The 56,437-nt window shown below is 71.2% G+C and carries 55 protein-coding genes, 1 pseudogene and 1 riboswitch; of the genes and pseudogenes, 40 read left to right on the forward strand and 16 right to left on the reverse strand.

Annotated features, from left to right (window positions below):
- Positions 1–235 precede the first annotated feature (235 nt).
- Positions 236–2,068 carry an ATP-dependent zinc metalloprotease FtsH gene (gene ftsH / locus J7E97_RS25240; protein WP_251055115.1) on the forward strand — a complete coding sequence of 611 codons (1,833 nt, stop codon included), beginning with the start codon at positions 236–238 and terminating at the stop codon, positions 2,066–2,068.
- Positions 2,069–2,171: 103 nt separating this feature from the next.
- Here ftsH and J7E97_RS25245 read toward each other — a convergent pair whose 3' ends face one another.
- Positions 2,172–2,885 carry a methyltransferase type 11 gene (locus tag J7E97_RS25245; RefSeq protein ID WP_251055109.1) on the reverse strand — a complete coding sequence of 238 codons (714 nt, stop codon included), beginning with the start codon at positions 2,883–2,885 and terminating at the stop codon, positions 2,172–2,174.
- A gap of 142 nt (positions 2,886–3,027) precedes the next feature.
- Here J7E97_RS25245 and proS point away from each other — a divergent pair, with 142 nt between their 5' ends.
- The 18 genes from proS to J7E97_RS25335 all read left to right on the forward strand — a co-directional run bounded on the left by proS (position 3,028) and on the right by J7E97_RS25335 (position 17,895).
- On the forward strand, positions 3,028–4,440 hold the full coding sequence (proS, locus tag J7E97_RS25250; RefSeq protein WP_215031508.1) for a proline--tRNA ligase: 1,413 nt from the start codon (positions 3,028–3,030) through the stop codon (positions 4,438–4,440).
- Between the two features lie 203 nt (positions 4,441–4,643).
- Positions 4,644–5,255: a hypothetical protein gene (locus J7E97_RS25255; RefSeq protein ID WP_215031511.1), complete on the forward strand. Its 612-nt coding sequence runs from the start codon at positions 4,644–4,646 to the stop codon at positions 5,253–5,255.
- Positions 5,256–5,424: 169 nt separating this feature from the next.
- Entirely contained in the window at positions 5,425–5,868 is a 444-nt protein-coding gene (gene rpsP, locus J7E97_RS25260) for a 30S ribosomal protein S16 (protein WP_215031514.1), read from the forward strand.
- 2 nt (positions 5,869–5,870) lie between these two features.
- On the forward strand, positions 5,871–6,110 hold the full coding sequence (locus J7E97_RS25265) for an RNA-binding protein (protein WP_215031517.1): 240 nt from the start codon (positions 5,871–5,873) through the stop codon (positions 6,108–6,110).
- Between the two features lie 79 nt (positions 6,111–6,189).
- Positions 6,190–6,807, forward strand: a complete 618-nt coding sequence (rimM, locus tag J7E97_RS25270) for a ribosome maturation factor RimM (protein WP_215031519.1) — start codon at positions 6,190–6,192, stop codon at positions 6,805–6,807.
- On the forward strand, positions 6,807–7,628 hold the full coding sequence (gene trmD / locus J7E97_RS25275; RefSeq protein WP_215031521.1) for a tRNA (guanosine(37)-N1)-methyltransferase TrmD: 822 nt from the start codon (positions 6,807–6,809) through the stop codon (positions 7,626–7,628). The genes rimM and trmD overlap by 1 nt, the downstream gene beginning before the upstream one ends.
- Positions 7,629–7,762: 134 nt before the next feature.
- Complete coding sequence (gene rplS, locus J7E97_RS25280) at positions 7,763–8,113, forward strand: 50S ribosomal protein L19 (RefSeq protein ID WP_215031523.1); 351 nt, start codon at positions 7,763–7,765, stop codon at positions 8,111–8,113.
- A 44-nt stretch (positions 8,114–8,157) separates the two neighbouring features.
- Entirely contained in the window at positions 8,158–9,039 is an 882-nt protein-coding gene (gene lepB / locus J7E97_RS25285; RefSeq protein WP_374224233.1) for a signal peptidase I, read from the forward strand.
- Entirely contained in the window at positions 9,032–9,928 is an 897-nt protein-coding gene (lepB, locus tag J7E97_RS25290; protein ID WP_215031525.1) for a signal peptidase I, read from the forward strand. The genes lepB (J7E97_RS25285) and lepB (J7E97_RS25290) overlap by 8 nt, the downstream gene beginning before the upstream one ends.
- Positions 9,929–10,040: 112 nt before the next feature.
- Positions 10,041–10,955 (forward strand): signal peptidase I, encoded by a 915-nt coding sequence (lepB, locus tag J7E97_RS25295; protein WP_215031629.1) that lies wholly within the window; start codon positions 10,041–10,043, stop codon positions 10,953–10,955.
- Positions 10,956–11,058: 103 nt separating this feature from the next.
- On the forward strand, positions 11,059–11,775 hold the full coding sequence (lepB, locus tag J7E97_RS25300; RefSeq protein ID WP_251055111.1) for a signal peptidase I: 717 nt from the start codon (positions 11,059–11,061) through the stop codon (positions 11,773–11,775).
- On the forward strand, positions 11,765–12,256 hold the full coding sequence (locus tag J7E97_RS25305) for an NUDIX hydrolase (RefSeq protein WP_215031527.1): 492 nt from the start codon (positions 11,765–11,767) through the stop codon (positions 12,254–12,256). Before lepB (J7E97_RS25300) ends, J7E97_RS25305 begins: the two co-directional genes overlap by 11 nt.
- Positions 12,257–12,311: 55 nt before the next feature.
- Positions 12,312–12,620, forward strand: coding sequence for a DUF2469 domain-containing protein (locus J7E97_RS25310; RefSeq protein WP_005311352.1), 309 nt, complete (start codon positions 12,312–12,314; stop codon positions 12,618–12,620).
- A gap of 163 nt (positions 12,621–12,783) precedes the next feature.
- A complete protein-coding gene (locus J7E97_RS25315; protein WP_215031530.1) occupies positions 12,784–13,155 on the forward strand; it encodes a YraN family protein in 372 nt (123 codons plus the stop codon).
- Complete coding sequence (locus J7E97_RS25320; protein WP_215031533.1) at positions 13,155–14,780, forward strand: YifB family Mg chelatase-like AAA ATPase; 1,626 nt, start codon at positions 13,155–13,157, stop codon at positions 14,778–14,780. Before J7E97_RS25315 ends, J7E97_RS25320 begins: the two co-directional genes overlap by 1 nt.
- A gap of 296 nt (positions 14,781–15,076) precedes the next feature.
- Positions 15,077–16,228 carry a DNA-processing protein DprA gene (gene dprA, locus J7E97_RS25325; protein ID WP_374224234.1) on the forward strand — a complete coding sequence of 384 codons (1,152 nt, stop codon included), beginning with the start codon at positions 15,077–15,079 and terminating at the stop codon, positions 16,226–16,228.
- A gap of 209 nt (positions 16,229–16,437) precedes the next feature.
- A complete protein-coding gene (gene whiG / locus J7E97_RS25330) occupies positions 16,438–17,274 on the forward strand; it encodes an RNA polymerase sigma factor WhiG (protein WP_215031536.1) in 837 nt (278 codons plus the stop codon).
- Between the two features lie 63 nt (positions 17,275–17,337).
- A complete protein-coding gene (locus tag J7E97_RS25335; RefSeq protein WP_215031633.1) occupies positions 17,338–17,895 on the forward strand; it encodes a TetR/AcrR family transcriptional regulator in 558 nt (185 codons plus the stop codon).
- An 80-nt stretch (positions 17,896–17,975) separates the two neighbouring features.
- Here J7E97_RS25335 and J7E97_RS36860 read toward each other — a convergent pair.
- Positions 17,976–18,479, reverse strand: a pseudogene (locus J7E97_RS36860) (peptidoglycan DD-metalloendopeptidase family protein); the annotation flags it as partial.
- Positions 18,480–18,755: 276 nt separating this feature from the next.
- Between J7E97_RS36860 and rpsB the strand changes: the two are divergent.
- The 9 genes from rpsB to J7E97_RS25385 all read left to right on the forward strand — a co-directional run bounded on the left by rpsB (position 18,756) and on the right by J7E97_RS25385 (position 28,691).
- Positions 18,756–19,712, forward strand: coding sequence for a 30S ribosomal protein S2 (rpsB, locus tag J7E97_RS25345; protein ID WP_215031538.1), 957 nt, complete (start codon positions 18,756–18,758; stop codon positions 19,710–19,712).
- A gap of 134 nt (positions 19,713–19,846) precedes the next feature.
- Positions 19,847–20,683 carry a translation elongation factor Ts gene (gene tsf, locus J7E97_RS25350; RefSeq protein ID WP_215031540.1) on the forward strand — a complete coding sequence of 279 codons (837 nt, stop codon included), beginning with the start codon at positions 19,847–19,849 and terminating at the stop codon, positions 20,681–20,683.
- A gap of 162 nt (positions 20,684–20,845) precedes the next feature.
- Positions 20,846–21,625 carry a UMP kinase gene (gene pyrH, locus J7E97_RS25355; RefSeq protein WP_215031542.1) on the forward strand — a complete coding sequence of 260 codons (780 nt, stop codon included), beginning with the start codon at positions 20,846–20,848 and terminating at the stop codon, positions 21,623–21,625.
- A 114-nt stretch (positions 21,626–21,739) separates the two neighbouring features.
- A complete protein-coding gene (gene frr / locus J7E97_RS25360) occupies positions 21,740–22,297 on the forward strand; it encodes a ribosome recycling factor (protein ID WP_112453867.1) in 558 nt (185 codons plus the stop codon).
- Positions 22,297–23,376 carry a phosphatidate cytidylyltransferase gene (locus tag J7E97_RS25365; RefSeq protein ID WP_215031544.1) on the forward strand — a complete coding sequence of 360 codons (1,080 nt, stop codon included), beginning with the start codon at positions 22,297–22,299 and terminating at the stop codon, positions 23,374–23,376. Before frr ends, J7E97_RS25365 begins: the two co-directional genes overlap by 1 nt.
- Before the next feature lie 160 nt (positions 23,377–23,536).
- Positions 23,537–24,649, forward strand: coding sequence for a 23S rRNA (adenine(2503)-C(2))-methyltransferase RlmN (gene rlmN, locus J7E97_RS25370; protein ID WP_215031546.1), 1,113 nt, complete (start codon positions 23,537–23,539; stop codon positions 24,647–24,649).
- Between the two features lie 58 nt (positions 24,650–24,707).
- Positions 24,708–24,815, forward strand: a riboswitch (TPP riboswitch).
- Positions 24,816–24,898: 83 nt separating this feature from the next.
- Positions 24,899–25,990 (forward strand): thiamine ABC transporter substrate binding subunit, encoded by a 1,092-nt coding sequence (locus J7E97_RS25375; RefSeq protein WP_215031548.1) that lies wholly within the window; start codon positions 24,899–24,901, stop codon positions 25,988–25,990.
- Between the two features lie 62 nt (positions 25,991–26,052).
- On the forward strand, positions 26,053–27,669 hold the full coding sequence (locus J7E97_RS25380) for an iron ABC transporter permease (RefSeq protein WP_215031635.1): 1,617 nt from the start codon (positions 26,053–26,055) through the stop codon (positions 27,667–27,669).
- A complete protein-coding gene (locus J7E97_RS25385) occupies positions 27,669–28,691 on the forward strand; it encodes an ABC transporter ATP-binding protein (protein ID WP_215031550.1) in 1,023 nt (340 codons plus the stop codon). The genes J7E97_RS25380 and J7E97_RS25385 overlap by 1 nt, the downstream gene beginning before the upstream one ends.
- A gap of 158 nt (positions 28,692–28,849) precedes the next feature.
- Here J7E97_RS25385 and J7E97_RS25390 read toward each other — a convergent pair whose 3' ends face one another.
- The 6 genes from J7E97_RS25390 to J7E97_RS25415 all read right to left on the reverse strand — a co-directional run bounded on the left by J7E97_RS25390 (position 28,850) and on the right by J7E97_RS25415 (position 34,851).
- Complete coding sequence (locus tag J7E97_RS25390; protein ID WP_215031553.1) at positions 28,850–29,752, reverse strand: hypothetical protein; 903 nt, start codon at positions 29,750–29,752, stop codon at positions 28,850–28,852.
- Between the two features lie 93 nt (positions 29,753–29,845).
- Positions 29,846–30,943 (reverse strand): LOG family protein, encoded by a 1,098-nt coding sequence (locus J7E97_RS25395; protein ID WP_215031556.1) that lies wholly within the window; start codon positions 30,941–30,943, stop codon positions 29,846–29,848.
- 26 nt (positions 30,944–30,969) lie between these two features.
- Positions 30,970–32,043, reverse strand: coding sequence for a hypothetical protein (locus J7E97_RS25400; RefSeq protein WP_215031559.1), 1,074 nt, complete (start codon positions 32,041–32,043; stop codon positions 30,970–30,972).
- Positions 32,025–32,789, reverse strand: coding sequence for an ABC transporter ATP-binding protein (locus J7E97_RS25405; protein WP_215031562.1), 765 nt, complete (start codon positions 32,787–32,789; stop codon positions 32,025–32,027). Before J7E97_RS25405 ends, J7E97_RS25400 begins: the two co-directional genes overlap by 19 nt.
- A 193-nt stretch (positions 32,790–32,982) precedes the next feature.
- The gene (locus tag J7E97_RS25410) at positions 32,983–34,344 is read right to left on the reverse strand and encodes an aspartate aminotransferase family protein (protein ID WP_215031565.1); all 1,362 of its coding nucleotides are present in this window, start codon (positions 34,342–34,344) and stop codon (positions 32,983–32,985) included.
- Between the two features lie 3 nt (positions 34,345–34,347).
- Positions 34,348–34,851, reverse strand: a complete 504-nt coding sequence (locus J7E97_RS25415) for an Lrp/AsnC family transcriptional regulator (RefSeq protein WP_073910973.1) — start codon at positions 34,849–34,851, stop codon at positions 34,348–34,350.
- A gap of 171 nt (positions 34,852–35,022) precedes the next feature.
- Between J7E97_RS25415 and J7E97_RS25420 the strand changes: the two genes are divergently transcribed.
- The 3 genes from J7E97_RS25420 (at position 35,023) to J7E97_RS25430 (ending at position 38,387) form a co-directional block, all read left to right on the forward strand.
- Positions 35,023–36,462: a gamma-aminobutyraldehyde dehydrogenase gene (locus J7E97_RS25420; protein ID WP_215031568.1), complete on the forward strand. Its 1,440-nt coding sequence runs from the start codon at positions 35,023–35,025 to the stop codon at positions 36,460–36,462.
- A gap of 104 nt (positions 36,463–36,566) precedes the next feature.
- Positions 36,567–37,745 carry a spermidine/putrescine ABC transporter substrate-binding protein gene (locus J7E97_RS25425; protein ID WP_251055114.1) on the forward strand — a complete coding sequence of 393 codons (1,179 nt, stop codon included), beginning with the start codon at positions 36,567–36,569 and terminating at the stop codon, positions 37,743–37,745.
- Positions 37,746–37,847: 102 nt separating this feature from the next.
- Positions 37,848–38,387 (forward strand): hypothetical protein, encoded by a 540-nt coding sequence (locus tag J7E97_RS25430; protein WP_215031574.1) that lies wholly within the window; start codon positions 37,848–37,850, stop codon positions 38,385–38,387.
- Here J7E97_RS25430 and J7E97_RS25435 read toward each other — a convergent pair.
- The 5 genes from J7E97_RS25435 to J7E97_RS25455 form a co-directional block, all read right to left on the reverse strand.
- Positions 38,380–39,621 (reverse strand): serine hydrolase, encoded by a 1,242-nt coding sequence (locus J7E97_RS25435; protein ID WP_215031577.1) that lies wholly within the window; start codon positions 39,619–39,621, stop codon positions 38,380–38,382. The genes J7E97_RS25430 and J7E97_RS25435 overlap by 8 nt on opposite strands.
- Before the next feature lie 145 nt (positions 39,622–39,766).
- A complete protein-coding gene (locus J7E97_RS25440) occupies positions 39,767–40,471 on the reverse strand; it encodes a response regulator transcription factor (protein WP_215031580.1) in 705 nt (234 codons plus the stop codon).
- Complete coding sequence (locus J7E97_RS25445; protein WP_374224235.1) at positions 40,468–41,682, reverse strand: sensor histidine kinase; 1,215 nt, start codon at positions 41,680–41,682, stop codon at positions 40,468–40,470. The genes J7E97_RS25440 and J7E97_RS25445 overlap by 4 nt, the downstream gene beginning before the upstream one ends.
- Positions 41,679–42,368, reverse strand: coding sequence for a glycerophosphodiester phosphodiesterase (locus tag J7E97_RS25450; protein WP_215031583.1), 690 nt, complete (start codon positions 42,366–42,368; stop codon positions 41,679–41,681). Before J7E97_RS25450 ends, J7E97_RS25445 begins: the two co-directional genes overlap by 4 nt.
- Before the next feature lie 20 nt (positions 42,369–42,388).
- A complete protein-coding gene (locus J7E97_RS25455; protein ID WP_215031586.1) occupies positions 42,389–43,414 on the reverse strand; it encodes an adenosine deaminase in 1,026 nt (341 codons plus the stop codon).
- Positions 43,415–43,523: 109 nt separating this feature from the next.
- Here J7E97_RS25455 and J7E97_RS25460 point away from each other — a divergent pair, with 109 nt between their 5' ends.
- Positions 43,524–44,234, forward strand: coding sequence for a DUF4190 domain-containing protein (locus J7E97_RS25460; RefSeq protein ID WP_215031589.1), 711 nt, complete (start codon positions 43,524–43,526; stop codon positions 44,232–44,234).
- A gap of 42 nt (positions 44,235–44,276) precedes the next feature.
- Here the strand turns inward: J7E97_RS25460 and J7E97_RS25465 are convergent, their stop codons facing one another.
- The gene (locus tag J7E97_RS25465; RefSeq protein ID WP_215031592.1) at positions 44,277–44,843 is read right to left on the reverse strand and encodes an NADAR family protein; all 567 of its coding nucleotides are present in this window, start codon (positions 44,841–44,843) and stop codon (positions 44,277–44,279) included.
- A gap of 194 nt (positions 44,844–45,037) precedes the next feature.
- On the opposite strand from J7E97_RS25465, the gene J7E97_RS25470 reads away from it, so the two are divergent.
- The 8 genes from J7E97_RS25470 (at position 45,038) to J7E97_RS25505 (ending at position 54,927) form a co-directional block, all read left to right on the forward strand.
- A complete protein-coding gene (locus tag J7E97_RS25470) occupies positions 45,038–46,567 on the forward strand; it encodes a gamma-aminobutyraldehyde dehydrogenase (protein WP_215031595.1) in 1,530 nt (509 codons plus the stop codon).
- A 74-nt stretch (positions 46,568–46,641) separates the two neighbouring features.
- The gene (locus J7E97_RS25475) at positions 46,642–47,892 is read left to right on the forward strand and encodes a spermidine/putrescine ABC transporter substrate-binding protein (RefSeq protein ID WP_215031598.1); all 1,251 of its coding nucleotides are present in this window, start codon (positions 46,642–46,644) and stop codon (positions 47,890–47,892) included.
- Positions 47,893–47,975: 83 nt separating this feature from the next.
- Positions 47,976–49,127, forward strand: coding sequence for an ABC transporter ATP-binding protein (locus J7E97_RS25480; RefSeq protein WP_215031601.1), 1,152 nt, complete (start codon positions 47,976–47,978; stop codon positions 49,125–49,127).
- Entirely contained in the window at positions 49,124–50,053 is a 930-nt protein-coding gene (locus tag J7E97_RS25485; RefSeq protein ID WP_215031604.1) for an ABC transporter permease, read from the forward strand. Before J7E97_RS25480 ends, J7E97_RS25485 begins: the two co-directional genes overlap by 4 nt.
- The gene (locus tag J7E97_RS25490) at positions 50,053–50,859 is read left to right on the forward strand and encodes an ABC transporter permease (RefSeq protein WP_215031607.1); all 807 of its coding nucleotides are present in this window, start codon (positions 50,053–50,055) and stop codon (positions 50,857–50,859) included. The genes J7E97_RS25485 and J7E97_RS25490 overlap by 1 nt, the downstream gene beginning before the upstream one ends.
- Positions 50,860–50,891: 32 nt before the next feature.
- Positions 50,892–52,310 carry an FAD-binding oxidoreductase gene (locus tag J7E97_RS25495; RefSeq protein ID WP_215031610.1) on the forward strand — a complete coding sequence of 473 codons (1,419 nt, stop codon included), beginning with the start codon at positions 50,892–50,894 and terminating at the stop codon, positions 52,308–52,310.
- 231 nt (positions 52,311–52,541) lie between these two features.
- Positions 52,542–53,006 carry a hypothetical protein gene (locus J7E97_RS25500; RefSeq protein ID WP_215031613.1) on the forward strand — a complete coding sequence of 155 codons (465 nt, stop codon included), beginning with the start codon at positions 52,542–52,544 and terminating at the stop codon, positions 53,004–53,006.
- A gap of 85 nt (positions 53,007–53,091) precedes the next feature.
- Positions 53,092–54,927: a chitinase gene (locus J7E97_RS25505; protein WP_215031616.1), complete on the forward strand. Its 1,836-nt coding sequence runs from the start codon at positions 53,092–53,094 to the stop codon at positions 54,925–54,927.
- 71 nt (positions 54,928–54,998) lie between these two features.
- On the opposite strand, the gene J7E97_RS25510 is transcribed toward J7E97_RS25505, so the two are convergent.
- Both J7E97_RS25510 and J7E97_RS25515 read right to left on the reverse strand, forming a co-directional pair.
- Positions 54,999–55,481 (reverse strand): hypothetical protein, encoded by a 483-nt coding sequence (locus J7E97_RS25510; protein ID WP_215031619.1) that lies wholly within the window; start codon positions 55,479–55,481, stop codon positions 54,999–55,001.
- 49 nt (positions 55,482–55,530) lie between these two features.
- Positions 55,531–56,070 carry a phosphatase PAP2 family protein gene (locus J7E97_RS25515; RefSeq protein ID WP_308346796.1) on the reverse strand — a complete coding sequence of 180 codons (540 nt, stop codon included), beginning with the start codon at positions 56,068–56,070 and terminating at the stop codon, positions 55,531–55,533.
- Positions 56,071–56,437 lie beyond the last annotated feature (367 nt).

Below are 56,437 nucleotides of genomic sequence, written 5' to 3' on the forward strand. Positions count from 1 at the left end.
CCCCGGATTAACCAACAGCATCGGAGTGATCCGGCCGGGGCCTTCGCGTGTGCCGTGGGCGGCCTCGCGCCGCCGTTCCCGCCAGAGCGATGATCCGGTTTGTCGCTTATGGTCGGCCGGGAGGACGGCAGAAGGAGGCCACGTGCCCAGCCCCACCCCCGTACCGCCCCGCGACCGGGCCGATACGCCCTGGCGCTCCGAAGGCGCACCGCCCGCCCCGCCGCCGAAGCGGAAGATGCCGGGCGGCTGGCGAGGCCTGATCCTCACCGCCCTGATCGTCTACCTGGTGACCAACCTGGTGCTCTCCTTCTTCAACGAGGGCGACGAGCCGACCATCTCGTACACCGAGTTCAGCAAGCAGGTCGCCAACGGCAACGTCTCGAAGATCTACGCCAAGGGCGACGCCATCCAGGGCCAGCTGAAGACCGGACAGCCCAAGCCGGACGGGGCGAAGGGCGACTACACCAAATTCGTCTCCCAGCGCCCGGCCTTCGCCGACGACGACCTGTGGGCCAACCTCACCAAGCAGAACGTGGTGGTCACCGCCTCCCCGGTCGTCGAACAGCGCAGCTTCCTGGCCAACCTGCTGATCTCCCTGGCCCCGATGCTGCTGCTGGTCCTCCTCTGGGTGTTCATCGCCCGCCGGATGAGCGCGGGCATGGGCGGCGGGGGCATGGGCGGACTCGGCCGCAAGTCGCCGCCGAAACCCGTGGAGCTGGAGGGCGCCAAGCGCACCACCTTCGAGGACGTGGCCGGCATCGACGAGGTCGAGGGCGAGCTCAACGACGTCGTGGACTTCCTCAAGAACCCGGACGAGTACCGCAAGATGGGTGCCCGGATGCCCGGCGGCGTGCTGCTCGCCGGTCCGCCCGGCACCGGCAAGACCCTGCTCGCGCGCGCTCTCGCGGGCGAGGCCGGCGTGCCGTTCTTCTCCGCCTCGGCCTCCGAGTTCATCGAAATGATCGTCGGCGTCGGCGCCTCCCGGGTACGGGAACTCTTCACCGAGGCGCGCAAGGTGGCCCCCGCGATCGTCTTCATCGACGAGATCGACACCATCGGGCGGGTGCGCGGCGGCGGTGCGGGCATGGGCGGCCACGACGAGCGCGAACAGACCCTGAACCAGATCCTCACCGAAATGGACGGCTTCTCCGGCTCCGAAGGCGTCGTGGTCCTGGCCGCGACCAACCGGGCCGACGTCCTGGACCCGGCGCTGACCCGGCCGGGCCGCTTCGACCGCACGGTCGTCGTCGCCCCGCCCGACCGGGCCGGACGCGAGGCGATCCTGCGCATCCACACCCGGGACATCCCGCTCGCCGGCGGCGTCGACCTCGCGCAGGTGGCCCGTACGACGCCGGGCATGACCGGCGCCGAACTGGCCAACCTCGCCAACGAGGCCGCGCTGCTCGCCGTGAAGCGCCAGCAGAAGGAAGTCACCCAGGCGGACCTCTCCGACGCGCTGGAGAAGGTCCAGCTCGGCGCGGAACGGCCGCTCGTCATGTCGGAGGAGGAACGCCGGCGCACCGCCTACCACGAGGGCGGGCACGCGCTGCTGGGCATGCTCCAGCCGGGCGCCGACCCGGTCCGCAAGATCACCATCGTGCCGCGCGGCCGCGCGCTCGGCGTCACCCTCTCCACCCCGGACGCGGACCGGTACGCGTACACCGAGGAGTACCTGCGCGGCCGGATCATCGGCGCGCTCGGGGGCATGGCGGCCGAGGAGGTCGTCTACCAGGTCATCACCACGGGCGCGGAGAACGACCTGGAGCAGGTCACCAACCTCGCGCGGGGCATGGTCGCGCGGTGGGGCATGAGCAAGCGGATCGGCCCGCTCACGGCGGTCCCCTCGGACGGGCAGAGCCCCTACGGCCTCTCCGCGGCCCCCGCCACCCTCGACGCGGTGGACCACGAGATGCACCGGATCGTCGACGAGTGCTACGCGGAGGCCCGCCGGTTGCTGCGCGAGAACCGCGACAAGCTGGACGCCCTCGCGGAGGCCCTGGTGGCGAACGAGACCCTGGACGAGGTCGCCGCGTACGCCGCCGCGGGCATCACCCGGCTGCACAAGTAGCGGCCGACGCGCCGCGGCGCGGGGCCCCGGGCCGTGCGCCCGGGGCCCCGCGCCGCGTCCGGCGTCGGGGGCAGGCGTCGGGCGATGCGCCCCCCGACGTCCGTTAGACCGTCCGGGCGATCACGTACCGGAAGATGTTCGGCAGCCAGACGGCGCCGTCGGGCCGCTCGTACGGGTGAAGCGCCTCCGCGAGCTCCTTCTCCGCCACAGTGGTGTCGGCCAGGTCGAAACGCCCCGCGGAAGCCGCGCCGGGGTACAGCCCGGTCGACAGGAGTCCGCGCACCGCGCTGTCCACGTCCGCGTACCCGAACGGGCAGAACACCCGCCCCGACCCGTCCGGCACCAGCCCGGCCCGCGCCACCATCGCGTCCAGGTCCCGGGCCACCGGCCCGCTGCCCAGGACGGACGGCACCGTGCACCGCTCCGCCGGCCCCCAGTCGGCCAGCACCACCGTCCCGCCGCTCCGCCGCAGCGCCGGCAGCGCCGCGGCCAGCGCGCCCGGGCCGGGCGAGAGGGCCAGCAGCACGTCGTAGGGCGCCTCGGGCACCGCGGGCGACGGCGGCGCCGCCAGGACCTCCAGCAGCCGTTCGCGGGCCAGCGCCCGGCGGGCCGGATCCGTCTCCACGCCCGTGGCCACGGCTCCCCGGCCGGAAGCCAGCAGGAGGGGCAGGCCGGCCCCGCAGCCCAGGCCGAGCAGCCGGTGGCCCGGCCCGATCTCGAGCCGGTCGTAGACCGCTTCGTAGAGCGGTACGAGCATCCGTTCCTGGATCTCCGCCCAGTCCCGGGCAGCAAGCGTCGCCGTCGGCGTAGGTGTCATCGAAAGAGCGCTCCTGATTCCGTTTCGCCCCCATGCCCCCGCTGCCAGAGAACTCCCGTTTCGCCCCCGCGTCCAGAGGAGTGCGCCACCCGATTCACACCCGATTCACGCTCGGCGCGCCGGGCGCCGTACCATTCGCGCCATGGCAAAGGCACCCGTTCTCACCCCCCAGGCGGAGGATTTTCCCCGCTGGTACCAGGATCTGATCAACAAGGCCGAGCTGGCCGACAACGGTCCGGTACGCGGCACCATGGTCATCCGACCGTACGGCTACGGGCTGTGGGAGCGGATGCAGCAGGAGATGGACGCGCGCATCAAGGACGCCGGCGCCCAGAACGCGTACTTCCCGCTGTTCATCCCGCAGTCGTACCTGACGAGGGAAGCCGAGCACGTGGAGGGCTTCGCCCCCGAGCTCGCGGTCGTCACGCACGGCGGCGGCAAGGAGCTGGACGAGCCGATCGTCGTCCGTCCCACCTCCGAGACGATCATCAACGACTACTTCTCCAAGTGGGTCCAGAGCTACCGTGACCTGCCCCTGCTGATCAACCAGTGGGCGAACGTGGTCCGCTGGGAGATGCGCCCGCGCATCTTCCTCCGTACGAGCGAATTCCTCTGGCAGGAGGGCCACACGGCCCACGTCTCCTACGAGGACGCCCGCGACTACGCCGCCCGGATCCACCGCGACGTCTACGGCGACTTCATGACGAACGTGCTCGGCATCGACGTCGTGCTCGGCCGCAAGACCGCCAAGGAGCGCTTCGCCGGCGCCATCAACACCCTCACCCTCGAGGGCATGATGGGCGACGGCAAGGCCCTTCAGCTGGGCACGAGCCACGAGCTGGGCACCAACTTCGCCAAGGCCTTCAACACGCAGTACCTGTCGAAGGAAGGCAAGCAGGAGCTCGTCTGGCAGACCTCGTGGGGCGTCTCGACCCGCATGGTCGGCGGCCTGATCATGTCGCACGGCGACGACAACGGCCTGCGGGTCCCGCCGCGCCTCGCGCACGTCCAGGTCGTCGTCATGGCGATCAAGGGCGACGAGGCCGTGGCGAAGGTCCGCGAGCTGGGCGCCGAGCTCAAGGCCGCCGGTCTGCGGGTGTTCGTCGACGACCGCGTGGACACCCCCTTCGGCCGCCGCGCCGTGGACTGGGAGCTCAAGGGCGTACCGGTCCGCGTCGAGATCGGCCCCCGCGACCTGGAGGCCGGCACCGCGATGCTGGCCCGCCGCATCCCGGGCGGCAAGGAGGCGGTGCAGATCTCCGCTCTCGCCGACCTGCTGCCCAAGGTGCTGGAGGAGGACCAGGCGCAGCTGCTGCGCGAGTCCCGCGAGCGCCGGGTGGCCCGCACCAGTGACGTCGCCACCATCGGGGAGGCCGCCGAGGCCGCCATCGCCGGGGGCTGGGCGCGGATCCCGTGGGCCGACCTCGGCCCCGAGGGCGAGGCCAAGCTCGCCGAGCAGGCCGTCTCCGTACGCTGCCTGATCGCCGAGGACGGGTCGGTTCCGGAGGCGGACGACGCCCCGGGCACCCTCGCCATCGTCGCGCGCTCGTACTAGCCGGCCGGTCCGGCTCCGGCGTCCTGGCGCGCGGCTCGCGCCGCGCGGCAGGACGCCGTTAGTCCTCCTTACGTACCGACTCCTCCTGAGATCTGCGCACCCGTCCTCGTCGGGACGCATGAGGCTGAACTGACTGGTACGTGCAAAAAATTTGGAATGGCCCGGAATCGGAACACCGGGGCACTCCGGCTCGTTGTCACGACGTGAGCACGACACCCCCTGTTCTCGCCGCAGAGCTGGCGCAGGCGTGGGCCGATATTCAGCGGTACCACCCCGAGCTGCCTGACCTTGCCGCGCCCGAGTCCCTGATCGGAGAGTCCTCGTCCGCCTGCGGCGCCGAGCTCTCCTTCGAGCGACTGCTGCACGAGGCAGTCCACGGCATCGCCGCAGCGCGCGGTGTGCGTGACACCTCGCGCGCCGGCCGCTACCACAACCGCAGGTTCCTCGCGATCGCCGAGGAAATGGGGCTGGACCACGTCGACGAGCCGCACGCGAGCAGCGGCTTCTCGCTGGTCTCGCTCAATCCGGAGGCGAAGAAGCGCTACCGCCCCACCATGGAGCGCCTCCAGCGCGCGCTGAAGGCCCACACGGTCGCCACGGCCGCCGACACCAAGCGCAGCTTCCGCGGGCCGGCCGCCCGGCACGGCTCCTCCGGCGGAGGGGTCCGCGTCAAGGCGGTCTGTGACTGTGGTCGCAACGTACGGGTGGTTCCGTCCGTGCTGGCCCAGGCCCCGATCGTGTGCGGAGGCTGCATGAAGCCGTTCCGCATCCCGGAGGTCGCGATTCCGGAGGTCGCGCTGTCGGCCGCCTCCTGACCGGGAGGACGAGGCGACCCGGGCGTATGGCACAATGGACAGCTGTACTCGACAGTCGCATAGGACCCCTCTCTCCTCCGGCTGACGCGTCCATCGGGCACCCGAGTACCGCAACCCCACGTGGCATCTCATGTGCCCAACCACGTCAAGTTCAGGAGACACCACTCCAGTGGCAGTCAAGATCAAGCTCAAGCGCCTCGGCAAGATTCGCCAGCCGCACTACCGCATCGTCGTCGCCGACGCCCGTACCCGTCGGGACGGTCGCGCGATCGAAGAGATCGGTATCTACCACCCGACGTACAACCCGTCGCGCATCGAGGTCAACGCCGAGCGTGCGCAGTACTGGCTGTCGGTCGGCGCCCAGCCCACCGAGGCTGTGCTCGCCATCCTGAAGCTGACCGGTGACTGGCAGGCGCACAAGGGCCTTCCGGCCCCCGCGCCGCTGCTCCAGCCGGTGACGAAGGAAAGCAAGCGTCGTACCTTCGACGAGTTCGCCAAGGCCCTCGAGGGCATCGGCGAGGGCAAGGGCGAAGCCATCACCCAGAAGGCGAAGAAGGCCGACAAGAAGGCGGACGAGGCTGAGGCCGAGACCGCCGAGTCGACCGAGGCCTGAGCATGCTCGAGGAGGCTCTTGAGCACCTCGTGAAGGGCATCGTGGACAACCCCGACGAAGTGCGGGTCGCCTCGCGCGACCTGCGTCGCGGACAGGTGCTCGAGGTTCGGGTCCACCCCGACGACCTCGGCAAGGTGATCGGCCGCAACGGCCGCACCGCACGTGCTCTGCGTACCGTCGTGGGCGCCATCGGCGGCCGGGGGATCCGCGTCGACCTCGTCGACGTGGACCAGGTCCGCTGAAGAGTTGAGTCACCGGCACGGGCCGGGGAGGGCATACGTGCCCGCCCCGGCCCGTCGTCGTCTGAACAGGAGAAACACAGTGGAGCTGGTAGTCGCGCGGATCGGCCGCGCCCACGGGATCAAGGGTGAGGTCACCGTCGAGGTGCGGACCGACGAGCCCGAGCTGCGGCTCGGGCCCGGCGCCGTGCTCCGGACCGAACCGGCGTCGGCGGGACCGCTGACGGTCGAGACGGGCCGGGTGCACAGCGGGAGGCTGATGCTGCGTTTCGCCGGTGTCAAGGACCGCACCGGCGCCGAGGCGCTGCGCAACATCCTGCTCATCGCCGACGTGGACCCCACGGAGCTGCCGGCCGAGGACGACGAGTACTACGACCACCAGCTGATGGACCTCGACGTGGTCCTCGAGGACGGCACGGCGGTCGGCCGGATCACCGAGATCTCGCACCTCCCCTCGCAGGACCTGTTCATCGTCGAGCGGCCGGACGGCACCGAGGTGATGATCCCCTTCGTCGAGGAGATCGTCGCCGAGATCGACCTCGCCGAGCAGCGCTGCGTCATCACCCCGCCGCCCGGACTGATCGACGACCGCGCCGTGATCGCGTCCGAGCGCGACGCCGAGGCGGAAGCGGAAGCCGAGGCCGCGGATGAGGACGAGCCCGCCGCCGGGGCCGCCAAGCCCGCCGGGGACGACGGCTGATGCGTCTCGACGTCGTCACGATCTTCCCCGAGTACCTGGAGCCGCTCAACGTCTCCCTGGTCGGCAAGGCGCGGGCGCGCGGGCAGCTCGATGTGCACGTCCACGACCTGCGGGACTGGACGTACGACCGGCACAACACGGTGGACGACACCCCGTACGGGGGCGGCCCCGGCATGGTCATGAAGACCGACCCGTGGGGCGAGGCCCTGGACGCCGCGCTGGCCGACGGTTACGAGGCGGGCGCGCACGGGCCCGTCATGGTCGTCCCCACCCCCAGCGGCCGGCCGTTCACCCAGGAACTTGCCGTCGAGCTCTCCGAGCGCCCCTGGCTGATCTTCACCCCGGCGCGGTACGAGGGCATCGACCGCAGGGTCATCGACGAGTACGCCACGCGCATCCCGGTGTACGAGGTCTCCATCGGCGACTACGTGCTGGCCGGCGGCGAGGCGGCCGTCCTGGTCGTCACCGAGGCCGTGGCCCGGCTGCTGCCCGGGGTCCTCGGGAACGCCGAGTCGCACCGCGACGACTCCTTCGCTCCCGGAGACATGGCGAACTTGCTGGAGGGGCCCGTCTACACCAAGCCGCCCCAGTGGCGCGGCCGCGGCATCCCGGACGTGCTGGTCAGCGGGCACCACGGCAAGATCGCCCGGTGGCGCCGCGACGAGGCCTTCCGGCGGACCGTGCGGAACCGTCCCGATCTGATCGAGCGCTGCGAGGCCTCGTCCTTCGACAAGAAGGACCGCGAGCTGCTGAGCATCCTCGGCTGGAAGCCGTCCGACGACGGCCGATTTTGGCGTAGGCCCCAGGCCGTGGAAGAATAGGCGGCTGCTGTGTGCTCGCGTGCGCCCCTGCCACAGGGGGACAGTCGCCCGCCGAGTCCCGCGGCTCCCGAATTCTCTCCGGAAACCCCGCATCGGCGGCCTGTGGCGTCATGCGAAGAAAGCAGACGAATTACATGTCTCACCTGCTCGATGGCGTCAATGCCGCCACGCTCCGCTCGGACCTCCCGGCCTTCCGCCCGGGTGACACGATCAACGTGCACGTCCGCGTGATCGAGGGCAACCGCTCCCGTATCCAGCAGTTCAAGGGTGTCGTCATCCGTCGCCAGGGCTCTGGCGTCTCCGAGAGCTTCACCGTCCGCAAGGTTTCCTTCAGCGTCGGCGTGGAGCGTACCTTCCCGGTTCACTCCCCGATCTTCGAGAAGATCGAGCTCGTCACCCGCGGTGACGTGCGTCGCGCCAAGCTGTACTTCCTCCGTGAGCTCCGCGGCAAGGCCGCGAAGATCAAGGAGAAGCGCGACCGCTGATCTGCTCTCGGCGTTCCGGAGGCGGCCGGATAGGCTCGCCCCCGATGGACACCGAAGCACCTCACACGCAGCGCGGCCGCTCTTCCCCCGACGAGGGGGAGGGGCGGTCGCGTTTCGTGTTTTCCGAAGCGGCTCCCACGGAGTCCGGCGTCGTCGGGACCGGCGAGGTGGGGACGGCGGGCACGGCGGGTACGGCGGGTACGGACGGCCCCGAGGCGGAGCGTCCGGGTACGGACGGTCCCGGGACGCGGGCTCCGGGGGCGGACGAGCCGGCCTCCGGCGGGGCGGGCTGGCTGACCTGGCGCCGGGCCGGGCTGCTGGGCGTGGCCTGCACCGTCTTCCTGCTGCTGCTCAGCAATTTCGTCCTCCAGCCCTTCCTCATCCCGAGCCGCTCGATGGAGCCGACGCTCGCGGTCGGGGACCGGGTACTGGTCGACAAGCTGGCGTACCGCTTCGGCGAGCAGCCGAAGCGCGGCGACGTCGTGGTCTTCGACGGCACGGGCTCCTTCGTGCCGGACGGCCCCACCGGGAACACGATCGGCGAGGCCCTGCACGGCGTGGGGTCGGCCCTCGGGCTCGCCGAACCGTCGGACACCGACTTCGTGAAGCGGGTCATCGGCGTCGGCGGCGACGACGTGGCGTGCGACGCGACCGGCCGGATCAAGGTCAACGGGGTGCCGTTGGACGAGCCGTACCTCTTCCCCGGAGACACGGGATCGAAGGTGCCGTTCCGGATCGTGGTACCGCTCGGAACCCTCTGGGTCATGGGCGATCATCGCTCCCAGTCCCGGGATTCCAGGGACCACCTGGGGGAGCCTGGCGGGGGGATGGTGCCGGTGGAGAAGGTGATCGGGCGGGCCCACTGGATCGGCTGGCCGATCTCGCGCTGGGCCGACGTGGCATCCGCGGGCGGCGGGCGTGGGTAGCCGGGGCCGGGGCCGTCCCAGACGCGACCGGGACGCGGATCCGGACCCGGAGCCCCGGGCCGGGGGTGGGCGCGGGCACGCGGCGGAGCAGGGCGGCGCGGCCGCTCCGGAGCCCGGGGGCCGCGCCGACCGGCGCCGGCTGGCCCGGCGGGTCCGGCGCAGGCGGCGCACCCGCAGGGCAGGCGAGCTGCCCATGCTGGTGGTGGTCGCGCTGTGCATCGCCCTGATCCTCAAGACCTTCCTGATACAGGCCTTCTTCATCCCGTCGGGCTCCATGGAGCAGACGATCCGGATCGGGGACCGGGTCCTGGTGGACAAGCTGACCCCGTGGTTCGGCTCCGAGGCCAAGCGCGGGGACGTCGTCGTGTTCAAGGATCCCGGCGGCTGGCTCGGCGGCGAGAACGCCCGCCCGGCCCCGGACCCGGTGGGCGTCAAGCAGATCAAGCAGACCCTCACCTTCATCGGCCTGCTGCCCTCGGCCGACGAACAGGACGTGATCAAGCGGGTCATCGGGGTCGGCGGGGACACCGTGAAGTGCTGCGACGCCCGGGGCCGGGTCACCGTCAACGGATCGCCGCTCGACGAGCCGTACATCAGTCCGGGCAACGCGCCGTCGGAGATCCCCTTCGACGTGCAGGTGCCCGAGGGGCGGATCTTCGTCATGGGCGACCACCGCTCGAACTCGGCCGACTCCCGCTACCACCTCGACGAGGCCTTCCAGGGCACGGTCTCCGAGGGGGACGTGGTCGGTCAGGCCGTCGTGATCGCATGGCCGTTCGGGCACTGGCGGCGCCTGGAACAGCCCGCCACCTTCCGCATGGTGCCCGACCAGGCGCGCCGCGCACGCCGCGCGTCCCGACGGCGCCCCCGGGACGCCTCGTTCGCATAGTGTGTTCCCGGTCTCCCGCGCCTTCGGGAACTCCCGCTCGTTAGGGAGGGGAGGGCCCGTGCCTGATCCGGCCGGGCTTGCAATTTCCGAATGAGGAGTAGACGTGGGGGATGTGGCGGTGGGTGCACGGTCCGGGCGTGACGAGGGTGGCGAGCAGCCGGACGACGCCGTCGAGCACGATGCAGCCGAGCACGACGGTGGTGCGAAGGGCGGCGCGGCGGCCCGCCCGCACCGCTCGTTCTGGAAGGAGCTGCCGCTCCTGATCGGAATCGCCCTGTTGCTGGCCCTGCTGATCAAGACCTTCCTGGTGCAGGCGTTCTCGATCCCGTCCGACTCCATGCAGAACACCCTGCAGCGGGGTGACCGGGTCCTCGTGGACAAGCTGACGCCGTGGTTCGGCTCGGAGCCCGATCGCGGTGAGGTCGTCGTCTTCCACGACCCCGCGAACTGGCTGAGCGGGGAGCCCACCCCGGAGCCCAACGTCGCGCAGAAGGTCCTCAGCTTCATCGGCCTCATGCCGTCCGCCGAGGAGAAGGACCTGATCAAGCGGACGATCGCGGTCGGCGGCGACACGGTCGAGTGCAAGAAGGGGGGACCGGTCACCGTCAACGGCAAGGAACTGGACGAGCCGTACATCTTCCCGGGCGACACCCCGTGCGACGACTTCCCCTTCGGCCCGCTCACCGTGCCCCAGGGCAAGATCTGGGTGATGGGCGACCACCGGCAGAACTCGCAGGACTCCCGCTACCACCAGCAGGACCCCACCCAGGGCTTCGTCCCGGTCAAGGACGTCGTCGGGCGGGCCGTGGTGGTCGCGTGGCCGGTCACCCGCTGGTCCACCCTGCCGATCCCCGAGACCTTCGACCAGCCGGGCATCGGCACGCAGGCCGCGGCCACCGCGCTCGGTCTCGGCGCCTCCGGACTGGCACCGGTCGGACTCGGCCCGGCCGCTCTCGGGTTCGCCGGCGCGGTTCCGGTCGTCCTGTGGCGCCGGCGGAAGCTGACCTCGGGGCGTACCGGCAGGTAGGGTGCCGCCCAGGTCGACGATCTCCGAGTGTGGGGGCGCTGCAATGGGCGGAACACGAGCAATACGAGCAGGTGACGGCGATGGCCGCGGCGGTCCGGGCAACATGTTGTCGGGACTCGTCGTGGCCATCGGCTTCGTGCTCTTCCTGGGCGGGTTCGCGTGGGGAGCCGTCGTGTACCAGCCGTACACGGTGCCGACCGACTCGATGGTGCCGACGGTGACGCCCGGGGACCGGGTGCTGGCGCAGCGCATCGACGGCGCCGAGGTGCGCCGCGGCGACGTGGTCGTCTTCAAGGACGAGCAGTGGAGCGATTCGCCGATGGTCAAGCGCGTCGTGGGCGTCGGCGGGGACACCGTCAAGTGCTGCGGCGACGGCGGCCGGCTCACCGTGAACGGCAAGGAGTTGGACGAGCCGTACATCGAGGTGGAGAAGCTCGACGTGGCGGACGCGCCGGGCGGGTCCGCCTCGCGGACGCCCTTCGAGGTGACGGTCCCCGAGGGCAACCTGTTCCTGCTGGGCGACCGGCGCGGCGCCTCGATCGACTCCCGGGCGCACCTGGAGGAGGCCGGTCAGGGGACGGTGGCCCGGTCGGCGGTGAGCGCCCGGGTGGACGCCCTGGCGTGGCCCTCCCAGACGATGCTGGAGCGGCCGGCGACCTACGCGTCCCTGCCCGGCGGGGTCTCGAAGGCGGGGCCGCTGCGGCTCCAGTTGGCCGCCGTCGTGGCGGGCGCCGCCCTGGTGGTGCTCGGAGCCGCGTACGGCCCGGTCGTACGGGTCTTCGGGCGCGGGCGGAGGAAGCAGCGGGCCGGTGTCCGCTGACCGGCCGCGCAAGGTGTCGCGGGTGGTCCTGCTGGATCCCGCCGACCGGATCCTGCTGCTGCACGGCTTCGAGCCGGGCGACCCGGCGGACGACTGGTGGTTCACCCCGGGCGGCGGCCTGGAGGGCTCCGAGACCCGGGAGCAGGCCGCGCTGCGCGAGCTCGCGGAGGAAACCGGGATCACGGACGTGGAGCTCGGGCCGGTGCTGTGGCAGCGCTACTGCGAGTTCCCCTTCGACGGGCGCCGCTGGCAGCAGGACGAGTGGTACTTCCTGGCCCGGACGGCCCAGACGCGGACCGGGATGGGCGGCCTCACGGAGCTGGAGCGGCGCAGCGTCTCCGGGGCGAGGTGGTGGACCTCCGAGGAACTTCTGGCGGCCCGTGAGACGGTATACCCGACCAGACTCGCAGAGCTGCTCCGCAGGCTGCTCGACGACGGTCCTCCGGGTGCGCCCGTGAACCTGGCTCCGGAAATCGTTTAGGGGCGCACGGGCCTGGCGCACAATAGGGGGACGCACGGCTGAAGGGGAACATGCCATGAGTGCCGAGGACCTCGAGAAGTACGAGACCGAGATGGAGCTGAAGCTCTATCGGGAGTACCGCGACGTCGTCGGGCTGTTCAAGTATGTGATCGAGACCGAACGCCGTTTCTACCTCACGAATGACTACGAGATGCAGGTGCACTCGGTACAGGGCGAGGTGTTTTTCGAGGTCTCGATGGCCGACGCGTGGGTCTGGGACATGTACCGGCCGGCCCGGTTCGTGAAGCAGGTACGGGTGCTGACCTTCAAGGACGTGAACATCGAGGAGCTCAACAAGAGCGATCTCGAACTTCCGGGGAGCTAGTCCAGAGGGATCGCCGCCGGGTTCCGGGGAGCGGGGAGACCCGGCTCCGGCCCGGACGGTTCACCCGCAAGGGTGAGGGGGTTATCCACAATGCCCTGGTTGTCCACCAAGATCCACTAGGTGGGCGGGGACGCGGGACCGTCGGTGCCGGAGGTGGTGCCGGATGAACGCGAAGGGCGTGGCACAGCAGGCATTGGGACGGTACGGCGAGGAGCTCGCGACGCGGCGGCTCGCCGAGGCGGGGATGACCGTCATCGCGCGGAACTGGCGGTGCCGCAGCGGGGAGATCGACATCGTCGCCCGGGACGGGGACGCCCTCGTCGTGTGCGAGGTGAAGACCAGGCGGGCGGGGGAGTTCGAACACCCCATGGCCGCGCTGCGGCCCGGCAAGGCCGAGCGGTTGAGGCGGCTCGCCGGGCGGTGGCTGGCCGATCACGGCGGACCGCCCCCGGGCGGGGTGCGGATCGACCTGGTCGGGGTCCTGCTGCCGCGGCGCGGTGCGCCCGTGGTGGAGCACATCAGGGGGGCGGCCTGATGGGATTCGCGCGTGCCTGCTCGGTCGCCCTCGTGGGCGTCGACGGCGTGGTGGTGGAGGTCCAGGCGGACCTGGAGCCGGGCGTCGCCGCCTTTGCCCTGGTGGGACTGCCCGACAAGACGCTGATCGAGAGCCGGGACCGGGTCCGGGCGGCCGTGGTGAACTCCGGGGCCGCCTGGCCGCAGAAGAAGCTCACCGTCGGCCTCAGCCCCGCCTCGGTACCGAAATCGGGAGCCGGCTTCGATCTGGCCGTGGCCGCCGCGATCCTGGGCGCCGCCGAGGTGATCGACCCCGGTGTGATCGCGGATCTCGTACTGATCGGCGAGCTGGGCCTGGACGGCCGGGTGCGGCCCGTCCGCGGGATCCTGCCGGCGGTCCTCGCCGCCGCCGAGGCCGGGTACCGGCAGGTCGTGGTCCCGCAGCAGTGCGCGGCCGAGGCCATGCTCGTCCCGGACGTATCGGTGCTCGGCGTGCGCAGCCTGCGGCAGCTGATCGCCGTACTGACCGACGGTGAGGTTCCCGAGGAGGATCCGCCGGATCCGCCGGGGCGGCCCGATCCGATGCTGGCCGGGCTGGTCCTGCCGGGTGCCGGACTCGGCACGGGGGTCGCCCGGGGCGGCGCGGACGGGCGGGACGTCCCCGACCTCGCCGACGTCGCCGGACAGTACGCGGCCCGCCGGGCGCTGGAGGTCGCGGCCGCCGGGGGCCACCACCTCTTCCTGAGCGGGCCACCGGGCGCCGGCAAGACGATGCTCGCCGAGCGGATCCCCTGGATCCTCCCGCCGCTCACCCGCAGGGACTCCCTGGAGGTCACGGCCATCCACTCGGTCGCGGGAATCCTGCCGCCGGGCGAACCGCTCGTCACGCGGCCGCCCTACTGCGCCCCGCACCACTCCGCCACCATGCAGTCCCTCGTCGGGGGCGGGGCCGGAGTGCCGAGACCCGGGGCGGTGTCGCTGGCCCACCGGGGCGTGCTGTTCCTCGACGAAGCGGCGGAGTTCGGCAGCAAGGCGCTGGACGCCCTGCGGCAGCCCCTCGAAGCCGGGCACGTGGTCATCGCCAGGGCCGCCGGGGTGGTGCGGCTGCCGGCCGGCTTCCTCATGGTGCTCGCGGCCAACCCCTGCCCCTGCGGGCGGCACACCCTGCACGGGGCCGGCTGCGAATGCCCGGCCTCGGTGATCCGGCGTTACCAGGCCCGGCTGTCGGGGCCGCTGCTGGACCGGGTGGACCTCCGGGTGGAGGTCGAGCCGGTCACCCGCTCCGATCTGCTGGGGCGCGGCGGCCGCGGCGAAGCCACCGCGGTGGTCGCCGGGCGGGTCCGCGAAGCTCGCGACCGGGCGGCGGCCCGGCTGGCCGACACCCCGTGGCGGCTCAACTCCGAGGTGCCCGGACACGAGCTGCGGACCCGCTGGCAGCCCGCACCCGGCGCGCTGGCCCAGGCGGAGCGGGACCTGGAGCGCGGACTGCTCACCGCGCGCGGCCTGGACCGGGTGCTCCGGGTGGCCTGGACGGTGGCGGACCTGCGCGGTCGCGACCGCCCCGATCCGCTGGACGTGGCGGTCGCGCTGGAGCTCCGTACGGGCATCGCCCGCGGGGCCGCGGCGGCGATGGGATCAGGCTCATGACCGGGCCCGAAGCCCCTGCCACAGGGCCGGGGCCGGAGCCGAGGCCGGGGCTGGGGCCGGAGCCGGGGCCGAGGTCGGAGCTGGGGCCGAGGTCGGGGCCCGAGCCGGGGCCGGGGCCGAGGTCGGAGCTGGGGCCGGAGCTGGGGCCGGGGCCGGGGCCGGAGCTGGGGCCGGGGCCGGGGCCGGAGCCGGGGCTGGGGCCGGAGCTGGGGCCGAGGTCGGGGCCGGAGCCGGGGCTGGGGCCGGAGCTGGGGCCGAGGTCGGGGACGGGGACGGGGCGGGGGGCGGAAGAGGAGGTGCTGGCGCGGGCCGCGTTGACCCGGGTGCTGGAGCCGGGGGAGGAGCACGGCGGGCGCTGGCTGCGGGAGCACGGGGCGGTCGGGCTGATGCGCCTGCTGACCGGGCCCGTGCCGGAGCCCGGGGTGCTGCCCGGGGTCGGCGCCGAGCGGCTCGCCGGATACCGCAGGCGGGCGGCGCTGGCCGACCCCCGGCGGGACCTGGCGGCCGCCGCCGAGGCGGGCGGGCGGTTCGTCTGCCCCGTGTCGGCGGAGTGGCCGACCCAGCTGGACGATCTCGGCGACGCCCGGCCCCTCGGGTTGTGGGTGCGGGGCGGGCCGAGCCTGCGGACCTGGGCCCTGCGCTCGGTGTCGGTGGTCGGAGCCCGCGCCTGCACCCCGTACGGGGCGCACATGGCCCAGCTCCTCGCCGCCGGTCTCGCCGAGCGCGGCTGGGTGGTCGTCTCCGGGGCGGCGTACGGGATCGACGGCGCCGCCCATCGCGGAGCCCTCGCCGCCGGCGGAGCCACGGCCGCGGTGCTGGCCTGCGGCGTGGACGTGCCCTACCCGCGCGGTCACGCCGGACTGCTCGGCCGGATCGCCGCGCAGGGCCTCGTGCTCGGGGAACTGCCGCCGGGCAGTCACCCCACGCCGAGCCGGTTCGTCCTGCGCAACCGTGTCATCGCCGCGCTGACCCGGGGCACGGTCGTCGTGGAGGCGGCCCACCGCAGCGGGTCCCTGGTCACCGCCCGACGGGCCCAGGCGCTGGGGAGGTTCACCATGGGCATCCCCGGCCCGGCCACCAGCGGGCTCTCGGCCGGGGTTCACGAACTGCTGCGCGGCGAGGCGGTGCTGGTCACCGACGCGGCGGAGGTCGTCGAGCTCGTCGGCACCATGGGCGAGCTGGCTCCCGAGCGGCGCGGCCCCGTGGTCGCCCGGGACCTGCTGGACCCGGAAACGGTCCGGGTGCTCGAAGCGCTCCCGGCCGGCCGGCCCGCCGACCTGAAGCAGGTGGCCCTCGCCGCGGGCACCGGTACCGATGAAGTCATCGGCAGACTGTACGAACTTCACTCTCTGGGGTTCGTCGAACGGCAGGGCGACGGCTGGCAGTTGACCGCGAGGCGGCCGAGAGGAGGCACACAAAGCGGAGCCACCCGGCGAGGCGGTCGTTGACCTGGGGCGTTCCGGTGGAAGAGTGAAGCCGATGAGAGACGCGGTCTTCCCGGTGGCAGCCGCCGGGACCGTGCGCCGAGCGCCGGTCCCGGGTCGCCCGCGCGAGTCGGGACGCCCTTCGGGGCCCGCGCGATCCCGTACTCTTCGCGCACCGCGACTCTTCCGTCACGCTACGCTCCCAAGGAATCCGGCTCCGGCAAAGGCGAAGCATGCCCCAGCACACCTCAGGGTCTGACCGCGCTGCGGTGCCCCCCGCTGCGCGCGGCAGTGAGCGGTCCACCGCGCCCTCGTCCCTGGAAGTGCTGTGGCGCTCGTACAAGGACTCGGGCGACGAGCGGCTGCGGGAGCAGCTGATCCTGCACTACTCGCCCCTGGTGAAGTACGTGGCCGGCCGGGTCAGCGTCGGCCTTCCGCCCAATGTGGAGCAGGCCGACTTCGTCTCCTCCGGGGTCTTCGGACTGATCGACGCCATCGAGAAGTTCGACATCGAGCGGTCCATCAAGTTCGAGACGTACGCGATCACCCGGATCCGGGGCGCGATGATCGACGAACTGCGGGCGCTGGACTGGATCCCCCGCTCGGTGCGACAGAAGGCGCGGGCCGTCGAGCGGGCGTACACCACGCTGGAGGCGCAACTGCGGCGCACCCCGACCGAGCACGAGGTGGCGGGGGAGATGGGCATCGGGGTCGAGGAACTCCACGCCGTCTTCAGCCAGTTGTCGCTGGCCAATGTCGTCGCCCTGGAAGAGCTCCTGCACGTCGGCGGGGAGGGCGGCGACCGGCTCTCCCTGATGGACACGCTGGAGGACACCGCGGCCGACAACCCGGTCGAGGTCGCGGAGGACCGGGAACTGCGGCGGCTGCTCGCGCGGGCCATCAACACCCTGCCCGAGCGGGAGAAGACGGTCGTGACCCTCTACTACTACGAGGGCCTGACGCTCGCCGAGATCGGCAACGTCCTCGGCGTCACCGAGAGCCGCGTCAGCCAGATCCACACCAAGTCGGTACTACAGCTGCGGGCGAAGCTGGCCGACGTCGGCCGCTGAGCGGGCGACGGCCTTGCGGGACCTCCGTAGAGTGGACGCGTGCCCAGGATTCGAGCGGCCTCCGTGGCCGAGCACCGGTCGATGCAACGCGGCTCCCTGCTGGACGCCGCGCGTTCCCTGCTGTCCGAAGGGGGAACGGAAGCGCTGACCTTCCCCGCCCTCGCCGAGCGGACCGGCCTCGCCCGGTCCTCCGTGTACGAGTACTTCCGTTCGCGCGCGGCCGTCGTCGAAGAGCTCTGCGCGGTGGACTTCCCCGTGTGGGCCGCCGAGATCGAGGCGGCGATGTCCGAGGCCCAGACGCCGGAGGCGAAGATCGAGGCGTACGTCCGCAGTCAGCTGGGCCTGGTGGGAGACCGCCGGCACCGCGCGGTCGTGGCGATCTCCGCGAGCGAGCTGGACGGCGGAGCGCGCGAGAAGATCCGTGCGGCGCACGGAGGGCTGATCGCGATGATCGTCGAAGCCCTGGGGGCACTCGGGCAGACGGAGCCGAGGCTGGCGGCCATGCTGCTCCAGGGCGTCGTGGACGCCGCCGTCCGCCGTATCGAGGCGGCCTCCGGCGAGGACCCGTCCGTGGTCACGGACGCGGCCGTCGCCATGGCCCTGCGGGGCGTCGGGGGCTGATCCGGCCCGGGCCCGGCCCTCCCGGCGAAGGGCAGGAGACGCGGCGTCGGGCGGGGGACGAGGGTCAAGGGGTTGAGGTAGGTCTCGCCCCGCAGGAGGCCCCAGTGGAGGCAGGGGCGCGGGCAGTGCGAGCCGTCCGTGAGGAGGGCCACCACCTGGCCCGTCGTGACTTCGGCGCCCTCCGCCACCAGGGGGCGTACCGGTTCGTACGTCGTGCGCAGGCCGTTCGGCAGGGTCAGGGACAGGACCCCGCGCCCCGCCACCCGGCCCGCGTAGTGGACCCGGCCCGGGCCGACGGCGCGGAGCTCCGCGCCGGCCGGGGCCGCCAGGTCCACCCCGCGGTGGCCCGCCGCGTACGGGCTCGGGGGCGGGTCCCACCAGCGGACCACCGCGAGGGGGGCGGGGAGCGGGCGCGCTCCGCCGGGATCCGGAATCCGTGGAGACCCCGAGGCGCCGACGGACTGCGGAGCCCGCTGCGGCGGACCGGCCGGTCCGGGAGGTCCGGCCGGACCCGGGGGCCCCGGCGCGGGGACGATGAGCGTGAGGGACAGGGTCAGCAGCAGGCCGAGCAGCGGTGTCGTCATGCCGCTCAGGATCCCGCCCGCGGGCGGGATCCCGCCGGGCCTGTGGACAACCGCACGCCGACGGCCTGTGGAGAACCGGAAGCCTGTGGACAATCGCGTCACCCGGCATACCACCGGGTCCCGTACACTTCTTGTGGCGATCCGGGTCACCGGGTCGACTTCGCACGCCCCAGCACCGGCCGCTCTGGCCGGGTGACAGCGTCTCTCGGTCCCCTTCGTCGGGGGCAGGTCGCGACAGGGGCGTCAGGAACCAAACCGAGAAACAAGGAGATGGCCATGGCCGTCGTAACGATGCGGGAGCTGCTGGAAAGCGGCGTCCACTTCGGTCACCAGACCCGCCGTTGGAACCCGAAGATGAAGCGCTTCATCTTCACGGAGCGCAACGGCATCTACATCATCGACCTGCTCCAGTCGCTGTCGTACATCGACCGCGCCTACGAGTTCGTGAAGGAGACCGTCGCGCACGGCGGTTCCATCATGTTCATCGGTACCAAGAAGCAGGCCCAGGAGGCCATCGCCGAGCAGGCGACGCGCGTTGGTATGCCGTACGTCAACCAGCGCTGGCTGGGTGGCATGCTCACCAACTTCTCCACCGTCTACAAGCGCCTTCAGCGTCTGAAGGAGCTCGAGTCGATCGACTTCGACGACGTCGCGGCGTCGGGTCTCACCAAGAAGGAGCTCCTGGTCCTCTCTCGCGAGAAGATCAAGCTGGAGAAGACCCTCGGTGGTATCCGCGAGATGTCGAAGGTCCCCAGCGCCGTCTGGATCGTCGACACCAAGAAGGAGCACATCGCCGTCGGTGAGGCGCGCAAGCTCCACATCCCGGTCGTCGCGATCCTCGACACCAACTGCGACCCCGACGAGGTCGACTACAAGATCCCGGGCAACGACGACGCGATCCGCTCCGTCGGTCTGCTCACCCGCGTGATCGCCGACGCCGTCGCCGAGGGCCTCATCGCCCGTTCCGGTGCCGCCACTGGTGACTCGAAGCCGGGCGAGAAGGCCGCTGCCGAGCCGCTCGCCGAGTGGGAGCGCGACCTCCTCGAGGGCGAGAAGAAGGACTCCGCAGACGAGGCTGTTGAGGCCGCTCCGGCCGAGGCCGCTGTCGAGACCCCCGCCGTCGAGGCCGAGGCTGCTCCCGCCGCCGAGGCTGAGGCCGCTCCGGCCGCCGAGGCCGAGGTTGCCGCCGAGGCCGTCGTCGAGGCTCCGGCCGCCGACGCCGAGCAGGCCTGACCCACTGAGAGCGCCCGGCGTTCATACGCCGGGCACTCGCAGCACGGACGATGACGGCGGGGGAGCCGCGCCAAAAGCGCGCTCCTCCGCCGTTCACCCGTAGATCTACGACTTCGAGAGAGAATCACAGACTCATGGCGAACTACACCGCCGCTGACGTCAAGAAGCTCCGCGAGCTCACCGGCGTCGGCATGCTGGACTGCAAGAACGCGCTGGTCGAGGCCGACGGTGACGTCGACAAGGCCATCGAGGCGCTCCGCATCAAGGGTCAGAAGGGCGTCGCCAAGCGCGAAGGCCGTTCTGCCGAGAACGGTGCCGTCGTCTCCGTCATCTCCGAGGACAACACCTCCGGTGTCATCCTCGAGCTGAAGTGCGAGACGGACTTCGTCGCCAAGGGCGACAAGTTCCTGGCCGTCACCGAAGAGCTGGCCGCGCACGTCGCCGCGACCTCCCCGGCCGACATCGAGGCGCTGCTCGCGTCCGAGATCGCCCCGGGCAAGACCGTCCAGGCGTTCGTGGACGAGGCCAACGCCAACCTCGGCGAGAAGATCGTCCTGGACCGCTTCGCGCAGTTCACCGGTGGCTACGTCTCGGCGTACATGCACCGCACGATGCCCGACCTGCCGTTCCAGATCGGCGTCCTTGTCGAGCTCGACAAGGAGAACGCCGAGGTCGCCCGCGGCATCGCGCAGCACATCGCCGCGTTCGCGCCGAAGTGGCTCTCCAAGGACGACGTTCCGGCCGACGTGGTCGAGTCCGAGCGTCGCGTCGCCGAAGAGGTCACCCGCGCGGAGGGCAAGCCCGAGGCTGCCCTGCCGAAGATCGTCGAGGGTCGTGTCAACGGCTTCTTCCGCGACAACACCCTGCTCGGCCAGGCCTACGCCCTGGACGCCAAGAAGTCCGTCCAGAAGGTTCTGGACGAGGCCGGTGTCAACCTGGTGCGCTTCGCGCGCATCAAGGTCGGCATCTGAGTCCGTCCGTACGCGACGGACACCGGACCCCGGTAGGGTCTGAAGCAGTCGCCCGCGTTCGCGCAGGACGACCGCAGATCTGACGAGGAGGCCATTGCCGTAGAGGGAACCGCAAGGACCCACCGGCAATGGCCTTCTTCGTATGTGCACGAGGAGATCTCCATGAATCAGGGCGTGGACACCCACACCGCTTCCGACGACAAGAGCCACCAGGACAAGAAGGGCCGCCGCTTCATGCTGAAGCTGTCGGGCGAGGCCTTCTCCGGCGGCGGAGGACTTGGCGTCGACCCCGACGTCGTCCACGCCATCGCGCGCGAGATCGCCGCGGTGGTCCGCGACGGCGCGGAGATCGCCATCGTGATCGGCGGCGGCAACTTCTTCCGCGGCGCCGAACTCCAGCAGCGCGGCATGGACCGGGCCCGGTCCGACTACATGGGCATGCTCGGCACGGTCATGAACTGCCTCGCCCTCCAGGACTTCCTGGAGAAGGAAGGCATCGATTCCCGCGTCCAGACCGCCATCACCATGGGGCAGGTCGCCGAGCCGTACATCCCGCTGCGCGCCGTGCGCCACCTGGAGAAGGGCCGTGTGGTCATCTTCGGCGCCGGCATGGGCATGCCCTACTTCTCCACCGACACCACGGCCGCCCAGCGTGCCCTGGAAATCGACGCCGAAGCCCTGCTCATGGGCAAGAACGGCGTCGACGGGGTCTACGACTCCGACCCCAAGAAGAACCCGGACGCGGTGAAGTTCGACGCGCTGGAATACAGCGAGGTGCTCTCGCGCGACCTCAAGGTCGCCGACGCCACCGCCATCACGCTGTGCCGCGACAACAAGCTGCCGATCCTGGTCTTCGAACTGCTCGCCGAGGGCAATATCGCCCGCGCGGTCAAGGGTGAGAAGATCGGCACGCTCGTGAGCGACCAGGGCACCCGGACCTGAGCACTCCGGACCTGGGCACTCCGGGTCCGAGCACCCGCCGCCGGTTCGAGCCCTGCCGGGCCGAGCCGGCCCCGCCCGCCCGAACCATCCATTTCTGACATGCAGGAGCACGTGGTGACCGAAGAGATCCTCCTCGAGGCCGAGGAGAAGATGGAAAAGGCCGTCGTCGTCGCCAAGGAAGACTTCGCCGCGATTCGCACCGGTCGTGCGCACCCGGCGATGTTCAACAAGATCGTGGCGGAGTACTACGGCGCCATCACGCCCATCAACCAGCTCGCCTCCTTCTCCGTGCCCGAGCCGCGCATGGCGATCGTGACCCCGTTCGACAAGAGCGCACTGCGCAACATCGAGACGGCCATCCGCGACTCGGACCTCGGTGTCAACCCGAGCAACGACGGCAGCATCATCCGGGTGACCTTCCCCGAGCTGACGCAGGACCGCCGCAAGGAGTACATCAAGGTCGCGCGCACCAAGGCCGAGGACTCCAAGGTGTCGATCCGCGCCATCCGCCGCAAGGCGAAGGACGCCCTCGACAAGCTCGTCAAGGACAAGGAAGCCGGCGAGGACGAGGTGCGCCGCGCCGAGAAGGAGCTCGACGACACCACCGCGAAGTACGTCGCGCAGGTGGACGAGCTGCTGAAGCACAAGGAAGCCGAGCTCCTCGAAGTCTGATGAACGACTCTTCCTGGCAGCCGGAGCCGGTTCCGGCGGGTCCCGCATACGATGCGCAGGCGGGCCCGCACACTCGGCCCATGCCCATCGTGCCCGATGCCGCCGGCCGTGACTTCGACGACCGGGAAGCACGCGATCGGGGGGCCGCCGCTGACGGCGGCTCCCTCTTCCGCGCCGAGACGCCGCCGCAGGAGCCCATGCCCAGCCCCCCGCCGCCCCCGCCTTCGTCGGCACCGCAGGACCCCACTCCGCCGCCTCAGAAGAAGCGCGCGGGACGGGATCTGCGGGCCGCCATAGGGGTCGGCATCGGCCTCGGCACGGTGGTCTTCGCCTCCCTGTTCATCGTCAAGGCGGTGTTCGTCGGCGTCGTCGTCGTGGCGGTGGTCGTGGGCCTGTGGGAGCTCACCTCCCGGCTCCAGGAGAAGAAGGGCATCAAGGCTCCGCTGGTCCCGCTCGCGATCGGCGGCGCGGCGATGGTCATCGCCGGGTACGTCCGCGGCGCCGAGGGCGCTTGGGTGGCCATGGCCCTGACGGCGCTGGCCGTCCTCGTCTGGCGGATGACCGAACCGCCCGAGGACTACCTCAAGGACGTCACCGCCGGTGTCTTCGCGGCGTTCTACGTGCCGTTCCTGGCCACGTCCGTCACGATGCTGCTCACCGCCGACGACGGTCCGCAGCGGGTCGTCACCTTCCTGGTCCTGACCGTGGTCAGCGATACCGGGGCCTACGCCGTGGGCTGGCGCTTCGGCAAGACCAAGCTCGCCCCGCGCATCAGCCCCGGGAAGACCCGCGAGGGGCTCCTCGGAGCGGTGGCCTTCGCGATGGCGGCCGGCGCGCTGTGCATGGAGTTCCTGATCGACGGGGGCTCGTGGTGGCAGGGCCTGGTACTGGGCTTCGCGGTCGCGGTCAGCGCCACGCTGGGCGACCTCGGCGAGTCGATGATCAAGCGCGACCTCGGCATCAAGGACATGGGCACCCTGCTGCCGGGCCACGGCGGCATCATGGACCGACTGGACTCGCTGCTTCCGACGGCTCCGGTGGTCTGGCTGCTGCTGGCCGCTTTCGTCGGCACCGGCTGATCCGGGCGGGCGGAGCCTGCGGGGTGCGGGCTCCTCATCGGCGGGACCCCGCCGGGTGGGGGCGGCGTACGACGGAAGGCTCCGGCAGGGCCGGGGCGGTTACTCTTGAAGGGCGTGCTGCTTCTGCGGCGCGCCTTTCGTCTTACAAGGAGTACCTGCCATGGCCCGCCCTGTTCCGGGAGAGCTCACTTTCGTCGCCCCCCGTGGAGCGAAGAAGCCGCCCCGGCACCTCGCCGACCTCACCCCCGAGGAGCGCCGGGAGGCCGTCGCCGCGATCGGTGAGAAGCCGTTCCGGGCCAAGCAGCTCTCGCAGCACTACTTCTCCCGGTACGCGCACGACCCGGCCCAGTGGACCGACATCCCCGCCGCGTCCCGCGAGAAGCTCCAGCAGGAGCTGCTGCCGGACCTGATGAACGTCCTGCGGCACATCTCCTGTGACGACGACACCACCCGCAAGACCCTGTGGAAGCTGCACGACGGCACGCTCGTCGAGTCCGTCCTGATGCGCTACCCCGACCGGGTGACCATGTGCATCTCCTCGCAGGCCGGCTGCGGCATGAACTGTCCGTTCTGCGCCACCGGCCAGGCGGGTCTGGACCGCAACCTGTCCACCGCCGAGATCGTCCACCAGATCGTCGACGGCATGCGCGCGCTGCGCGACGGCGAGGTCCCCGGCGGTCCGGCACGGCTGTCGAACATCGTCTTCATGGGCATGGGCGAGCCGCTCGCCAACTACAACCGCGTCGTCGGCGCCATCCGCCGGCTCACGGACCCGGAGCCCGACGGGCTCGGCCTCTCCCAGCGCGGGATCACCGTCTCCACCGTGGGCCTGGTCCCGGCCATGCTGCGCTTCGCCGACGAGGGCTTCAAGTGCCGTCTCGCCGTCTCGCTGCACGCGCCGGACGACGAGCTGCGCGACACCCTGGTGCCCGTGAACACGCGCTGGAACGTGCGCGAGGTGCTCGGCGCGGCCTGGGAGTACGCGGAGAAGTCCGGCCGCCGCATCTCCATCGAGTACGCCCTGATCCGCGACATCAACGACCAGGCCTGGCGTGGTGACCTGCTCGGCAGGCTGCTCAAGGGCAAGCGCGTGCACGTCAACCTGATCCCGCTGAACCCGACGCCGGGCTCGAAGTGGACCGCCTCGCGGCCCGAGGACGAGAAGGCGTTCGTGGCGGCCATCGCCCGCCACGGCGTGCCGGTGACCGTACGTGACACCCGTGGTCAGGAGATCGACGGCGCGTGCGGACAGCTCGCCGCCTCGGAGCGCTGATTTCCGCCGGTCAAGGTTCGATTTCGGCCGCGGGGTACGCTGTGGCCGAACCAATTTCATATTCCGACAGGGGAGCGCCACAGCGCTGAGAGTGCGGTTCCGTCACCGCAGACCCTCTGAACCTCGCCCCGGTCATTCGGGGTAGGAAGTTCGGTCACCACTCAAGCTGTTGCGCCCTGCCCGGCGTCCGCTCCACGGAGCGCCGGGCAGGGCCGCGTCTTCTCCTGGACATCCAGGAGGAATGCACCAATGAGCACCACCAAAAAGCTCGCGGGCGTAGCGCTCGTGGCCGCGCTCGGCGTCACCACGCTCAGCGCCTGCGGCGGCGACGTCAAGGACAAGTCCGCGGGCGACGCCCCCAAGTCCAAGACGGTCACCCTCGTCTCGCACGACTCCTTCAACGTGACCGACACGGTCCTCAAGGAGTTCGAGCAGCAGAGCGGCTACACCGTCAAGGTCCTGAAGTCGGGCGACGCCGGTGCCGCGCTGAACCAGGAGATCCTGACCAAGGGCTCCCCGCGCGGCGACGTCTTCTTCGGCGTGGACAACACGCTCCTCTCCCGCGCCCTCGACAACGGCATCTTCACGCCGTACGAGGCCAAGGGGCTGGCCGAGGTGAAGCCCGAGTCCGTGCTCGACAAGGAGCACCGGGTCACCCCGGTCGACTCCGGTGACATCTGCGTCAACTACGACAAGGCCTACTTCGCCGACAAGAAGCTCGCCCCGCCGCAGACGCTGGACGACCTGATCAAGCCGGAGTACAAGGACCTGCTGGTCACCGAGAACGCCGCGACCTCCTCGCCCGGCCTCGGCTTCCTCCTCGCCTCCGCCGGCAAGTACGGCGACGACGGCTGGAAGGACTACTGGAGCAAGCTCAAGGCCAACGGCGTCGAGGTCGTCGACGGCTGGGAGCAGGCCTACAACGAGCGCTTCTCCGGCTCGGCCGGCGGCAAGAAGGCCAAGGGCGACCGCCCGCTGGTCGTGTCCTACGCCTCCAGCCCGCCGGTCGAGGTCCTCTACGCCGAGCCGCAGCCGGCCGAGGCCCCCACGGGCGTCGCGACCGGCACCTGCTTCCGGCAGACCGAGTTCGCGGGCCTGCTGAAGGGCGCGAAGAACGAGGAGGGCGGCAAGGCGCTCCTCGACTTCCTGATCTCCGAGAAGTTCCAGGAGGACATGCCGCTCCAGATGTTCGTGAACCCGGTGACCAAGGACGCGAAGCTGCCGGAGCTCTTCACGAAGCACGGCGTCGTGATCGAGAAGCCGGAGACGGTCGCCCCCGACGCCATCGCGAAGAACCGCGACCAGTGGGTCAAGGCCTGGTCCGCGCTCGTCGTGAAGTAGTGGGGCGAGTGCGCACCGCACCGAAGGAGAGCGGGCGGGCGACGGCCGTCAGGCTCGGTCTGATGGCCGTACCGCTCGCCTTCTTCGGGCTGTTCTTCGCCTATCCCGTCGCCGCGATCGTCGGACGCGGGCTCAAGACCGACGAGGGCTGGCAGTTCGGCCGGATCGGCGAAGTACTGGCCCGGCCCGACATCGCCGGCGTCCTGTGGTTCACCACCTGGCAGGCGCTCGCGTCGACGGTGCTCACGCTCCTGATCGCGCTCCCCGGCGCGTACGTCTTCGCGCGCTTCGAGTTCCCCGGCAAACAGCTGCTGCGGGCGCTGGTGACCGTGCCGTTCGTCCTGCCGACCGTCGTGGTCGGCACCGCCTTCCTGGCGCTGGTGGGGCGCAACGGCCTGCTGGACGAGGTGTGGGGGATCCGTCTCGACACGACCGTGTGGGCGATCCTGCTCGCGCACGTCTTCTTCAACTACGCCGTCGTCATCCGCACCGTCGCAGGACTCTGGGCGCAACTGGACCCGCGCCAGGAGGAGGCCGCCCAGGTGCTGGGCGCCGGGCGGTTCGCCGCCTGGCGGCGGGTGACGCTGCCCGCGCTCGCCCCGGCCGTGGCGGCCGCTTCGCTGATGGTGTTCCTGTTCACCTTCAGCTCCTTCGGGGTCGTGCAGATCCTGGGCGGGCCCTCGTACTCCACCCTGGAGGTGGAGGTCTACCGGCAGACCGCGCAGCTCCTGGACCTGCCGACGGCCGCGATGCTGACGATGGTGCAGTTCGCCGCCGTCGCCGTGATCCTCGGCGTGCACGCCTGGACCGTGCGCAAACGGGAGACCGCGCTGCGGCTCGTGGACCCGGGACGGACCGCGCACCGGCCGCGCGGCTGGGCGGAGCGCTCCCTGCTCGGCGGGGTGCTGCTGACGGTGCTGCTGCTGATCGTGGCGCCGCTCGCCGTGCTGGTCGAACGGTCGCTGGACGCCCCCGGCGGATACGGGTTCGGCTTCTACCGGGCACTCCAGGAAGTCGGCGCCGGCGGGGGAACGTTTCTGGTGCCGCCACTGGAGGCCATCTGGAACTCCTTGCAATACGCGCTGGCCGCCACCGCCATCGCGCTGGCCGTCGGCGGACTCGCGGCGGCCGCCCTGACCCGGCGCGCGGGCCGCTTCGTACGGGGCTTCGACGCGCTGCTGATGCTGCCGCTCGGGGTGTCGGCCGTGACCGTCGGTTTCGGCTTCCTCATCACCCTGGACGAACCCCCGCTGGACCTGCGGACCTCGTGGATCCTGGTGCCGCTGGCCCAGGCGCTGGTGGGCGTGCCCTTCGTCGTACGGACCATGCTGCCCGTGCTGCGCGCGGTGGACGGGCGCCTGCGGGAAGCCGCCGCCGTGCTCGGCGCCTCGCCGCTGCGGGCCTGGCGTGAGGTGGACCTGCCGATGGTGCGCCGGGCCCTGCTGATCGCGGCCGGATTCGCCTTCGCCGTGTCCCTCGGGGAGTTCGGGGCGACCGTCTTCATCGCGCGCCCCGACCATCCGACGCTGCCCGTCGCCGTGGCACGGCTGCTGGGGCGGGCCGGGGAGATGAACTACGGGCAGGCGATGGCCCTGAGCACGATCCTGATGCTGGTGTGCGCGGTGTCGCTGCTCCTGCTGGAGCGGCTGCGGCCCGACAAGACTTCCGGGGAGTTCTGATGACACTGCTTCAGCTGGAAGGGGTGTCGGTCCGCTTCGGTGAGCGGGCGGCCGTGGACGCCGTGGACCTGAAGGTCGCCGAGCACGAGATCGTGTGCGTGCTCGGGCCGAGCGGGAGCGGCAAGTCCACCCTGCTGCGGGTGGTGGCCGGGCTCCAGCCCGTCTCGCGGGGGCGGGTGCTGCTCGGCGGCGTCGACCAGGCGGGGGTGCCCGTACACCGGCGGGGGGTGGGCATGATGTTCCAGGACCACCAGCTGTTCCCGCACCGGGACGTGGGCGGGAACGTCGCGTTCGGACTGCGGATGAGGGGCTCCTCGAAGGCGTCCTACGGGGGCCGGGTCGCGGAGCTCCTGGAGCTGGTCGGGCTCCCCGGGGCCCAGGGCAGGGCGGTGGCCTCGCTGTCCGGCGGCGAGCAGCAGCGCGTCGCGCTGGCGCGGGCGCTGGCGCCCTCGCCGAGGCTGCTGATGCTGGACGAGCCCTTGGGGCAGCTGGACCGGGGGCTGCGGGAGCGGCTGGTCGTGGAGCTGCGGCAGCTGTTCTCGCGGCTGGGGACGACCGTGCTGGCCGTCACGCACGACCAGGGGGAGGCGTTCGCGCTGGCCGACCGGGTGGTCGTGATGCGGGACGGGCGGATCGCGCAGGCGGGGACCCCGCTGGAGGTGTGGGAGCGGCCGGCCTCGGAGTTCGTGGCGCGGTTCCTGGGCTTCGAGAACGTGGTCCCGGCGGTGGTGTCGGGCGGGGTCGCCGTGACGGCGTGGGGGAAGGTGCCGGTTCCTGCGGGGGCTGCGGAGGGGGAGCGGCGGGTGCTGATCCGGCCGGCCGGGGTCGTGCTGTCGCCCGAGGGGCTGGGCTGCGAGGTGGTGTCGCGGACCTTCCGGGGCACGCATGTGGCGCTGCTGCTGCGGCCTGAGGTGGGGCCGGTGCTGGAGGCGGAGTGCGGGCTGGCCGGGGCCCCCGGGGTCGGGGAGCGGGTCGCGGTGACGTTCGCCCCGGCCGAGGTGGTCGTCCTCCCGGGGGAGTAGGGCCGCTGCGCGGGGCGGTGTCCTCTACCCGCCCTTCCACCGTTCCCCGGGCTCTGCCCAGACCCGCGCCTCAAACGCCGGCGGGGCTGGAAGGGCGCCTCAAACGCCGGCGGGGCTGGGAAGGGCGCCTCAAACGCCGGCGGGGCTGGGAAGGCGCCTCAAACGCCGGCGGGGCTGGGAACGGGGGTGTCCGCATCGGCGCCCTCGTGGTTGCCGTACCAGGCCACCGCCACCGCGCCGGTGACCGCGAGGACGAAGCCGAGGACCGCCAGCCAGGCCATGCCGGGGCGGGAGGCGTCGCCGAGCCACAGGACGCCGATCGCGCCGGGGAGGACGGTTTCGCCGACCACCAGGGCGGCGGTCGCGCCGTTCACCGAGCCGATCTGGAGCGCCACCGTGTGCAGGTACATGCCACCGGCCCCCGCCAGGACGATGGCGTAGAGGGCCGGGTCCGCGAGGAGCGGGGTGAGGGAGAGCGGCTCGATGCCGTTCAGGATGCGGACCCCGACGCCCAGCGCGCCGAAGGCCAGGCCCGACAGCAGGCCCGCCAGGATCGCGGCCCGGGCGCCGAGGAGGCGCACCGCCACCGTGCCGCCCACGATGATCAGTGCGGTGACCGCCAGCAGCCACCAGTGCGTGGCGGCCGGCGCGTAGTGGCCGCCCTCGTGGCCCGCCGCCGTCGCCAGCAGGACCAGCGCCGCGCAGACCACGCCGATCGAGGTCCATTCCTTGCGCGTCAGCTGGATCCCGAGCATCTTCACGCTGAGCACGGCCGTGATCACCAGGTTGGCGCTGATGACCGTCTGGGAGAGGAAGAGGGGCAGGAGGCGGGCGGCCAGGGCCCCCAGGCCGAAGCCCACGAAGTCCAGGATCGTACCGACGATGAACTCCCAGGTCATCGCGGCCTTCGCGGTGGACGCGAGGTTCGGGCCGCCGTGCTGGGTGACCCCGGCGGCGGCCGGGGACATCCGGGCCGCGCGCCGGGAGCCCACGGCTTGCAGGACGGATCCCGTGCCGTAGCAGATGGACGCCGCGATAGCGGTCAGCAGGCCTATGAGCACCCGGGGGCTCCGTTCACGTCTGGCAGGTGGTGCGGTGTGTGTTGCGTACCTCTTCCAGACGTGTGGAACGGCCGGGAAGTTGCCTGGCCGCGGTCAGGACATGGTGGCGAGTGCCGCCGGAACCTCGTCCACCGAGTCCACGAGCGCGATCCGCGACTCCATCGCACGGCCCCGCGCGAGCGCCCGGAGCAGCGGCCAGACCGGGAGGTGCTCCGTCCAGTGGGCGCGGTCGACGAGGACCATCGGCGTGGGCTCGCCCCGCGACGCGTAGTAGTTCGGCGTCACGTTGTCGAAGATCTCCTGGACCGTGCCCGCCGCACCCGGCAGGAAGACCACGCCGGCGTTGGACCGAGCGAGGAGCCCGTCCTCGCGGGTGGCGTTCGCGAAGTACTTCGCGATGTGCTCGGCGAAGGCGTTCGGCGGCTCGTGTCCGTAGAACCAGGTGGGGATGCCCACCGAGTCGCCGCCGAGGACGGCCGGCCAGCGCTCGCGCACGGCGAAGGCGGCCCGGGCCCAGTCGGAGACGGACGGCGCGAAGGACGGGGCCTCGGCGAGGATCTTCAGCGCTTCGGGCAGGGCGTCGTCGGGGGCCGGGGCGAGGTACGCGCCGAGGTTGGCCGCCTCCATGGCGCCGGGGCCGCCGCCGGTGGCCACGGTGAGCCCGGAGCGGGTCAGGGCGCGGCCGAGTTCCGCCGCGCCGCGGTAGGCGTCCCCGCCGCGGGTCATGGCGTGGCCGCCCATCACGCCGACCACACGGGCACCGGCGAGGTGCTCGTCGAGCGCGTCGGAGACGGCGTCGTCGTGGAGGGAGCGGAGCATCGAGGAGAAGACGTCCCCGTCCGCCTTGGTCTCCTGGAACCAGGCGTAGGCCTCGGCGTCGGGGGTGGCCCCGTATCCGCGGTCGAGTCCGGCGAACAGTTCCTCGGCCGTGTAGAGGAGGCCCCGGTAGGGGTTGAAGGGCAGGTCCGGGACGGGCGGGAAGACCAGCGCGCCGTCCGCGCGCACCTTCACCGAGGCGTCGGGCTCCATCGCGCAGCCCAGGAACACGGCGGCGGAGGTGTCGGCGGACAGCAGGGCGAAGGTCCGCTCCAGGAGGTTGACCGACTGGATCCGGTACCCGCTGAGCGAGCCGCGGGCCGCTACCCGGTCGAATTCGGCGAGCGTCTCGATCTCGATGTCTGCGTTGACCATTCGGCCCACACTAAGGGCTGCCTGGCTCAGCGGGTCAATGCCAGGGACGTCAGCTGTGCCACACCCCAGACGAGGGGAAGGGACACGGCGGCCAGTGCGGTGGCCCGCAGAGTCGCGGCGCCCCGCAGCACTTTGCCCGGGGCGCCCAGCCCGGCCAGGGTCTCGCGGGTGCCGGTACGGGACTGGTGCACCTCGACCGCGGATGTGAGCAATGTCGCGACCGCGCACACCACCACGAGGGCGGCGGCGGGCGCGGTGAGGGGCCCGAGCGGGACCTGGAGGCCGCCCCGGTCGCCGAGGGCCACGGTGCTGAGCGCCCCCGCCCCGACCGCGCACAGGACGCCGAGCGGGGCGCCGAGCCGGGGGGCCTCCTCCTGGAGGGTCCGCCCGGCCAGCAGCCGGATCGCGCCGGGGCGTACGGCCTGGACGAGCGCCCCGCAGGCGTAGGTGAGGCCGGGACCGGCGAGGGCGAGCCCGACGGCGGTCAGCGCCCAGCCGGCCGGCCTGCCGATGCCGCCGGGGCCGGTGGTGGCGAGGCTGGCGAGTCCGCAGGCGGTGAGGGCGATGCCCCACGGCAGCAGGGTGTGCGGGGCCGGCCGGGGGTGGGGTCGCAGGGCGAGGGCGGTGGCCGCCGAGGCGGCCGCCGGGAGCAGGGCCAGCAGGGTGAGGGCGGCGGCGACGGGCAGCGGCTGATCGGCGTGCAGCAGTCGCGCCCCGGCCCCGTCGAAGGGCAGCCCGGCGAGGTTTCCGCGCAGGTGGAGGAAGACGGCCAGGGCGACGGCGCTGCCGAGGGCGCAGGCGACGGCCGTGGAGATCGCCGCGACCAGGGTGAGCCGTACGGGCCCCAGCCCGGCGGCGTCCAGCCCTTCCCGGGGCTTGGTCGCCGGGTCGGTACGGGCCACGGCGACGGCGAACTGGACGGTGACGGCGAGCGGCACCAGGGCCCACAGCAGCTGGGGGAACGATCCGGCGGGCCGGGCCGCGGCCTCCGCGAGCACGTACAGCAGCAGGAAGCCGCTGCCGGCGGAGGCCGCGGCGACGAGCAGCCGGCGCAGCTGGACGAGCGGCCGGGAGCCGCGGGCTAGGCGGAGAGCGAGCACGCGGCCTGTTCCTCCGGGGGCTGGGGGAAGGCGGTCTGGGGGGAGGCGGTCGCGGTCGCGGCCGGACGGCCGTCGAGCAGAGCGATCCGCCGGTCGGCGGCGGCCGCCGTCTCCTCGTCGTGGGTGGCCAGCAGCACGGTGATCTCGTGCGAGCGGGCCGCGCTGGTGAGGGTGCGCAGGAGCAGGGCGCGTTCGGCGCGGTGCAGGGGGGCCGTGGGCTCGTCGGCGAAGATCACGGCTGGTTCGCTCGCGAGGGCGCGGGCGAGGGCGACGCGCTGGGACTCGGCCCGGTTGAGGACTCCGGGGTGCTTGCGGGCGAAGGCGCCGATGTCGAGGCGGTCCAGCCATTCGCAGGCGGCCCGTTTGGCGCTCCGGTGGCTCGCGCCCGCCATGAGCAGCGGCAGGGCGGCGTTCTCCCACACCCGGAGCTCGGGCAGCAGCTGCGGCTCGGGGCCGATCCAGCCGAAGCGGTCGCGGCGCAGCCGCTCGCGGGCCGACGGCCCCATGGTGTGCACGGGGACGCTGTTGAACCAGACCTCGCCCTGTTCGGGCAGCAGCTGCCCGGACAGGCAGCGCAGGAGCGTGGTCTTGCCGCTGCCGCGGGGGCCCGTGACGGCGAGGATCTCACCCGCGCGGACGCCGATCGAGACCCCGATGAGGCCGGGCGAACCGCTGTGGGAGTAGTGAAGGGACCGTGCCCAGAGGACGTCATTATCCGGTGGGGCGTTGTCCGGTGGAGCCACCATGGCGTACACCTCCGTCCGGGGGAACGAAGCGGAGCCGAGTAGGTCACTGGCGCCGCAATGAGATGTAAAGAGATGAACGTCTTGGATGGTGACAGCACACGGCCCGGACCCCCGCTTTCTCACTCGAACGGAGGATCCGGGCCGTGTGGCCGGACGATTCGGTGCCGGTTTCCCGCTGGAGGACGGCTGCTGGTTAGAGCTTGGTCCAGGCCTCGGTGAGCACGCGGCGCAGGATGCCTTCGATCTCGTCGAAGGTGCCCTGGTCGGCGATCAGCGGCGGGGCCAGCTGGATGACCGGGTCGCCACGGTCGTCGGCGCGGCAGTACAGGCCGTTCTCGAAGAGCGCCTTGGAGAGGAAGCCGTAGAGCACGCGCTCCGTCTCCTCGTCCGTGAAGGACTCCTTGGTGACCTTGTCCTTGACGAGCTCGATGCCGTAGAAGTAGCCGTTGCCGCGGACGTCGCCGACGATCGGCAGGTCGTGCAGCTTCTCCAGCGTCGAGCGGAAGGCGTCCTCGTTGTCCAGCACGTGCTGGTTGAGGCCTTCCTTGTCGAAGATGTCGAGGTTGGCGAGCGCCACCGCCGAGGACACCGGGTGTCCGCCGAAGGTGTAGCCGTGCAGGAAGGTGTTGTCACCCTTGTAGAACGGCTCGGCGAGCCTGTCCGAGATGATGCAGGCACCGATCGGGGAGTAGCCCGAGGTCATGCCCTTCGCGCAGGTGATCATGTCCGGGATGTAGTCGAACTTGTCACAGGCGAACATGGTGCCGAGGCGGCCGAACGCGCAGATCGTCTCGTCGGAGACGAGCAGCACGTCGTACTCGTCGCAGATCTCGCGGACGCGCTGGAAGTACCCGGGCGGCGGCGGGAAGCAGCCGCCGGCGTTCTGCACCGGCTCCAGGAAGACGGCGGCGACGGTGTCGGCGCCCTCGAACAGGATCTCCTGCTCGATCTGGTCGGCGCACCAGCGGCCGTAGGCCTCGGGGTCGTCGCCGTAGATCGGGGCGCGGTAGATGTTGGTGTTGACCACCTTGTGCGCGCCGGGGACCAGCGGCTCGAAGGGGGCCTTCAGGGCCGGGAGGCCGGTGATGGACAGGGCGCCCTGCGGGGTGCCGTGGTAGGCGACCGCACGCGAGATGACCTTGTACTTGGTGTGCTTGCCCTGCAGCTTGAAGTACTGCTTGGCGAGCTTCCAGGCGGTCTCGACGGCCTCGCCGCCACCGGTGGTGAAGAAGACCTTGTTCAGGTCGCCCGGGGCGTAGTGCGCGAGGCGCTCGGCGAGCTCGACGGCCTTGGGGTGCGCGTACGACCAGATGGGGAAGAAGGCCAGTGTCTGGGCCTGCTTGTACGCGACCTCGGCCAGTTCCTTGCGGCCGTGACCGGCGTTGACCACGAACAGTCCGGCGAGACCGTCCAGGTAGCGCTGGCCCTTGTCGTCGAAGATGTAGGTGCCCTCACCCCGCACGATGGTGGGGACGGGCGAGTTCTCGTACGACGACATGCGGGTGAAGTGCATCCACAGGTGGTCGTAGGCGGTCTTGGAGAGGTCCTGGCTCACGGGCTATCGAGTTCCCCACATGTAGGTCTGCTTCTTCAGCTTCAGGTAGACGAAGCTTTCGGTTGATCGCACGCCGGGGAGCGCGCGGATCTTCTTGTTGATCGTTTCGAGCAAGTGGTCGTCGTCCTCGCAGACGATTTCGACCATCAGGTCGAACGAGCCCGCGGTCATCACCACGTACTCGCACTCGGCCATGGCCGTCAGCGCGTCGGCTACGGGGTCGAGGTCTCCCTCGACGTTGATGCCGACCATCGCCTGGCGCCGCAGCCCCACGGTGAGCGGGTCCGTGACGGCGACGATCTGCATGACGCCCTGGTCGAGAAGCTTCTGTACCCGCTGGCGCACCGCCGCTTCGGACAGGCCGACGGCCTTCCCGATCGCTGCGTAGGGACGGCGACCGTCCTCTTGCAGTTGCTCGATGATCGCCAAGGACACAGCATCGACCGAAGGGGACGGTTGTCTGTTCCTGGAATCTGCGCTTCGACTGACCACGACCTCACTGTGCACGAGGAGTCGTCTGTTCCGCAAGGCGAGAACGATGTAATTCGTTGTTTCGGGAGGCAGATCTCACTGATTCCGTAGTTCGTGGTGCGTGGGCCTGTCGAAAACGGCGTCCGAGACGCTAAGCTGGGTAGCTGTCTCAACCATTGGACATGTGATCACGGGAGTGTGGCTGTAGTGACCACCGAACTGCGTCGTCTGCGCAACTACATCGGCGGGGAGTTCAAGGACGCCGCCGACGGGCGGACCACCGAGGTGGTCAACCCCGCCACGGGCGAGGCGTACGCGACCGCTCCGCTCTCCGGGCAGGCGGACGTGGACGCCGCCATGGCCGCCGCGGCGGCGGCCTTCCCGGGCTGGCGCGACACGACGCCCTCCGAGCGTCAGAAGGCCCTGCTCAAGATCGCTGACGCCTTCGAGGCGCGCGCGGACGAGCTCGTCGCCACCGAATCGGAGAACACGGGCAAGCCGCTGGGCCTCACGGCCAGCGAGGAGCTGCCGCCGATGGTGGACCAGATCCGCTTCTTCGCGGGCGCCGCGCGCCTGCTGGAGGGCCGCTCCGCCGGCGAGTACATGACGGGCATGACCTCCATCGTCCGCCGCGAGCCGGTCGGCGTCTGCGCCCAGGTCGCGCCGTGGAACTACCCGATGATGATGGCCGTCTGGAAGTTCGCCCCGGCCATCGCCGCGGGCAACACCGTCGTCCTGAAGCCCTCGGACACCACCCCGGCCTCCACCATCCTGATGGCGGAGATCATGGACTCGATCCTGCCCAAGGGCGTCTTCAACGTCGTCTGCGGCGACCGCGAGACCGGCAAGGCCATGGTCGAGCACTCCACCCCGGCGATGGCTTCCATCACCGGCTCGGTGCGCGCGGGCATGCAGGTCGCCGAGAGCGCCGCCAAGGACGTCAAGCGCGTCCACCTGGAGCTCGGCGGCAAGGCCCCGGTCGTGGTCTTCGAGGACGCCGACATCGCCAAGGCCGCCGAGGACATCGCGGTCGCGGGCTTCTTCAACGCCGGCCAGGACTGCACCGCCGCCACCCGCGTCATCGTCCACGAGTCGATCCACGACGAGTTCGTCGCGGCGCTCGCCAAGAACGCTGCCGACACCAAGACCGGGCAGCCGGACGACGAGGACGTCCTCTACGGCCCGCTGAACAACCCGAACCAGCTGAAGCAGGTCGCGGGCTTCATCGAGCGCCTGCCCGCCCACGCCAAGGTCGAGGCGGGCGGCCACCAGGTCGGCGAGAAGGGCTACTTCTACGCCCCGACCGTGGTCTCCGGCCTCAAGCAGGACGACGAGATCATCCAGAACGAGGTCTTCGGCCCCGTCATCACCGTCCAGTCCTTCACGGACGAGGGCCAGGCCCTGGAGTACGCGAACGGCGTCGAGTTCGCCCTCGCCTCCTCGGTGTGGACCAAGAACCACGGCCGTGCGATGCGGATGTCCAAGAACCTCGACTTCGGCTGCGTGTGGATCAACACCCACATCCCGCTCGTCGCCGAGATGCCCCACGGCGGATACAAGAAGTCCGGCTACGGCAAGGACCTCTCCGCCTACGGCTTCGAGGACTACACGCGGATCAAGCACGTGATGACCTCGCTCGACAGCTGAGCCGTCGCCGCGCCGATCGCACTGATCAGGGCAAGGCCATGAACGGGCGGGCGGTAGACAACATGTCTATTGCCCGCCCTTTCGCGGTCCCCGAGGCTTTGCCCATGCCTGAACTCGCCTTCTCCCGCCGCGCGGCGGTGCGCGGCCTCGGTGCCGCGGGCCTGCTGGCCGCCCTCACCGGCTGTGGTGTCCCCGCCGCCTACGTCCCCGAGGGTCGGCGGGAGGGCCGGGACCGCTCCGGGCGCGACCGGAGCGTCTCCTTCTCCAACTGGCCGCTCTACATCGACACCGACGACGAGAACGAGAGCCGGCGGCCGACGCTGGAGGCCTTCTCGCGGGAGACCGGCATCGAGGTCCGGTACAGCGAGGAGATCAACGACAACGACGAGTTCTTCGGCAAGGTCAGTTCGGCGCTCATGAACCGCCAGGAGACCGGCCACGACCTGGTCGTGGTCAGCGACTGGATGGCCGCCCGCTTCGTGCACCTGGGCTGGGCCCAGAAGATGGACCGCTCGGCGCAGGCCAACGTGGCCACCTACCTGGATCCGCAGCTGCGCTCCCCGGCCTTCGACGAGGGCCGCCTGCACACCGTGCCCTGGCAGTCGGGGATCACCGGCATCGCCTACAACCGCAAGGCGCTCGGCCGGGAGATCAAGTCGGTCAAGGACCTCTGGCAGCCTGACCTGGCCGGCAAGGTCACGCTCTTCTCCGGTCTCGACGAGTCCTTCTCCCTGCTGATGCAGGGCGACGGCGTCGACGTCACCCGGTGGACCGAGTCCGACTTCCACCGGATGTGCGACCGGGTGGAGAGCATGGTGAAGAAGAACCACATCCGCCGCTTCACCGGCAACGACTACACCTCCGATCTCAGCAAGGGCGACGTCCTGGCCTGCCAGGCGTACTCCGGTGACGCGATCCAGCTGCGGGCCGACAACCCCGACATCGAGTTCGTGGTCCCCGAGGAGGGAGCCGAGCTGTGGGCGGAGAGCCTGCTCGTCCCCAACCTCGCGCCGCACAAGGCCAATGCCGAGGCGCTGATCGACTTCTACTACGCGCCGGAGGTGGCCGCGGAGCTCGCCGCCTCCGTCAACTACGTCTGCCCGGTCCCGGCGGCCCGCGAGGTCCTCGCCGCCTCCGAGTACAAGGAGACCGCCGAACTCGCCGAGAACCCGCTGATCTTCCCGGACGGCGAGATGCGCAAGCGCCTCGCCGTGTCCCGGGACATCTCCTCGGCGGAGCGCACGGCCTTCGCCAAGCGGTGGAACTCCATCATCGGTCTCTGAGGGGAGGGGAGCGGGGGGAGCGGGGTGCGCTCAGGTGAGGTGAATTGAACGCGTTCACCGATTTGATTGAACGTGTTCAGAATACTGCGTAGGCTGCCTTCCATGAGCGAGAGAAGCGCCCTTCAACGGCGGATCCGTGCGTGGCTGGTCCTGTTCACCGTCTGCCTCGTCCTCAGCGGACTCACGGCCTTCCCCCTGGTGAGCGAGCTCCACTGGGCCAACTCCCTGGTCTCCCACGAATGGCTGCGCCGCGTGGGCGACGGCCTGGACCGGGCGGACCGGGACTACCCCTTCCTCCTCTACGGCACCGACTGGCTCGCCTTCGCCCACCTGGTGATCGCGGTCTTCTTCTGGGGGGTCCACCGCGACCCGGTCCGCAACATCTGGATCGTCGAGGCGGGCATGATCGCCTGCGCCGGCATCGTTCCGCTGGCCCTGGTCTGCGGCCCCATCCGGGGCATCCCCTTCTGGTGGTCGCTGATCGACATGTCGTTCGGCGTCTTCGGGGTGATCCCGCTGCTGATCCTGCGGCGCATGATCAAGCGCCTTGAGGCCGTGTCCGGCACCACGTCCGGCACCGCGTCCGGCAGCGTGCCCGGGGCAGCGCCCGAGGTCGTGCCCGTCCCGGCTGCCGCTACTTAGCCATGGACGCGACGAGTATCGCGCCCGTCACCGGGTTCGGGTCATCGCTCTTGGCGTCCTTGGAGTTGACCGTGAACACCACGAGCCGGGACCCGTCCTTCGCACCGCCGATGCCGGTGCTGTAACCCGGCCGGGCGCCGCTCTTGCCGTAGACCACGGTGCCGTCCCGGAGGACCATCCGCTGCAGCCCCGCCGTACGCCACGCGGGCGTCGCGGTGGTGCCGAACACGAGGGCGGCCTCCGGGACGGTGAACATCTCCTCCAGTTGCCGCTTGGGCACGATCCGCCCGGCGAACAGCGCCTCGGTGAACCGCTCCAGGTCCGCCGTCGAGGAAACGAGGTCACCCGCGGCCCAGCGGTCGGACTGGTTCCACACGCTGACGTCACGCAGGCCGGTGGTCCCGTCCGCCAGCGGCACCGTCTGGTAGCCGAGGTTGTGCCGGCCGGGGATCCGCGTCCGGGTGAGGCCGGGGAGGGAGGTCTGGCGCAGGCCCAGCGGCTTGATGATCCGCTTCTCGACCGCCTTCTCGTACGTCGCGCCCGTGACCTTCTCGATCAGGACGCCCAGCAGCGTGTAGTTGATGTTCTGGTAGTGCTGGAACGTGCCGGGGTCGCTCTCCGGCCCCTTCGCCAGGGCGTTCGCGATCTGAGCGTGCGGGTCGGTCACGTCGAAGCGGTGCTCCCACTGGCTCTGGAAGTCGTCGCCCGGACCGTCGGCGGACCGGATGCCGCTCGTGTAGTCGAGCAGTTGGCGTACGGAGACCGGCTTGAAGGAGGCCGGGAAGGTGCCCGGCAGGTACTCCTGGACCGGCCTGTCGAGATCGACCTTGCCCTCGGCGGCCAGCTGGAGCACCACCGCCGCCGTGAAGGTCTTGGTCACCGAACCCGCCCGGAAACGGCCGTCGGCGATCGCCGCCGCACCCGTGCGGACGTCGGAGACGCCCGAACTGCCCTGCCAGCTGCCGCTCGAACCGCTCACCCGTACCGCCGCGGCGGTGGCGTACGCGTGCTCGGCGCCGAGGCCGGCGATCGCCTGCTCCAGAGCCGCGGCGTCGGGCGGGGTCGTGAACTGCGGCGCCGGCTTCTGCGCCGAGACCGGGACCGGGACCGGGGCTGAGACCGAGGCCGGGACGGAGCCCGACGTCGGTGCCGGAGCGGCGTGGGCGACGGCCGGTCCGGCCGCGACGCCCAGGACCAGGGCGGTGGCGATCAGCGTGCGGGTCGATCGGTTCATGGTGGTTCCCCCCTCGGTTCTCCGGGCGGTTTCCGCCCCGATGACCTCAATGTTGCTGGCCACAGGGGTAGTTGCGGATCACCATCAAGAGTGGTATTCACCGGTACGACAACTCACCGGCGCGGGGGAGGGGAACCTCCGTCCCTCACTCTCCAGAGGGAGATACCCGAGAGCCAGTCGCCGCCGTCCCCGTCGCGATCAGCCCCGTTTCGTACGCGCAGATCACGGCCTGGATCCGGTCCCGCAGCCCCAGCTTCGCCAGCAGGTTCCCCACGTGCGACTTCACCGTGTGCTCGCTCACCACGAGCGCGGCCGCGATCTCCGCGTTCGACAGCCCGCGCCCCAGGTGCAGCAGCGTCTCCCGCTCCCGGGCCGTCAGCACCTCCAGCCGTCGCGCCGACAGCGCCTCCCCGGCCGACGGCCGGGCCGTCGCCGCCGTGTACTCCTCGATCAGCCGCCGGGCCACCGAAGGCGCGAGCAGGGACTCGCCCGCCGCCACCACCCGTACCGCGTGCACCAGATCGTCCCGCCGCACGTCCTTGAGCAGGAACCCGCTGGCCCCCGCGTGCAGGGCCTCGTAGACGTACTCGTCCGAGTCGAAGGTCGTCAGCATCACCGTCCGGCAGGAGCTCTCAGCCGAGATCGTCCGGCACGCCTCGATCCCGTCCAGCACCGGCATCCGGATGTCCAACAGCGCCACGTCGGGCGCGAGGCGGCGTACCGCCTCGACCGCCGCCGCGCCGTCCCCGACCTCCGCCACCACCTCGATGTCCTCCTGGACGTCGAGGATCATCGCGAAGCCGCTGCGCACCAGCTCCTGGTCGTCGGCCACCACCACACGGATCGTCAATTCCCCACCTCCGCGCCCGACGTTACAAGCACCACGCGCACCTCGAACCCCGCGCCGTCCGGACCGGGCCCGGACTCGGCCGTTCCGCCGTGGGCGGCCGCCCGCTCCCGGATCCCGATGAGTCCGTGCCCGCCCCGGCGGTCGGGGGAGGCCGAGACCGGAGTCCGTGCTCCCGGCCCCCGCCCGTCGTCCGTGACCGTCACCGTGAGCTCCCGCTCCGCGTAGTCCAGGCGCACGGCCACCGCCGAGGCCCCGGCGTGCTTGACCACGTTGGTCAGCGCCTCCTGCACCACCCGGTGCACCGTCGCCTCCAGCGCCGCGGGCAGGGCCCGCACGGCGCCCGTGCGTGCGTAGCTCACCCGCGGTCCGCTGCCCCGGACCCGCTCCAACAGCCCCGCCAGCTCCTCGATGCCGGGTTGCGGCCGGCGCGGCGCCGCCTCGTCCGTGCGCAGGTCCGTGCGCAGCACGCCGAGCATCGTCCGCAGCTGTGCCATCGCGTCCCGGCCCGTCTCCGCGATGGCCTCGAACGCGGCCTCGGCCCGCTCGGGGGCCCTGCGCACCGCCACCGGACCGGCCTCCGCCTGCACGATCATGATGCTGACCGCGTGCGAGAGGATGTCGTGCATCTCCCGCGCGATCCGGGCCCGCTCGCGGGCGGCCGCCTGCTCCGCCTCGATCCGGTTGGCCCGCTCCAGCTGAGCCGCCCGGTCCCGTGCGGCCGTCAGGTAGGCCTGGCGGGTGTGCTGGAGCCGCCCCAGCGCGTAGGCCGCGCCCGAGACGAAGAGGGTGAAGAGCAGTTCGCGCGCGGTCCCGGTGTTCCAGCCCACCGACAGGGCGACCGCGACGACCGTGAGCGCGCCCACCGCCAACCGGACCCGGGCCGTGCACTGCAGGGCGACCGTGTAGCAGGCGATCAGTCCCGCGTACGGGAGCGGCTGCCCCGGCCCGTCGACCGTCAGCCTGTACACGCCGCCGGCCAGCAGGATCGCCGTCAGCACCGTCACCGGGGCCCGTCGCCGCCAGATCAGCGGCAGCACGCCGAGCGTGGTCATCGCGTACGAGGCCCCGTCCGCGGGCGGCAGGTCGGCCGAGCGGGGCACCACGAACGGCATCGTGACGGCCAGTTGGACCAGCAGGGTCAGCCCCAGGTCCTGCCGCCCGGGACCGGCCCGCCGGATCCGCGCTCCGAGCTGCCCCCAGGCCCGTATCACCGGCCGAGCTCGGCCCGTACGGCGGCGAGCGCGTCCATCCGGTTCGTCGTGATCGAGTCGACCCCGGCCTTGATCAGCGCGCGCATCGACCGCTTGGTGTCCGGGGTCCAGGCCGACACCAGCAGGCCGTCCCGGTGCAGGGCGTCCACCAGCTCCCGGCCGACCAGCCCGAAGCGGTAGTTGAGGAAGCTCGGGGCCACCGCGTCGATCAGCACCCGGCGAGGCGGCGACAGGGTGGTCCAGGTCAGCGCGATCTCGGCGCCCGGATCGGCGGCGCGCACCGCGAGCATGGTGGCCGGACCGGCGCAGTAGTACGTGCGGTCGCGCGCTCCGCACTCGCGGACCTGGCCGACGACGGTCCGCACGGCCTCGGCCGTCGCGCCCGGCAGGTCGATCATGACCCGGGACGCCCCGGTTGCCATCAGGGCGTCGCGCAGGGTCGGGATCCCGCCGCCCGCCAGCTCCTTGAGCTGGGGGGCCGTGACGCCGTCGAGCCGTACGTCGTGGCCCCACAGCCGCCGCAGGTCCTCGTCGTGGAGCAGTACGGGGACCCCGTCGCGGGTCATTCGCACGTCGATCTCCACGGCGTCCGCCCCGTGGGCGAACGCGGAGCGGATCGAGGGGAGGGTGTTCTCGCGGACGCGGTAGGGGTCCCCGCGGTGGCCTACGGCGGTCAAGGTGCGCATGCGACCATTCTGCGCGGGCGTCAGGGGGCCAGCCAGGCGGCGGTGTACGTGTCGATCTCGGCGGCGAGCTCCGCTTTGCCGGCCGGGTCCAGGAACGAGGCCTCCACGGCGTTCTTCGCGAGCTGCGCGAGGCCGAGCTCGTCGAGGTCGAGCAGCCGGGCGGCCACCGCGTACTCGTTGTTGAGGTCCGAGCCGAACATCGGCGGGTCGTCGCTGTTGATGGTGACGAGCACGCCGGCCGCCACCATCTCCTTGACCGGGTGCAGGTCGAGGTCGGTCACCGCGCGGGTGGCGATGTTGGAGGTCGGGCAGACCTCGAGCGCGATGCGGTGTTCGGCGAGGTAGGCGAGCAGCTCGGGGTCCCGGGTGGCGCTGGTGCCGTGGCCGATGCGCTCGGCGCCCAGCTCGCGGATGGCGTCCCAGATGCTCTCCGGGCCGGTGGTCTCGCCGGAGTGCGGCACGCTGTGCAGACCGGCGGCGCGGGCCGCGTCGAAGTACGGCTTGAACTGCGGGCGCGGCACGCCGATCTCCGGGCCGCCGAGGCCGAAGGAGACCAGGCCCTCGGGGCGCAGGTCGACAGCGAGGCGCAGGGTCTCGGCGGCGGCCTCCAGGCCGGCTTCGCCGGGGATGTCGAAGCACCAGCGCAGGATCACGCCGAGTTCGGCCTCGGCGGCCTTGCGGGCGTCCTCGATGGCCGCCATGAAGGCCTCCTCGTCGATGCCGCGGCGGGTGGAGGAGTACGGGGTGATGGTCAGTTCGGCGTACCGGATGTTCTGCCGGGCCATGTCGCGGGCGACCTCGAAGGTGAGGTGGCGCACGTCGTCGGGGGTGCGGACCAGGTCGACGACGGAGAGGTACACGTCGATGAAGTGCCCGAAGTCGGTGAAGGTGAAGTAGTCGGCGAGGGCCTCGGGGTCCGTCGGGACCTTGGAGTCGGGGTGCCGGGAGGCGAGTTCCGCGACGATGCGGGGCGAGGCCGAACCGACGTGGTGGACGTGGAGTTCGGCCTTGGGCAGCCCCGCGATGAAGGGGTGCAGGTCGGGCATGAGGGTGCCTCCGGAAGGTCGCGGTGCGGACGGAACGGCCTTCATCGTAGGCAGGACCGGGAGTGTCACAGGCAGCGCATAGCATGGCTGTACGAGAGGGGGGCGCCTTATGACCGACCAGAGCCCCGAGCCGCGAGACCCGTGGGCGCCGCCGGAGCGGCCCGCGGTCGAACTGGGCAAGCAGCAGGGCACGCCGGGCGTGTCGGGGGTCCACGACCAGCCGACGATCGCGGGCATGCCGGGTGCGGGTGCGTCCGCGGACACCCCGGTGTCCGGCCAACCGCCCACGTCCTCGCCCGCGTCGGCTCCCACGCCCGCGCCCCAGCCGGGTCCGCCGCCCGCCTACGGATATCCGGCCCAGCCGGATCCCGGCGGCTACGGATACCCGGCCGCGCCGGCCTCCGCGGGCTACGGATACCCCGCGCAGCCGGCCGCCCCGCAGGCGGGGTACGCCGGTTACCCGGCCTACCCCGGGTACCAGGGCCACCCCGGATACCCCTACGCGCCCAAGAGCAACGGCTTCGGGATCACCGCGCTCGTGCTCGGGATCATCGCCGTGGTCAGCTGCTACGGCGGCATCGTGTTCGGGATACCCGCCGTCATCTTCGGCGTGCTGGGCCGCGGCAAGGCCAAGCGCGGCGAGGCCGACAACGACGGGATGGCGCTGGCCGGGATCATCACGGGCGCGGTCGGCATCGTGGTGAGCTGCCTGTTCATCGCGTTCGCCGTCTTCGCCGTCATGGTCGATGACAGCGGTTACGACTCCGACTACGACTACTCGACTCCGTACGAGAACACCAAGGTCGTCTACCCGGGCTGAGTCGGCCTGCCCGCGCGCGGGCAAGGGGGCCGGGCCGGAGCGTCACCGCTCCGGCCCGGCCGGCCCCGCGCGCAGCCGCTCCCGGGCTTCCATCAGGGCGAAGCCCAGCAGGTTCAGCCCGCGCCAGCGCGCCGGGTCCAGCGCGCGCTCGTCGTCGGCCGCGAGGCCCACGCCCCAGATCCGGTCCATCGGGCTGGCTTCCACCAGGACCCGGTCCCCGGTGCTCAGCAGGTACGACTTCAGCGCCGGGTCGGAACCGAACTTGTGCACGCTGCCCGCCACCACCAGCGCGAACCGCTCCCGCGTCCACACCGTGTCGTCGAAGGCGCGCACCAGCCGTCCGGCCTTCTTCGCCTCGGCCGGAGTCTTCGCTTCCAGCGCCGCCCGCTCGGCCTGCGCGTCGCCGAAGAGCCGGGCCTTTCCGGCCATCATCCAGTGCTCCGCGGTGGCGTACCGCACGTCACCCACGGTGAACTCGGACGGCCACCACTGGCTGAGGCAGCTCGGCCCGAGGCTTCCGTCGGCCCGTGGGCGGTGTCCCCAGAACGGCAGGAACTTCACCCGCTCACCCCGGCTGACCTGCCCGATCAGTTCGTCGATCATCTCCATGCACGCGAGTCTCGCAGGAGCCACTGACACTTCGTACGGGTTTTCGGGCGCGCCTCGACACATGGTCGACCGATTCCGTCGCGTAATCAAAAGGCAACAACGGAATCACTTGGCCGAGGGGTGCTCCTCTGTCAGGATCGGCACTCAATTCGAGCTGTAGCTCGAACTGTAGCTACGGAGAGCGTGAGAGCGTTATGGGCAACCGCTTCCAGGTCACGGTCCAGGTCAAGGACCGCTTCGCAGAGGGCGCGCAGTACATCGACGGGCAGCTGCGGCCCGGCACCTCAGGACGGTCACACACCGTGGTCGACCCGGCGACCGGCGAGGAGGTGCTCACCTACGAGCTGGCCTCCACCGAAGACGTCGACGCGGCCGTCGCCGCCGCCAAGCGGGCCTTCCCCGGCTGGTCCGGCGCCACCCCCGGCGAGCGCTCCGAGGCGCTGCACCGGCTGGCGGCCGTGCTGGCGGAGCGGGCCGAGGAATTCGCGCACGTGGAGTCCCTCCAGTGCGGCAAACCCGTCAAGCTGTCGACGGAGTTCGACGTGCCGGGGACGATCGACAACACCGCCTTCTTCGCGGGAGCCGCGCGCCACCTCCAGGGGCAGGCCGCCGCCGAGTACTCCGGGGACCACACCTCGTACGTACGACGGGAGGCGATCGGGGTCGTGGGCTCCATCGCGCCCTGGAACTATCCGCTGCAGATGGCCGCCTGGAAGATCCTTCCGGCGATCGCCGCGGGCAACACCATCGTCCTCAAGCCGGCCGAGCTCACCCCGCTGACCTCCCTGATGTTCGCCCAGGCGGCCAAGGAGGCGGGCCTGCCCGACGGCGTGGTCAACATCGTCACCGGGGCCGGCCGGGACGCGGGCGAGCACCTGGTCGGCCACCCGGACGTGGTGATGACCTCCTTCACCGGGTCCACCGCCGTCGGCAAGCGGGTCGCCGAGATCGCCACCGCCACCGTCAAGCGGCTCCACCTGGAGCTCGGCGGCAAGGCCCCCTTCCTGGTCTTCGACGACGCCGACCTGGAGGCCGCCGCGCACGGAGCCGTCGCCGCCTCCCTCATCAACACCGGGCAGGACTGCACCGCCGCCACCCGCGCCTACGTCCAGCGCCCGCTGCACGACGCCTTCGTCGCCCGGGTCGCCGAGCTGATGGGGGGCGTCCGCGTCGGAGACCCCTTCGACCCGGCCACCGACCTCGGCCCGCTGGTCTCGCACGCCCAGCGCGACCGGGTCGCCGGCTTCGTCGAGCGGGCCCGTGCGTACGCCACCGTCGTCACCGGCGGCGAGATCCCCGCGGGAGACCTCGCGGACGGCGCGTACTACCGGCCCACCCTGATTTCCGGCGCCGCGCAGGACAGCGAGGTGGTCCAGTCCGAGATCTTCGGCCCGGTCCTCGTCGTCCTGCCCTTCGACACCGACGACGAGGGCCTCGCGCTGGCCAACGACACCCCCTACGGCCTCGCGGCCTCCGCCTGGAGCCGCGACGTCTACCGGGCGAACCGCGCCACCCGCGAGCTCAAGGCGGGCTGCGTCTGGGTCAACGACCACATCCCGATCATCAGCGAGATGCCGCACGGGGGCTACAAGTCCAGCGGCTTCGGAAAGGACATGAGCACGTATTCCTTCGAGGAGTACACGCAGGTCAAGCACGTGATGTACGACAACACCGCGGTCGCCGCGAAGGATTGGCACCGCACGATCTTCGGGGACCGCACCTAACACTTCGCGGCTGCCGCCGCGGGGCACTCGCCGCCTGACCAGCGGCCCGCACCCATCCCGAAAGGGCACCTCCCATGGAGCAGTTCGAGCCCGACCGCCTCTCGGCGGCGCAACTCGCCGCGATGCGACGCAGCATCGACAGCGGACGCGGCGCCCTGACCCGCCGTTCGCTGCTGCGCGTCGGCGGAGTCGGAGCGCTCACCCTCGGCGGCCTGTCCGCGCTCGCCGGCTGCGGCATCCCGCCCGCGAAACGCGAAGGCGACACGGCGAAGTCCTCCGACGACCACTCGGAGCAGGAGAAGGAGATCAACTTCTCCAACTGGACCGAGTACATGGACACCAGCGAGGACGAGAAGTCCCGTCCCACGCTGGAGGAGTTCACCAAGCGGACCGGGATCAAGGTCAAGTACACCGAGGACATCAACGACAACGTCGAGTTCTTCGGCAAGATCAAGCCGCAGCTCGCGGCCGGCCAGGACACCGGCCGCGACCTGATCGTGGTCACCGACTGGCTCGCCTCGCGCATCATCCGCCTGGGCTGGGCACAGAAGCTGGATCCGGCCCACCTCCCGCACGCCTACGCCAATCTGATCCCGCAGTTCCGCAACCCCGACTGGGACCCGGGCCGCGCGTACAGCTACCCGTGGACCGGCCTCGACACCGTCATCGCCTACAACACCAAGGCCACCGGCGGGAAGAAGGTCGACTCCGTCACGCAGATGCTCGACGACCCCTCGCTCAAGGGCCGCGTCGGCTTCCTCACCGAGATGCGCGACAGCGTCGGGATGACGCTCCTCGACCAGGGCAAGGACCCGGCGAACTTCACGGACTCCGACTACGACGAGGCGATCGGCCGGCTCCAGAAGGGCGTGGACAAGAACCAGATCCGCCGCTTCACCGGCAACGACTACACCTCGGACCTCGACAAGGGCGACCTCGCAGCCTGCCTGGCCTGGGCCGGCGACGTCATCCAGCTCCAGGCCGGGAACCCGGACATCCAGTACGCGATCCCGGCGGCCGGCTACATCAGCTCCAGCGACAACCTCCTGGTCCCCGCGAAGGCCCGGCACAAGGCCAACGCGGAGAAGCTCATCGACTACTACTACGAGCCGGCGGTGGCCGCCCAACTGGCCGCGTTCATCAGCTACGTCTGCCCCGTCGAGGGCGTCAAGGACGAGCTGGCCAAGATCGACCCGGCGCTCGCGGACAACGTCCTGATCGTTCCGGACAAGGAGATGGCCGCCAAGTCGCACGCCTTCCGCTCCCTCACCAGCGCGGAAGAGACGGCGTACGAGGAGAAGTTCGCCAAGCTCATCGGAGCCTGACGGGTCCCGCCGCCCCCCACCGGCACCGGCACCCGTACCGGCACCCGCCCCTTCCACGTCACCACCACCGAAGGCCCAGGCCCATGACTGACAAGACCGCGGGCGGCGACGTCCGCCTCGCCGGGATCAGCAAGCACTACGGTTCCTTCACCGCCGTGCATCCGCTGGATCTCACCATCCCCCAGGGGTCCTTCTTCGCCCTGCTCGGCGCCTCCGGCTGCGGGAAGACCACCACCCTGCGCATGATCGCCGGCCTGGAGGAGCCCTCGACCGGCACCGTGAGCCTCGGCGACCGCGAGGTCACCCACCTGCCGCCGTACAAGCGGCCCGTCAACACGGTCTTCCAGAGCTACGCGCTCTTCCCGCACCTGGACGTCCGCGAGAACATCGCCTTCGGGCTGCGCCGCCGGGGCATCAAGTCCGTCAAGAAGCAGGTCGACGACATGCTGGAGCTGGTCCAGCTCGGCCAGTTCGGCCGGCGCAAGCCGCACCAGCTCTCCGGCGGCCAGCAGCAGCGCGTCGCCGTGGCCCGCGCGCTCATCAACCACCCGCAGGTCCTCCTCCTCGACGAGCCGCTCGGCGCCCTCGACCTCAAGCTGCGCCGCCAGATGCAGCTGGAGCTGAAGAGGATCCAGACCGAGGTCGGCATCACCTTCGTGCACGTCACGCACGACCAGGAGGAGGCCATGACCATGGCCGACACGGTCGCGGTGATGAACGGCGGCCGCGTCGAGCAGCTGGGCGCCCCGGCCGAGCTGTACGAGAACCCGAAGACGACCTTCGTGGCGAACTTCCTCGGCACCTCCAACCTCATCGAGGCCGAGGTCCTGGAGGCCGGTCCGGCTGACGTCGTGGTCGGCTCGGCGGGCGCGAAGCTGCGCGTCCCGGCGGCGCGGTGTTCGACCACACCCCGCGCCGGCGGAAAGCTGCTGGTCGGGGTGCGTCCGGAGAAGATCTCCCTGGTCCACGCGGACGAGGAGGACGCCATCGCGGCCGGCCGCAACAAGGTGGCCGGCAAGATCGCCGACTCCTCCTTCATCGGCGTCTCCACCCAGTACGTCATCGACAGCCCGGTCTGCTCCGAGTTGGAGGTGTACGTCCAGAACATCGAGCGCGACGCCCGCCTCGTCCCCGGCGCCGACGTGATATTGCACTGGAACCCGGCCCACACCTTCGGGCTCGACGCGGCCCAGGACATCGACGCCGGCATCGAGACGGTCGAGGAGGGCGCGTGAGCGCCCCCGCCGCGCTGCCCGAGGCCGTCGTCGCCGACGGGCCCCCGGTCCACAAGCCGTCCCTGAAGAAGCGACTGATCCCGTACTGGCTGCTGCTCCCGGGCATCTTGTGGCTGCTCGTCTTCTTCGTGCTGCCGATGATCTACCAGGCCTCGACCTCGGTGCAGACCGGCTCCCTCGAAGAGGGCTTCAAGGTCAGCTGGCACTTCCAGACGTACTGGGACGCCTTCACCGGCTACTACCCGCAGTTCCTGCGCTCCCTGCTCTACGCCGGCACCGCGACCGCGCTGTGCCTGCTGCTGGGCTACCCGCTGGCCTATCTGATCGCCTTCAAGGCCGGACGGTGGCGGGGCCTCCTGCTGGTGCTGGTCATCGCCCCGTTCTTCACCAGCTTCCTGATCCGCACCCTCGCCTGGAAGACGATCCTGGCCGACGGCGGCCCGGTGGTCGGCGTCCTCAACACGGTCGGCTTCCTGGACGTCACCAGCTGGCTCGGCATGACCGAGGGCGACCGCGTCCTCGCCACGCCGCTCGCGGTCGTCTGCGGTCTGACGTACAACTTCCTCCCCTTCATGATCCTGCCGCTCTACACCTCGCTGGAGCGCATCGACACCCGCCTCCACGAGGCGGCCGGGGACCTGTACGCCCGCCCCGCCACGGTCTTCCGCAAGGTGACCTTCCCGCTCTCCATGCCGGGCGTGGTCTCCGGAACCCTGCTCACCTTCATCCCGGCGAGCGGCGACTACGTCAACGCCGAACTGCTCGGCTCCACGGACACCCGGATGATCGGCAACGTCATCCAGTCGCAGTACCTGCGCATCCTCGACTACCCGACGGCGGCCGCGCTGTCCTTCATCCTCATGGCCATCGTGCTCGTCATGGTCACCATCTACATCCGCCGAGCGGGGACGGAGGACCTGGTCTGATGAAGAGCGCCACCACCTGGCTGCGCCGCAATCTGGTCGTGATCGCGGGGCTCGGCACGCTCGCCTACATGATCCTGCCGAACGTCGTCGTCACGGTCTTCTCCTTCAACAACCCGGCAGGGCGCTTCAACTACGCCTGGCAGGAGTTCTCCCTCGACGCGTGGAAGGACCCCTGCGGAGTCGCCGACCTGTGCACCTCCCTCTCGCTCTCCCTCCAGATCGCCCTGTGGGCGACCATCGGCGCGACCGCGCTGGGTACGGCGATCGCCTTCGCGATGGTCCGCTACCGCTTCCGGGGGCGCGGCGCGGTCAACTCGCTGATCTTCCTGCCGATGGCCATGCCCGAGATCGTGATGGCCGCCTCGCTGCTCGCCCTCTTCCTCAACATGGGCATCCAGCTGGGCTTCTGGACGATCCTGATCGCCCACGTCATGTTCTGCCTCAGCTTCGTCGTCGCCGCCGTCAAGGCCCGCGTCCTGTCCATGGACCCCCGGCTGGAGGAAGCCGCCCGCGATCTCTACGCCGGTCCCGTGCAGACCTTCGTGCGGGTCACCCTGCCGATCGCGGCCCCCGGCATCGCGGCGGGCGCGCTGCTCTCCTTCGCGCTCTCCTTCGACGACTTCATCATCACCAACTTCAACTCGGGCAACACCGTCACCTTCCCCATGTTCGTGTGGGGATCGGCCCAGCGCGGTACGCCTGTACAGATCAACGTCATCGGCACGGCGATGTTCGTCATCGCGGTGCTGGTGGTCCTCGCCGGCCAGATGGTCGGCGACCGCCGCAAGAAGGCACAGCCCAAGTAGCACCTCGCCGTACCCGTTGGGAGTTGGAAGACATGGCCCCAGACGCCATGCGCACCGCCGCACGATCCCTTTCCGGAGCGAAGCCGGTCTCGTACTGGCTGGACGATCCCGGCAAGCCCGCCGCCGAGCCCGCCCTCACCGGGGACGAGCACTGCGACCTGCTCGTCATCGGCGGCGGCTACAGCGGCCTGTGGACCGCGCTGCTCGCCAAGGAGCGCGACCCCGCCCGGGACGTCGTCCTGATCGAGGGGCACGAGGTGGGCTGGGCCGCCTCGGGCCGCAACGGCGGCTTCTGCGCCGCCTCGCTCACGCACGGCCTGGCCAACGGGCTGGCCCGCTGGCCGGGCGAGCTGGCCAAGCTGGAGGAGCTGGGCGCCCACAACCTTGACGCCATCGAGGCCGCCGTCGCCCGCTACGGCATCGACTGCGACTTCGAGCGCAGCGGCGAGATCGACGTGGCCACCGAGCCGCACCAGGTCGAGGAGCTCCGCGAGCTCCACGAGGAAGCCGGGAAGCTGGGCCTCGCGGGCGGCTCCGAATGGCTGGACAGCGACGCCCTGCGCGCGGAAGTCGACTCTCCGACCTTCCTCGGCGGGATCTGGGACCGCGACGGCGTCGCCATGCTGAACCCGGCGAAGCTCGCCTGGGGCCTGAAGCGGGCCTGCCTGGGCCTGGGCGTGCGGATCTACGAGAACACGCGCGGCCTGGACCTGGCCGGCTCGGGGGCCGGGACGGCCGTGCGCACCCCCTACGGGCGGGTCTTCGCCCGCCGGGTGGCGCTCGGCGCCAACGTCTTCCCCTCGCTGGTCAAGCGGGTGCGCCCGCTCATCGTCCCGGTCTACGACTACGCCCTGATGACGGAGCCGCTCTCCGAGGAGCAGCTGGATTCGATCGGCTGGAAGAACCGGCAGGGACTCGGCGACAGCGCCAACCAGTTCCACTACTTCCGGATCACCCCCGACCGGCGGATCCTGTGGGGCGGCTACGACGCCATCTACCCGTACGGCGGCAAGCTCGACCCCGCCCTCGACCACCGGCCCGAGACCTACCTCACGCTCGCCGAGCAGTTCTTCACCTGTTTCCCCCAGCTGGAAGGGCTGAATTTCAGCCACGCCTGGGGCGGGGCGATCGACACCTGCTCCCGCTTCTCGGCCTTCTTCGGCACCGCGCACCGGGGGAAGGTGGCCTACGCCGCCGGCTTCACCGGCCTCGGCGTCGGCGCCACCCGCTTCGGCGCCGAGGTGATGCTGGACCTCCTGGCGGGGGAGCGGACCGAGCGCACGGAGCTGGAGATGGTCCGCTCCAAGCCGATGCCGTTTCCGCCGGAGCCCTTCGCCTGGACCGGGATCACGCTGACCAAGTGGTCGCTGGCGCGGGCGGACCGCACGGGCGGGCACCGGAACCTGTGGCTCAAGGCGCTGGACCGCCTCGGCCTCGGCTTCGACAGCTGAGGTCCGGGCGCACTGATCAGCCGCCCTCCGTCCGCGCGGCCGTCCGATGTGCTGATCCCCGCTGTGCTGATCAGGTAAAAGACGCCCGCACGCCCCGGGCGCACTCCGTCGCTCAGCCTGTGACCCGCTTCACTACCACGGAGTAACGAAACCCGCGTCATACCCGAGCCCGGCCCCGCTCTCTCCGGTGGAGAACCCCTCACCGCACACACAGAGAACGGAGGCCGGGCGATGGCGATCCCGGGGGACAAGGCGGCAGTGGAATGGCTGGTCTCGGTGGCACCGGATCCGGAAGCCTGTCGGTGGGAGTGGGAGCGCAACCCCCTCGGGGTCGCCCTGCTGCCCGCCGGCCGGCGCTGGGACGTACTGATCCTGCCGGGGGACCTGGGGCAGAGTGCCCTCGGCGTACTCGGACTCCTGACCGACCGGCCCGGCCCGGTGCTCGCCGATCTCGGCGACACCCGGCTGGGCTTCTTCGTTCCCGCGGGCACGGCCTCCCGCTGGATCGGGACGGGTGTACGGGGAGCCGGGCGCGGGACCTGGATCGTGGTCCCGTATCCCGGCCGGGCCACGGGCGGCGTGCGCTGGCTGGTGGTCCCCGACGGGCAGGGCACGCTCACCGATCCGGTGCTGCTCGAGTTCGCGATGCACGAGGCGGCGGCGCGCACCCTGGGCCGGGGAGGTGGGAAGTCTTGACAAGGAGATTGGTCTGGACCATCTTGGGCCCGCCCGCTCCATCACCTGTGGCCTGGCTCCATCCCCCCATGCACCGGAGGCAGTTGTGCGCGCAGCAAGAAGCGCCGTCAGAAGAACGGCCCTGTCCTTCCTTACCGCCGCCGCCCTCGCGGCGGCCGGCCTCCTCGCCACCGGCCCGTCCGCCGCGGCGGCCGACGCCGACCTCGTCCGCAACGGCGGCTTCGAAGCCGGACTCGACGGCTGGAGCTGCCCGGCCGGCAGCGGAAGCACCATCAGCACTCCGGTCCACGGGGGGAGTTCGGCCCTCAAGGCCACCCCGGCCGGGCAGGACAACGCCCGCTGCTCCCAGACCGTCACCGTCAAGCCCGACTCCGCCTACACCCTGACCGCATGGGTGCAGGGCGCGTACGTCTACCTCGGCGCCACCGGCACCGGAACCACCGACGTGCAGACCTGGACCCAGACCCCGGGCGCCTGGAAGCAGCTGAGCACGAGCTTCCGTACCGGAGCGGCCACCACCTCGGTGACCGTGTACACGCAGGGCTGGTACGGCCAGCCGCCGCACTTCACCGACGACGTCACCCTCGTCGGCCCCGACCCGGGCGGTTCCGGACCCGGCCAGCCGCAGCCCCCGGCCGCCCCCACCGGCCTGACGGTTTCCGCGACCTCCGCCACCTCCGTCGGCCTGAGCTGGACGGCGGCGACCGGCGCCACCTCGTACAAGGTCTACCGCGACGGCGCCAACCCGACGATCGTCAGCGGCACTTCGGCGAGCGTCACCGGACTCACCGCCTCCACGGCCTACTCTTTCCAGGTCAGCGCGGTCAACGCGGCCGGAGAATCCCCCAAGAGCGCCGCCGCCGCGGTGACCACGCCGGGCGGCGGCGATCCGGGCAACCCCGGCCTGCCCGCGCACGCCCTCGTGGGCTACCTGCACGCCAGTTTCGCCAACGGCTCCGGCTACGTCCGGATGGCCGACGTACCCGCCTCCTGGGACGTCATCAACCTGGCCTTCGGCGAACCGACTTCGGTGACCTCGGGCGACATCCGCTTCCAGCTCTGCCCGGTGAGCGAATGCCCGAACGTCGAATCGGCCGCGGAGTTCAAGGCGGCCATCAAGGCGAAGCAGGCCGCCGGAAAGAAGGTCCTGATCTCCATCGGCGGACAGAACGGCCAGGTCCAGCTGGGCACCACCGCCGCCCGCGACGCGTTCGTCTCCTCCGTCGGCAAGATCATCGACGAGTACGGGCTCAACGGCCTCGACATCGATTTCGAGGGCCACTCCCTGTTGCTGGCCACCGGCGACACCGACTTCCGCGCCCCCACCACCCCGGTGATCGTCAACCTGGTCTCCGCCGTCAAGACCCTCAAGGCCAAGTACGGCCCGGACTTCGTCCTGACCATGGCCCCCGAGACCTTCTTCGTCCAGCTCGGCCACCAGTACTACGGATCCGGCCCCTGGGGCGGCCAGGACCCGCGCGCGGGCGCCTACCTCCCGGTCATCCACGCCCTGCGCGACGACCTCACCCTGCTCCACGTCCAGGACTACAACTCGGGCTCGATCATGGGCATCGACAACCAGTACCACTCCATGGGCGGCGCCGACTTCCACATCGCCATGACCGACATGCTGCTCACCGGCTTCCCCGTCGCGGGCAACACCTCCCGCGTCTTCCCGCCGCTGCGCCCGGACCAGGTCGCCATCGGCCTCCCCGCCACGACCAACGCGGGCAACGGCCACACCTCCCCGGCGGAGGTGAACAAGGCGCTGGACTGCCTGACGAAGCACACCGACTGCGGCTCCTACCAGACCCACGGCACCTGGCCCGCGCTGCGCGGCCTGATGACCTGGTCGATCAACTGGGACCGCTTCGGCAGCTGGGAGTTCTCGAAGAACTTCGACGCCTACTTCGGCGGCTGACCCGCCGGGGCCGGCGCCCCCTCCCTCCGCTGCGGCCGGGCCGGAATCCCGCGGGACTCCGGCCCTCGGCACTAGTCTCCGGAGCAGCCGAAGAAGCCCACGTGGGTCGGCTCGACGCCGTCGCCCGCGGCTGCGCCCTGCGCGTACAGCAGGACGTACAGCCCGCTCCACTTCGGGAACTCCTCGCCCAGCAGGCTCTCTTCGTACTCCTGGTGGCTCATCGCCCGGGCGGCCGCGGCCATCAGCTCCTCGTAGCGGTCGACCGTCGGCCGCCCCGTGCCGAAGTGGTGCAGCAGGCGCTCGGCGGACAGGGGCCGCAGCGTGCCCTCGGACCCGCCCCCGTCCCCGGAGCCGGTGGCGGCCACCGGGACGTCGAGGATCGTGTGGGTGCCGCCCGTCCCCATGAACTCGCCGTCGGCCCACAGGGCGGCCAGATCCGGGTAGTCGCCGGTCTCGCCGAACTCCTCGACGAACACCCGCGCGTGCAGGGCGTCCAGCGACGCCTGCACTCCCCCCTCGTACGTCGTCACGTAGTCCCAACCGCTGGCACCCATGGCGCGCCCCCGCCCTTCGTTGGAGAAGAATCCCTAGACCGGCAGAAGCTTAGGCGCAGGGTCGGACAGGCCCAGGGGCCCACCGGCGGACGCCCAGCAGGAGCGGCGTGCACATCAGCAGGCTGGCCAGGACGTCCAGGGGCCAGTGGTAGCCGCGCAGGATGAGCCCCGTGGCCGTCAGGGCGGTGAGGACGGCGGCGACGAGGAGGGGCCAGGGACAGCGGGTGTACGGGCGCAGCAGCAGGGCCGCGGCCCCGTAGGCCACGTACGCGGTGGCGGTGTGCCCCGAGGGGTAGTAGCCGGCGGCCCAGGGTTCCAGGGGGCCCGGGCGGGCGGTCCACTCCTTCAGCGGGACGACCAGCGCCGGCACCAGCACCATGGCCAGCGCCGCGGCCGCCGCACCCCGGCGGTTGCCGCGCCGGGCCGCGTAGAGCACCGCGAGGACCAGGACGGGCAGGGCGACCGGGACGTTGCCGAGGTCCGAGAGGCGTTGGGTGAGCGCGTCGGGGACGGTGCGCACCACCGCGCGGCTGAGGGCGGCGTCGGGGGTCAGCAGGGGGCCCCGGACGAGGACCTGCCAGGTGATCATGGCGAAGAGCGCGGCGCAGAGGGCGCAGAGCGCGGAGAGCGCCGAGAGGAGAGAGGCCGGCCGTCCCGGAACAGGGGGGGTGGTTCCGGGACGGCCGCCCGGACCGGGTCGCCGTGCGCCCCGGGGGGTTTGGGGCGTACGGCTGTCCGATCGGTGAGGAGTGTGCGCGAACGCATGCCCAGTGCGGCGCTGGGGAAGCCCGGTACTGGTGTCGCCCCCGGTTTCCCGGGAGCGGGGTGTCTCACTCATCTGCAGAAACCGTACGGCAGCGGAAGGGGGACCGACAGCAGGAAAACGCTCCCGCCATCGGCCCCCCACACGTTCTTCACAGCGCCCGACCGTTACCACCGGTAGTGGCCGCGCACTG

The organism is Streptomyces sp. ISL-66 (genome assembly GCF_018614135.1).
Taxonomy (GTDB): Bacteria; Actinomycetota; Actinomycetes; order Streptomycetales; family Streptomycetaceae; genus Streptomyces.

Coding starts and splice junctions, on each gene's coding strand:
- J7E97_RS25320 (WP_215031533.1), top strand. CDS start 13,155: ATGGGATTCGCGCGTGCCTGCTCGGTCGCCCTCGTGGGCGTCGACGGC.
- J7E97_RS25465 (WP_215031592.1), bottom strand. CDS start 44,843: ATGGAGATGATCGACGAACTGATCGGGCAGGTCAGCCGGGGTGAGCGG.
- proS (WP_215031508.1), top strand. CDS start 3,028: ATGGCAAAGGCACCCGTTCTCACCCCCCAGGCGGAGGATTTTCCCCGC.
- lepB (WP_251055111.1), top strand. CDS start 11,059: ATGTTGTCGGGACTCGTCGTGGCCATCGGCTTCGTGCTCTTCCTGGGC.
- J7E97_RS25315 (WP_215031530.1), top strand. CDS start 12,784: ATGAACGCGAAGGGCGTGGCACAGCAGGCATTGGGACGGTACGGCGAG.
- pyrH (WP_215031542.1), top strand. CDS start 20,846: ATGAATCAGGGCGTGGACACCCACACCGCTTCCGACGACAAGAGCCAC.
- rlmN (WP_215031546.1), top strand. CDS start 23,537: ATGGCCCGCCCTGTTCCGGGAGAGCTCACTTTCGTCGCCCCCCGTGGA.
- trmD (WP_215031521.1), top strand. CDS start 6,807: ATGCGTCTCGACGTCGTCACGATCTTCCCCGAGTACCTGGAGCCGCTC.
- J7E97_RS25380 (WP_215031635.1), top strand. CDS start 26,053: ATGGCCGTACCGCTCGCCTTCTTCGGGCTGTTCTTCGCCTATCCCGTC.
- tsf (WP_215031540.1), top strand. CDS start 19,847: ATGGCGAACTACACCGCCGCTGACGTCAAGAAGCTCCGCGAGCTCACC.
- J7E97_RS25245 (WP_251055109.1), bottom strand. CDS start 2,885: ATGACACCTACGCCGACGGCGACGCTTGCTGCCCGGGACTGGGCGGAG.
- J7E97_RS25310 (WP_005311352.1), top strand. CDS start 12,312: ATGAGTGCCGAGGACCTCGAGAAGTACGAGACCGAGATGGAGCTGAAG.
- whiG (WP_215031536.1), top strand. CDS start 16,438: ATGCCCCAGCACACCTCAGGGTCTGACCGCGCTGCGGTGCCCCCCGCT.
- J7E97_RS25385 (WP_215031550.1), top strand. CDS start 27,669: ATGACACTGCTTCAGCTGGAAGGGGTGTCGGTCCGCTTCGGTGAGCGG.
- J7E97_RS25455 (WP_215031586.1), bottom strand. CDS start 43,414: ATGCCCGACCTGCACCCCTTCATCGCGGGGCTGCCCAAGGCCGAACTC.
- rplS (WP_215031523.1), top strand. CDS start 7,763: ATGTCTCACCTGCTCGATGGCGTCAATGCCGCCACGCTCCGCTCGGAC.
- J7E97_RS25510 (WP_215031619.1), bottom strand. CDS start 55,481: ATGGGTGCCAGCGGTTGGGACTACGTGACGACGTACGAGGGGGGAGTG.
- J7E97_RS25450 (WP_215031583.1), bottom strand. CDS start 42,368: ATGCGCACCTTGACCGCCGTAGGCCACCGCGGGGACCCCTACCGCGTC.
- J7E97_RS25515 (WP_308346796.1), bottom strand. CDS start 56,070: ATGATCACCTGGCAGGTCCTCGTCCGGGGCCCCCTGCTGACCCCCGAC.
- J7E97_RS25480 (WP_215031601.1), top strand. CDS start 47,976: ATGACTGACAAGACCGCGGGCGGCGACGTCCGCCTCGCCGGGATCAGC.
- J7E97_RS25405 (WP_215031562.1), bottom strand. CDS start 32,789: ATGGTGGCTCCACCGGACAACGCCCCACCGGATAATGACGTCCTCTGG.
- ftsH (WP_251055115.1), top strand. CDS start 236: ATGCCGGGCGGCTGGCGAGGCCTGATCCTCACCGCCCTGATCGTCTAC.
- J7E97_RS25435 (WP_215031577.1), bottom strand. CDS start 39,621: ATGAACCGATCGACCCGCACGCTGATCGCCACCGCCCTGGTCCTGGGC.
- J7E97_RS25500 (WP_215031613.1), top strand. CDS start 52,542: ATGGCGATCCCGGGGGACAAGGCGGCAGTGGAATGGCTGGTCTCGGTG.
- rpsB (WP_215031538.1), top strand. CDS start 18,756: ATGGCCGTCGTAACGATGCGGGAGCTGCTGGAAAGCGGCGTCCACTTC.
- J7E97_RS25460 (WP_215031589.1), top strand. CDS start 43,524: ATGACCGACCAGAGCCCCGAGCCGCGAGACCCGTGGGCGCCGCCGGAG.
- J7E97_RS25430 (WP_215031574.1), top strand. CDS start 37,848: ATGAGCGAGAGAAGCGCCCTTCAACGGCGGATCCGTGCGTGGCTGGTC.
- J7E97_RS25375 (WP_215031548.1), top strand. CDS start 24,899: ATGAGCACCACCAAAAAGCTCGCGGGCGTAGCGCTCGTGGCCGCGCTC.
- J7E97_RS25470 (WP_215031595.1), top strand. CDS start 45,038: ATGGGCAACCGCTTCCAGGTCACGGTCCAGGTCAAGGACCGCTTCGCA.
- J7E97_RS25495 (WP_215031610.1), top strand. CDS start 50,892: ATGGCCCCAGACGCCATGCGCACCGCCGCACGATCCCTTTCCGGAGCG.
- J7E97_RS25475 (WP_215031598.1), top strand. CDS start 46,642: ATGGAGCAGTTCGAGCCCGACCGCCTCTCGGCGGCGCAACTCGCCGCG.
- J7E97_RS25365 (WP_215031544.1), top strand. CDS start 22,297: ATGAACGACTCTTCCTGGCAGCCGGAGCCGGTTCCGGCGGGTCCCGCA.
- J7E97_RS25425 (WP_251055114.1), top strand. CDS start 36,567: ATGCCTGAACTCGCCTTCTCCCGCCGCGCGGCGGTGCGCGGCCTCGGT.
- J7E97_RS25265 (WP_215031517.1), top strand. CDS start 5,871: ATGCTCGAGGAGGCTCTTGAGCACCTCGTGAAGGGCATCGTGGACAAC.
- lepB (WP_374224233.1), top strand. CDS start 8,158: ATGGACACCGAAGCACCTCACACGCAGCGCGGCCGCTCTTCCCCCGAC.
- J7E97_RS25490 (WP_215031607.1), top strand. CDS start 50,053: ATGAAGAGCGCCACCACCTGGCTGCGCCGCAATCTGGTCGTGATCGCG.
- J7E97_RS25395 (WP_215031556.1), bottom strand. CDS start 30,943: ATGGTCAACGCAGACATCGAGATCGAGACGCTCGCCGAATTCGACCGG.